Consider the following 57,671-nt stretch of genomic DNA (forward strand, 5'->3'; position numbering starts at 1 on the left):
GCTCAAGTTACCGTAAGTGAATTCGGCTGTACGGAAAGCGTGCAAACTCCGGTTACGGTATTCCCATTACCACAATTTAGCTTTACATATCCACCGGAAGACGGATGTGCACCTTATGCCGTGCAATTCAATAACACTTCATTTGCATGGGGAACAATTTCTACGGTTTGGAATTTTGGCGATGGAACGAATTCCGTTTTAGCCAATCCAACGCACATTTATAACAATCCCGGATCGTATGATTTAAGCGTTACCATTTCGGTCGACTCCATTTGCGTAAACACACAAACATTTTCCATTCCCGATGCCATTGTTGTACATCCGCGACCAAGCGCAGGAATTTCTGCAGATCCTCCTTCGGCAAGTATTTGGTATGCCAATTTCACCGCCTTTGATCAATCCTCCGGTGCCATTACGCAAACCATGTATTTCGATAATGGAGCAAGCGCCACCGATTCGAGTCAGGCCGGCACTACATTCCTCACCTCCGGCGAACATGTGATCTGGCAAATTGCAACGAACGAATTCGGATGCACCGATTCGGCAGCCACAACGATTTTTGTAGAGGGAATGACCACCATCTTTGCACCAAATGCATTTTCACCCAATGGTGATGGAAAAAATGAAATGTGGAAACCTCAGGTGTTTGATGTAACGAATTACGAATTGATAATTTACGATCGCTGGGGACAACCCATTTTCGTGACCACCAACACGCAAGACGGATGGGATGGAACGCGCAATAACGGAAGATGGTGTCCGCAGGATGTATATGTGTACCAAATCACCTATCGCGACTGGGAAGATATTGATCGGGTGGTCCGCGGTCATTTCACCTTAATCAGGTGATGAACATCACAAAGTGATTAGTTGCATTTTATTTTCTTTACCAAAAAAAATCATGAAAGATTTCTGGAATCAACGCTATGCCGAAGCTGAATTTGCTTATGGTGAAACACCCAATCATTTTTTTAAAAATGAAATAGATAAAATTGAGCGGAAAGGAAAAGCCTTGTTTATTGCAGAAGGAGAAGGTCGAAATGCCGTATATGCTGCTACAAAAGGTTGGGAGGTTTTTGCATACGACTGGAGCGAAGAAGGAAAAAAGAAAGCCATGCAACTCGCAGAAAAACTTCAAACAAGTTTAGTGTATGAAGTTGGTGAATGGGATGATTTAAATTTTAAAAATGAAAAATTCGATTTGATTGTTTTCATTTTTGCTCAATTACCGGAAATGGAACGCAGGAAAATTCAAAAAGCTTCAGCTCAATTACTACAACCGGGAGGAAAAATAATTCTGGAAGCTTACCGAAAAGAACAATTGGAAATAAATAGTAAAAATCCGGCTGCGGGCGGACCAAAAAATCTTGATTTTCTTTTATCTAAAAAAGAATTGGAGGAAGATTTTAAATCCCTAAACATTTTAGCACTCAACGAAACAACAGCATCATTCGAAGAAGGTAAATACCACCGCGGTGAAGGTGCCGTAGTTCAAATGATAGCCGTTCAGCCCTGATTCTACCGCTCATCACATTTCAACATAGGCATGATGGAAATGCTCGTAGGTTTGTAACGTTTTATAGACTTCGTTAAAACTACAAGCATGCGAATATTTGTTTTGGTCGTTCTGACTGTTTTCCCCTTATTTTCATTTTCTCAAACAGGAAATGTAAATGGTACATTAAATGATTCAAAAGGGAGTCCTGTTCCCTATGCCAACGTTTTATTATTGCAAGCTTCCGACTCTTCATTAGTTAAAGGAAGTGTTACTGATGAAAGCGGGAAATTTACACTCGAAGAAATAGCATTCGGAAAATATCTATTGATGTTCTCGTTTATTGGTTATGAAAAATCCTATTCACAAGCCTTTGAACTGAATGAATCGCAAACGGAATTTAATGCGGGAACTCAGATTTTAGCGGAGGGAACATCCACGCTCGATGAAGTTTCGGTTGTAGCACAAAAACCATTTATTGAGAAGCATTTCGATAAAACCGTAGTGAATGTAGAAAACTCCATTGTAGCAGCAGGAAATACCGCATTGGAAGTATTAAAACGATCTCCCGGTGTAATGGTGGATAAAGATGGAAATATTTCCTTGAAGGGTAAATCCGGACTCACCATTATGATTGATGGAAAACCAACTTATTTATCGAGTCAGGATATCTCTAACATGTTATCGAATTTACCGGCCGATCAGGTAGAAAAAATTGAAATCATTACCAATCCAAGTGCGCGTTACGATGCAGCTGGTCAGGGTGGAATTATCAATATTGTAATGAAAAAAAACCAGAACCTCGGTTTAAACGGATCTGCGCAGGCAGGTTATAGTCAGGGTTTTTACGCTCGTTACAATGCGGGTTTTAATATGAATTACCGTTTAGAAAAATGGAATTTTTTCGGCTCCTATAATTACAACAACAGAAGTTCTGCCGGATGGTTTGAACTTACGCGTAAATTCAGAGTGAATGATCAGATTGAAAGTATTTTTAATCAATCTTCATTTGGACGCGATTCATCGCAAACGCATACCGGAAAAGTTGGTATTGACTTTTTCCCCAATAAAAAGCACAACATCGGAATTTTTGTAAATGGAATCGGAAATGCAGGTGGTAATTCGAATAGCAACCACACGTATATTTCAGGACCCGGCGGAGAACCTATTTCGTCTTCGTATACACATGGCGTCTCCACTCAAAAATGGAGCAATGTTTCTGCCAACCTCAATTATAAATGGGTAATGGATTCCAGCGGAACAGAACTCACTGCAAATCTCGATTATGCCGTTTTCGATCAGAACAATCCGCAAAATTTTACTACACTTTATTATGATAGTTTGGGCTCCTATTTAGGCGCACCCTATTTTCTGCGTAGTCAGCTTCCCTCGCACGTTGATATTAAAAGTGGAAAAATAGATTTCTCGAAAACGATCAGTAAAAAATTCCGTTTAGAAGCCGGTTTAAAATCGAGTTATGTCACCACCGATAACAATGCGCAATATTATAATGTGGTGAGTGGAATTGAATATGTGGACACCACCAAAACCAATCACTTTAAATACACCGAGAACATCAATGCGGCATATTTAAACGGACAATTCGAATTCAGCGAAAAACTTCAGCTACAATTTGGTTTGCGCGTTGAAAACACCAATGCACTCGGTGAGCAAATCACCATCGATTCTACCTTCGAACGCCATTACACAAAATTATTCCCAAGTGGTGTATTGAATTACAAACTCAATAAAAAACACGATCTGAATTTTACCTACAGCCGAAGAATCGATCGTCCGGATTACCAGGATCTGAATCCATTTTTATACTTCCTCGATCCCTATACCTTTATGCAGGGGAACACTTTATTGTTACCCCAATACACCAATAGTTTTGAATTAAGTCATACCTACCTCGGATTTTTAAGCACTACCGTTGGCTATTCGAAAACGGAAGGTGTCATTACCCAGGTGACCTATCAAGTGGATTCTACACGAACAACGTATGCTACCAATAAAAACCTGAACAGTTTAGAAAACTGGACCATCTCTACCATGTTACCGGTGCCGATTGCTAAATGGTGGACCAGCATGAATTTTATTACGGCATACCATAATCGTTATCAGGGTAGCATTAATAACAATGGCGATAATTTCGATTTGGGAATGTGGTCGTTTATGGTGAACTCCATGAATCAGCTTCAATTTAAAAAAGGATGGGGAGCAGAAATCACCGCATTTTATATGTCGCGTCAGGTTTACGGAATATTCACCATGAAACCGATGTCGAACATCACCGTTGGATTACAAAAGAAAATTTTAAAAGAAAAAGGAACCATTAAAGTAAGCGCATCCGACTTAATGTGGAAAAGCCGTTTCCGCGGAAGTGTAGTGTATGAAAACATGGATATTCAAATGAATGCATGGAACGACTCACGTGTATATACAGTTTCTTTCTCGTATAAATTCGGCAATTCAAAAGCGCAATACCAGCGAAAAGAAGGTGGAGCGAATGATGAAATTGATCGAATTAAAAAAGGTGGAAACGGAAGATAAAATCAATTTGGTTTTATCTTAATAAAATCCTGGATTTTGTCGTTGTTAACCGTAACGCAGAGGTTATAATGTTTCAATTTCCATTGTCCTGCATCATTTTTTAAAACCCCTGTACCCCGGCAAACGCCCATCCAGGTATCGAGTGTTTCTTCGAACCAGGCATAGGATAAATCGTCGGTAAAATAAATTTGACGCGAGGTCGCTTTAAATTTCCATGCGCCTTCTTTGCGTTTGAAATAGGGAATAGCAAAATCATAAAACGATTTTTTATCCCAGCGTTCGCCTTTCTCTGTACCGAGATAATAAAAATCTTCATCCATCAATGCGAAGAAAAAATCCTCATCGCCTGTTGCGGCCGCCATATGCCATTCGTCCATTTGCTTGTTAATCTCAACTTCAAACGGATTCCGCTTTTCGGTGGAAGAAATTCCTTTTCCGGATTGACCACAATCTGTCCGGCGGGTATCCGTAATATTAATAATCTTCCAACCTTCCTTCAATTTCACCAAGTGAAAAGCGTTGGCACCGCAATGCAAATATTTTTTTCCGAGATAAAATTCGTAGTCGGTCCAAACCGAAGAAAATCCCCCATCAATTTTAATCGTCCAGCTCACCGGGACTTCATTCCACATTTCAGGATGCGGTGTTCCTACTGCACGACAAAAATCAGTGACACTTCCTTTATTCACCACGTATTCTCCCTGTCGGGGTTCTTCAACGGTAAACAATAATGCAGATGGAGCAAAACAGGTCCGCAACATGGTGCTGTCGCCCACGCGCATGGCATCGAATAACTGTTGAATGACTTTTTTCACCTCCATCACATTGCCAGAGGCTTGTTGTGCTTGAGCAAAAGCTGAATGACAGGCAGCGAAAAAAATAAATATGAAAAATTTAAGCTTCATCATTTTATCATTCCAAGACAGATCTTAAGGCGAATGATTCGTTTTACACTCTCGTAAACCTGCGTTTTGAAATTTTCATCTTTTTGAATTTCGGCCATAATATCTGCATGCACTTCGTCTTCATCTTTAGGCATCAATATCACATCGCAACCTGCTTGAGCTGCCTTTAATCCACAATGCGGAACACTGGCAACTCCTCCCATTCCCATGGCATCAGTAATAATGATTCCCTTGAAACCTAAATCACCGCGAAGGAGTCCGCTTACTATGACTTTCGACACGGTAGAAGGTAATCCATCGGTATTGTATTTCGGATTATTTTTAACGGCGATATGTCCCACCATAATCGAAATCACGCCATTTTTTATCAGTGGTTTGTACACATCTACTTCTTTCATTTCACCATCAATAAACACCAATTGTTTGTGTGTATCACCGGTGACGTAACCGTGACCCGGAAAATGTTTTGCGGTGGCTACAATGTTATTTTTCTGACTCAGTCGAATAAACTCATCAGAGAATTGAATGATAGTGTCTTTGTTCAGTCCAAAACTTCTGAAGCTAACCGTTGCATTCGGAGAGAGGTCTACCACCGGAGCAAAATTCCATTGAATGCCCATTTGATTTAATTCCGTGCAAATTTTCATTGTTTCCTTTTGCAGTGTTTCAATGGACCGAATTTTATTCGCGTATTTTACCTTTTGAGTTTCTTTAATTTTCATGTTGATCAGACTCAATTCTGCATCGGCAGAAAATAACAGCGGTAATCCTCCATTTGCCAGTGCAGTAGAATCAAAATCGTGCGCCAGTTTTTTGAACAAGGTTTTTGTTCCATTTAATAAAATTGCTCCACCGATTTTTCCTTCACGGATTAATCGCGATACATGCTCTGTACTCTTTCCTAATTTACCGGCTGCTGGCATAATCATTTGCGCAACGCGTATACCATCGGGAATGGAATTGAACACCTGCTCCACTTTAGCATCCAGCAGTGGGTTGCTGTTATAAAAATCGGCCAATGTAAACTTCAGGCTATCCTGAGCCATCAGCTGCAGGCTGAACAGGAAAAGGAATGCAATTCCGGAAATAAGTGTCTTCATAAAGGGACTAAATCAAATATCGGGCCTGATTAAAAACGGGAAATAAAAGCACTGAGGGTTTCACGTTGTTTGTAAAACACATCTGCTTTTCCTTCTTTTTTTAATCGACCCACCTTAATAAATCGTAAAATTCTGTTCCACCGGTTGTAGAAAAACAAAACCAGTTCGGCCGTTAACACCATAGCCAGCCAATACATAAATCCCGCCATAAATGAATCGTATACCATGCAAATGATACTGGCCATTACAATATGAATAACAGGCAAAATAAAAGCAGCAAGCGCCACTTTTACCGAACTTCTGAATCCGGGATCTTTAATTTTATTTTTCACCACCCGGTGAGGTACAAGCATGGCAGGAAAAAGATGCAGCGCACCAAAAGCCAGTAGCGGCGAAAAGATCAATGCAGCCACAACTTCCAATGCCAGATTAAAGCGATCGGCCCATGGAGAAAAATCTTTATCCTTTAATCCTTCCCGATCAAGGGAGGAAAAATATTCAATGGACATTTGTTGCATTTGATGCGCTTCGTTGTCGTCCTTTTTCAAATAGGATTCCGCCCGTGCAATTAATTTTTTCGACCGGTGAAATACTTCCTCGAAATCATCTAGTCCTGCATTGTTTACATCAATCCAGCACAAGTGGTCAATCAGGTGATAGTATTCGTCCGACCGAATATCAATCATCAATTCACGCATGCGTTTTTCCAGCTCAAATTTGATGGCGATATGGGCTTTAGCCGGACTTTCCTTATACACTTCATAATAATCCTTCAGCTCAATCGGCTCGCCTACCATCACCAATACATCTTCGTAGTAATACTGAGCGTTGGAATAATTGATTCCAATCGGATAAATTTTGATGTTTAATTTAAACTGATTCGCTTCATCAGCTCCAAAAGCGATACGTGTTATACCTTTTTTCAGCGGAATCAAACGACGTTTTAAATGATGTGTTGCCTCCGGAAAAATCATCAGTGGACGTTTATTCTCCAGCAGGTATTTGCAATTATCGAACACTTCATCATTCTTATCCATGTTCTCTACGCCATCATAATCTTTTCGGTAAACCGGAAGCATATTGATGCTGTGCAACAATTTAGCTACAACCGGTTTCTTAAAAATGGAAGCGCGCACCAGGTAACTCAACTGATTTTTTCGTCCCAATCCATCCAATAAAACGATGGCATCCATAAAAGCGTTTTGGTGATTGGGTGCAAGTATGACCGAATCTTCGCCTGAAATTTTTTCAAATCCCTTCGCACGGAATTGCCTGTAAAAACGCTTCACCATGAAATTCATGTGAGGATACAGGAAACTGTAAAGTTTAGTTTTTCCGGTTACACGCATATCACGAACGTAATTCAGCTCCTAATTTTTCTTCTAATGTCTTGCGGATTTTCTCCATGGTTTTTTCAATCACGGTATCCGTGAGCGTCTGCTCTTCGTCCTGAAGAATAAAATGCACCGCATAGGATTTTTTCCCTTCAGCGAGATTTTTTCCTTCATACACATCAAACAATCCTACTTCACGCAATAATTTTCGTTCGGTTTGTAAAGCCAATTGTTCGATATCTGCAAAACGGACTTCTTTATTAAGCAATAAGGACAAATCCCTGCGCACCGATGGGAAACGGGAAATTTCTTTGTACTTCACTTTATTCATGTGCATGAGCGACATCACCATATCCCAATCGATATCGGCATAAAATACGGCTTGTTTGATATCACATTTTTTCAAAATATCCGAACGTACCCAACCCATTTCTCCCACTTTCTTTTTCGCAATTTCGATGTTAAGTCCATCTTCCAATACTCCACCTGATAAAGCAGTGTACCGCAAGGCGGAGAACAATCCCAACTTCTCAAACACCAACTGGACCGTAGCCTTAATCGTGTAGAATGAAACGGCATCCTTTGACGAATTCCATCGTTCTTCTTCTTTTTTTCCGCTTAGGAAAATAGCAAGTCGGTAATTCTCCTCGTATTTATCGTTTCGTTTAAAATAAACTTTTCCGAATTCGATCAGTTTAAGATCGCTGTGCTGACGATTTACATTATGAAGAATGGATTCGAGTCCGCCAAACAACATGGTCTGACGCATCACATCCAGTTCAGAGCTCAGCGGATTCAGCAAACGCACATTCCATTCATCCCGCATTTGATCATTGGAAGCAATCTGAACATAATCACTCTTAGTGAGAGAATTCGACATGATCTCATAAAATCCGTTGGCCACCAATAAATCGGAAACCGCGTGACGCATGGAATCTTTATCTACACCTGCAACATGATTTAAACTGGCCGACATCCTTGCAGGAAGCGGAATTTCATTGTATCCGTAAATACGCAAAATTTCTTCCACCACATCTGCCTGACGTTGTACATCCACGCGGAATGCAGGAACAGATAAACTCCAAACACGTCCTCGCTTTTCACCAATGGTGATATCTAAGTATTTTAAAATGGAAGCCGTTTTTTCTTCCGGAATAGCCATACCGATTAAACGATCAGCCGCATCCAGATCATACTCCACTTCATGAGCAAGAATCGGTTGAGGATAAACATCCACCAAATCTGAAGCAATTTGTGCACCGCAGTACTCAACCATTAAGGAAGCAGCACGCTTTAATGCAGGAATTACCATTTCAGGATCAGCACCACGCTCAAAACGGAATGAAGAATCGGTATTGATCCCATGCGATTTTGCAGTTTTACGAACATGCGAAGGATGAAACCAGGCCGATTCTAAAAATATATTTTGAGTAGCATCATTCACACCGGAATGCAAACCGCCGAATACACCGGCAATACACATTTCTTCTTCACTATTGCAAATCATCGTATCGAAATCGTGCAAGGTGCGCTCTTGTTCATCAAGCGATACAAATTTTTTACCCGCCAAAGATTTTTTTACAATGATTGTTTTGCCCTTTATTTTATCAGCATCAAACGCATGCAGCGGGTGACCCAATTCATGCAATACAAAATTGGTAATATCAACTACGTTGTTAATGGGACGTAAACCGATTGCTTTTAATTTATTCTGCAACCATTCAGGAGATGGAGCAACTTTTATTCCCGTGAGACAAAGTCCTGCATAACGACGGCAAGCCTCTTGCGCTTCCACTTTTACATGAATGGAAAGCGATCCATTTCCCTTTCCGAAATGGTGATGTTCAGGAAACAAAAGCTCAGCATGAATTCCACGAGAACGCAATGCCGCATGTACATCACGTGCAACACCGTAATGCGAAGCAGCATCCACACGATTAGGCGTTAAACCAATGGAATAAACCAGATCATTTTCAAGATTAAAATACGAAGCAGCTGGAGTCCCTACCTTGGCATCCTCACGTAAAACCATGATACCATCATGACTCTTACCTAATCCAATTTCATCTTCAGCACAAATCATCCCGTTGGATTCAACACCCCGGATTTTACTTTTCTTAATAACGAAAGGATCTCCTTCTGCAGGATATAATTTTGCGCCATTCAAGGCTACAATTACTTTCTGCCCTGCAGCAACATTGGGAGCGCCGCAAACAATTTGCAATGCTTCTGCTTCTCCAACATTCACCGTGGTGATACTTAAACGATCTGCATCCGGATGTTTTTCGCGAGTTAAAACTTCACCAACAACAAGACCTTCAAGTCCGCCCTTTACCGATTCGAACTTTTCCAGACTTTCAACTTCCAATCCAATATCCGTTAGAATCACCGAAAGTTCATCGGGACTCAAATCCGTTTTTAAATAATGGTTCAGCCAGGAGAGAGAAATATTCATGGAAAAGGGTATTTCGACAAAAATAACAATTCCTGCACCACCCGAAAGCGAAGAAGAGTCGGCTGAGGATTATTTTTTCAAAAAAGACCCAAAAAAATTATTCAAAGTCGGGATAGAGCAGGTATTTCTTACGCATCGCCTTGAACTTTTCCAATCCGGGAGCCCAGGAGTCCCTGATTTCCTGCTCGTTTTTTCCGGCCTCCATCAACTTGCGTAATTCGGGTCCGCCCGATAGCAAAACAAACATATTTCCCGATTCGAAAAAGGTAGATTTATCGGGACAATCCCTATACAACTGCAATAACCATTGCAGATGAATTTTTTTCTCATGCAGAATAACAATCGAACTATCCCTCAAATCGAAGCCTTTGCATTCCTGATCCATAAACGGAGGTTTTTTCGCAGCTGCCACCGAGTGAGGCGTAAATGAAAAAGTTCCCTTTTCAAATCCCGGCATACCAATCACCTGAAAGGGAAAATCGGTCCCCCTCCCCACACTCACATTGGTGCCTTCGAACAAGCACAGGGTGGGATATAAATAAACAGAAACGGCATTCACCAGATTAGGTGAGGGTTTAACCGGTAATTCATACAGGGTATTATGATCATATCCTTTACAGGGAATAATTTGCAAATCACATTTTCCGCCGCTTTCCAACCAGCCTTCGCCATTGATCATTTGGGCATATTCGCCAATGGTCATTCCATGCACAATGGGAACGGGATGCATGCCAACGAAGGATTTATGTTTAGGATTTAAAACAGGACCATCCACGTAAAATCCATTGGGATTCGGACGGTCAAGTACAATGACCTTTTTCTTGTTTTCAAGCGCCGATTCCATAATGTAATGCAAGGATGAAATGTAGGTGTAAAACCGTGCACCCACATCCTGAATATCGAAGAGAATTACATCCACATCGCGCAGCACTTCGGCCTTAGGTTTTTTGTTATTTCCATAGAGCGAAACAATCGGAATTCCCGTTTTGGCATCTTTTCCATTGGAAATATGCTCCCCAGCCTGCACTTCACCACGGAACCCATGCTCGAGTGCAAATACTTTTTGAATGGAAAAACCAGCATTGTGCAAACTATCCACCAGGTGCACCGATCCAATCATGGAAGTCTGATTAGCCACAACTGCTATATTTTTACCCTTTAATTCAGGAAAATAAAGCGCCGTTTGCATGGCTCCTGTTTCAAGAATTACCTCAGTTTTTACAGTCGCGGGGGTCCCCTCATCCACCGGTAGCGCCAATGGTTTTTTTTCACCCTTAAAGGGTGATGAAGTGTTGCAGGCCCAAAGAAAACCGGGCAGGCTTGCAAGTAAAAGAATGAATTTCATTCCTAATCTGTATTTTCGTGTATTATTCATATCCATTGAACATAAGCTGGTACATAGCAAAACGCATGCTAAAACAGGAAAAAGGCGCACACCGCTATGCGCGTCCCGTTATGCGTATTTCCGTTTGGAGCATTGCACTGGGCATAGCCGTGATGATTCTTTCCGTTGCCATCGTTACCGGATTCCAGCAAGAGATTCGCAATAAAGTTATTGGTTTCGGGTCTCATATTCAAATCACCGCTTTTAATTCCAACGAATCCCTCGAAACCAATCCCGTGCCGGTAAATCAGGAATTTTACCCTGAACTGAACGAAGAACCCGAGGTAAAAAACATTCATATCTACGCACTGAAACCTGCCATGATGCAATCGCAGACGCAGGATCAGGAAGGCAATTACAAACGCGAAATTCAGGGGGTAGTCACCAAAGGAATTAGTACTGATTACGATACGGCATTTTTAAGTGAATGTTTGGTGGAGGGACGATTGCTTCATTTGCATTCCGACAGTTTATCCAATGAAATTCTGATTTCCCAAACACAGGCAGACCGGCTCAAACTAAAAATTGACGACACGGTTTTCACCTATTTCATCAACAACAATGCACCACGCGAACGCAGATTTCGTATTGTGGGAATATATCACAGTGGAATGGATGAGTACGACAAACAATTTGTGTTTATCGACATCAATCACATTCGAAAATTAAATGCATGGGGAATTGAAGCCATGTGCTATGTACGCAATGATGTAAAAGATGATTACTTAATTATTGAAGCAGCAGGAAAAGGTGGTGGAAATTATCTTTATGATTTTGGAGGAGGATATTCTTCAAACCCATTATTATTAATAAAACCGGGAAGAGATACGATCATTCGGGTTGTTGTATCCCAAAATCCTGCAGATGATCCATTCAATGTTCGTCCGGGTGAAGAAAAAATAAATTACATCCCGGATACCGCCTGGCTGCAGTTAAGTTATTACCCGAAAATCGTACCGGGAATGGAATTTGAATTAATGAGCAATCCCGAAGTGGAAAGTGCGGGCGACACCCATTTTGTATATCACCATCCGGGCTTAAACGTCATTGCTAAAATGCGTAATTCCGGCGGAAGTTCCCGCTATTATACCGGAGGCTTTGAAGTGTTGTTAAACAATTGGGATGATCTGGAAAAAGCAGATGATTTTATTTACAAACACATTGGTCCCGAATTCAAAACCAAAACCATTAAAGAATTAAATCCCGATTTATTTCAATGGCTTTCGTATTTAAACATTAATGTTTGGGTGATTTTAACATTGATGCTTCTTGTTTCGCTGATCAATATGTGTTCCACCTTACTGGTGATGATTCTGGAGCGAACCAATATGATTGGATTACTTAAAGCATTGGGTGGAGATAATGCAATGTTGCAGAAAACATTTTTTTACAACGGGGCTATTCTCATTGGAAAAGGATTAGTGATCGGAAATATATTGGGTGTGGGACTCGCCCTGCTCCAACACCAAACCGGATTTTTAGGACTGGATCAAAGCACCTACTTTATCGACACAGTTCCTATTTACCTAAATCCTCTACATATTCTATTACTGAACGCAGGCACATTGGTAATTTGTCTCGTTACGCTGTTGTTACCGGCCTGGTTTGTTAGTCGGATTAGTCCGATAAAAGCCATCCGTTTCGATTAAGGTTCCAGCTCCATATCGAGCACAGCCTCCATATCGATGCGGTTTCCTTTTTGACTTTCGGCTTCCAATAGAAGCAGCGTTTCATTCAAAAATTTTTGCAAATCCTGAATGCGGCGCTCGGCATGTAAAATGTTTTCTTCGGGACTCTTCTCATCTTTCATTACCGAAGAATGAAAATTAATTTTAGCCTGAACAAGAATTTTAATCAGTTCAGCCGCCCGCGAAGCTTCATACCTTCCGGTTACAATAGGGAATTTTATTTTCATGTTGATTTAATTTTTCGTTTTACAGCAGCCCTTTCTATCCGGTCGTTTAATGCGCGACCTATTTCCCGATCGGGAAATTTCATAATGTAAATACAGTTTAAATTCATCCGATCCATGTTTCGCATTGCACCAAACAAATTCCGTGCACATTCGTTGAGATTACCCTGAGGCGAAATATTCAATACTTCTTTAAATCCGGAAACATTCATGGAATCGCCAAAATAAATGAGTCCCGATTCATGAACATTAACCGGAATCTCATTTACAGCATCAATAATTTGCACCGGCGTTAATGGAGAATAATGTTTAAAAAAATTACCGGGGACATTCGCCATGGTTGCAGCAGTTCCGTTCCACGTTTTTATGCCATACGATTCAAACGCTTCACGGCTAATTCCTCCTTCGCGGTGAATTTTTAATTTTCCGTCCAGGTAACTGACAATGGTGGATTCAACCCCAATACCGCAGGGACCACCATCCAGAATATAATCGACCTGATCAGAAAGCTGATCTAAGACATGTTGTGCGGTGGTGGGACTGATATATGAAAAGGGATTGGCACTTGGTGCTGCAAGTGGAAATGGAATTCTTCGTAACAAATCCAGCGTGAGTGCGTGATTCGGAACGCGGAGTCCGACAAGTTCAGAGCCGGAAGTAGTGCAATCGGGAATGGTACTCTTTTTAGGAAGCAAAATGGTTAATGGTCCCGGCCAAAAATGATGGGCTACATCATACAATTCATCCGGACAATCGCGTACATATTTTTTCACTTCTTCCACTGCATGAAGATGAACGATGAGCGGGTCGTAAGATGGACGATTTTTTGCTTTAAATATTTTCTTAACCACATGTTCATCTGTAGCATTACCTGCCAATCCATAAACCGTTTCTGTGGGAATACCCACTAACCCACCATGAGTTAAAACTTCAGCTGCATATTCAGTATCAATTCCGATTTTCATTAGTTATGGATTACAGTGATAACAATTTCCGGGATCGGCATATTCAATTCCACGGGGAAAATTAATTTCATTGGAATAGCCACATTTTGAACAGGAGAAAATTTCCTTTTTCAACAGGTCGGTAGGCGTACCACACCAGGAACACGGAAGTCCATATTCATTTTTCGTCACGCTAAATCCCGTATGCGAACATTGCGGACAAAGCGATTTCATTTTTTGAATCAAGTGTTCCGCACAATTTAAAATGGCCATTCTCCGCACCGAATTCTTATGAGCACGCATATCGGATTCGAGTCGCCATTTCAATTGCGGATGAACAACCCGCTCCATTTGAAATTCCTCTTCCAATTGAGCAATGGACTCGAAATTTTTCCGCACAATAACGCATTGATTCGATTCTGTAAATCCTTTCAGAATAATTCCTTCCTGAGGAAATCCGAATTTTTTCAGCGCTTGTTCAGGAATGGAAAGTTGAATGTCCTCTTGTAAAAATTTCACATTCAAAGTGACATACACCGCTTTTATTTCCACATTTCGAAGCGGGTCGTACAGAAACAACATTTCTGTGTTTTCATTTACAAAAGGAATCCGGGGAGAAGGATAAAATGCTCCCTCACTGGATAAATAAATATGCTCCTTCCCGAATTTCTCCGCCGCTTCTTTTGCCTTCCGCACAAGAACCTCCTCCTGCGATCCTTCGCGTTCCACATCACCCGAAAATGTCCCATACCTATCGGTATCCACTTTGCACGATTCAACCTTCATTTGCAATTCATGTTCAAATAAATCGCGGACGATCTCCTCTTTTTGATGAGCGGTTACAAAAAATATTTTTCTATCCTTCCAGTATTCCATTATTGACCCTGCGCAAGTGAAAATGCATTAACGCCGTCGTAATTCATTAACCATTCCAGCGAACAAATCTTCATGCCCGAAGAAATTTTCGAAGCCAGGTGCAGAATTTCATCCGACGACATTTCTGACTGATCTGTTTTCTGAATCCGAACGCGGTATTGATCGATGCAATCCGTAAATACTGATCCTTTAGGATATACCTGTGTACCGCGGTTACTCATGGTAACCAGATTCAATTCCGAACCGAAATGTTTTTGAAAATAAGCGGCTACATCAGCAGGTTGCATCACCGATTCCACAAAGAAATCTACTCCCACACATTTGCTTTCTTTCGGGAATTTTGTTTTCAGAATTTTATTTTGTGTTCTGCCTGTTGGTTTTTGCCATTCTGTTTTTTCAGGAATGATTCCTCCTTCTAAACGCGAGCAAATAACCGCAGTAAATTCTTCGGTGCTGCATTTTTTCTTCGGATCAGATCCAAAATCCGCCGTATGATATCCATCCTCCAGCGCAGAAAATAATGCCGCTGAAATGCGATCTGCCCAGGTATGCAATTCTAAGTGACGCAACATCATAATTCCGCTGATCAGTAATGCCGTTGGATTGGCTAAACCTTTCCCGGCAATATCCGGTGCAGTTCCATGTACGGCCTCAAAGATTGAAATATGTTCCCCAATATTTGCCGAGGGAGCAAAACCGAGTCCGCCCACCAAACCGGCGCATAAATCCGAAACAATATCGCCCTGCAAATTGGGCAGGACCACCACATCGAACTCATGCGGTTTCGAAACCAGCTTCATCGATAAATCATCCACGATAATATCATTGGCGATGATTTCGGGATATTCTTTGGCTACTTCATAAAAGGTTTCCAGAAACAATCCATCCGTAATTTTCATGATGTTGGCTTTGTGTCCGCAGGTCACTTTTTTACGCCCCTCTGCCCTTGCCATTTCAAATGCGTAACGATGAACCTGTAATGAACCTGGCCGCGTAATAAATCGTCTGCAAAGTGCTACATCCGGTGTAAGCATATGTTCAATTCCGCCATAGGTATCTTCAATATTTTCGCGAACCACAATCATATCGATGGGAATTCCCGCTTTGGAGAAAACCGTTTCAACACCATTCAGCGAACGAAATACCCGCTTGTTGGCATACGTATTCCACACCTTTCGTGCTGTTACATTAATACTCTTAACACCTTTTCCCTTTGGTGTTTCCATCGGACCCTTAAACAAGATTCCCAGGTCTTCTACCGTTTTGGCCGCTTCGGGAGTCATTCCATTGGAAAAACCTTTTTCAAAAACCGATTTCCCCATTTCTACCAGTTCATAGTCTAACGGAACCTGAGCAGAACGAAAAACCGTTAAAACGGAGTCCATGATTTCAGGACCAATTCCATCGCCTTTTGCAACTGCAATTTTTTGTTTCATAGCACCTTGTTTTTATTCCTTTATATTTAGTTAGTATTACTAACCAAACAAAAAGGCTATCTATTTGTTTAAAAAAGTGTTACTTTTAACAAAGAGAATTGCTTAACAAACTGGCTGACATGGAATTACAGGTAAAAATAAAAATGAATGAGAAGCTTTTTCTTAAGGACCCGGAATCGAGTCCTTTGGGAAAAAAAATTATCCGTGAGGGAATTGCCTTGATCAATAAAATGGGATTTGAGCAATTCACCTTCAGAAAACTGGCCGAAAAAATCGGATCCACCGAGGCCGCCATTTACAAGTATTTTGAAAATAAACAAAGGCTGTTGATTTATATCGTCACCTGGTACTGGACCCTTACCGAATACAGCATCATCTTATCAACGGCCTCCATCACCCGTGCCGATAAGAAATTAGCGACCATTATCGATCATCTCTGCAGACCCGCAGAAACACAAATTGCCGGCGTAGATTACGATCGTTTGGCGCTTTATCACATTGTGATTTCGGAAAGCAATAAAATTTACCTCAATAAGGAAGTAAACAGCAATAACAAAAACCAAATGTTTAAACCGTATAAAGATTTATGCGGACGCATTGCCGGAATTTTGTCGGAAGCGAATCCAAAATTTAAATATCCCCGCTCTCTGGCAAGCACTTTATTGGAGATGTCGCATACACAGTATTTCTTTATGCAGCACTTACCCTCACTTACAGATTTCGGAAAGGAAAAATCCATTGATCATTTAAGAGAATACCTGAAACACATCATCTTTTCGAGTCTGCACCTCAAAATACCGCTCAAATAGAACTATTCGAGAATATTCTTAATTTTGACCTTCATAAACCTATCTATGAAAGTCTGCAATAATATCCTTGAAGCTATTGGTCACACCCCAATGGTAAAACTGAACAAAGTAGCCGGTGATTTTCCTGCAACCATTTATGCAAAAGTGGAAACCTTTAATCCGGGTAATTCCATTAAAGACCGAATGGCGCTTAAAATGGTAGAAGATGCCGAAAAAGCAGGATTATTAAAACCCGGAGGAACCATTATTGAGGGCACCAGCGGAAATACGGGAATGGGATTGGCCATTGCAGCTATCATTAAAGGGTATAAATGCATTTTTACAACAACCGATAAACAATCCAAAGAAAAAGTTGACGCACTTCGCGCATTCGGTGCAGAAGTGATTGTTTGTCCAACTGACGTTGATCCCGAAGATCCGCGTTCGTATTATTCAGTATCATCGCGATTGGTTAATGAAGTACCTAATTCCTGGAAAGCGAATCAGTACGATAATCCCTCCAATGCACGCGCACACTACGAAACTACGGGTCCCGAAATCTGGGAACAAACACAAGGGAAAATTACACACCTGGTTGTGGGCGTAGGAACCGGAGGTACCATTTGCGGAACAGGAAAATACCTCAAAGAAAAAAATCCAAACATCAAAGTATACGGAATTGACACCTATGGTTCTGTATTTAAAAAATACAAGGAGACCGGTATCTTCGATAAGAATGAAATTTATCCCTACATCACCGAAGGTATCGGTGAAGATTTTCTGCCGGAAAATGTCGATTTCAGCATCATTGATCACTTTGAAAAAGTGACCGACCGCGACGCAGCCGTGTACACGCGTGAGATTGTAAAGAAAGAAGGAATTTGGGTTGGAAATTCAGCCGGTGCAGCTATTGGTGGCTTACTCCAAATGAAAGACAAATTCAAACCCGGAGATGTAGTGGTAGTTATCTTCCACGACCACGGATCCCGTTATGTAGGTAAAATGTTCAACGATGATTGGATGCGCGAAAAAGGATTCCTGGATAAAACAGGAATGACTGCACTTGATCTTGTTGGAACACGCAAAGAAAGTGATGTGGTTTCGATTGAAGCTTCTGAGAAAGTAAGCAAGGCCATCGAAATCATGAGCAAAAACAATTACTCACAAATTCCGGTTACTTCCGATCGTAGAATCATTGGTTCGCTTTCCGAAAATGCATTATACAATGCCATTGTACGCGATCCGAAAGTAAAAGATCAGGCCGTTGAAGTGGTAATGGAACACGCCTTTCCGTTTGTCGACATTACCACTCCATTGGAAGATCTTGCAAAAATGATTTCCGAAAAAACACCCGCAGTAATGGTTAAGGACTTCAAAAGCGATAAAGTTTATATCATTACCCAATACGATATCATTAAAGCACTTTGTTGATGATGTACATCGACCAGATGAACCGGCGATGCGTTTTGGAAAGTCCTCCGAAACGCATTGTTTCTTTGGTGCCCTCGCAATCGGAATTGATTTGGGATTTGGGATTAAAAAAAGAATTAGTCGGCATCACCAAATTTTGCATTCACCCTGGTGATATGTACCGCTCAGTGGAACGAATTGGCGGAACAAAACAACTGAACATTGAAAAAATTCAGCAGTTAAAACCTGATTTAATCATTGGTAATAAAGAAGAGAACGTAAAAGAGCAGATCGAACAACTTGAACGTGATTTTCCGCTTTGGATGAGTGATGTAAACACGCTGGAAGATGCACTCAACATGATTAGCGCAGTGGCTGAATTATGCCATAGAAAAAGTGAAGGAGAACAATTGGTGCAGAACATAAAAACATCCTTTCAAACCCATACTCAGCAATCGCAGGATCGTATTCTATACCTGATTTGGAAGGATCCATTTATGGCTGTGGGAAAAAACACCTTTATCGATGCGATGATTAAACAAGCCGGATTTCATAATAGCATTTTAACAGAGAGATATCCGGAAATCACGATGAGAGAAATTAATGAGTTAAATCCCGATCAGATTTTTCTTTCCACAGAACCTTTTCCTTTCAACGAAACTACACGAGCGGAAATAGAGCAACAAAGCGGAATTAAAACGAGGTTGGTCGACGGAGAATTATTTTCCTGGTACGGATCGCGTTTAATGAAATCGGCCAGCTATTTTACAATGCTTCATCACTGATTTCTTCCTCCGGTAATTCTTCATCAGCAGGCGTTTCAGAAGACCCGACAAACATCGATCCCACGGCTTGCAAAAAGCGAACCGTTTCAATCAGAGAATGTTTCTTTTTGTCGTTATAAAACAACTTCCCTTCCCACTTCATGGTGTTCGCCTCTGTTCCTACCGAATATCCGAATCCATAATGAACCGTAGCCACTTCTTCCATAACACCACGGATCATAAATCCGAATGGAGATTCCATGGGGATAGCTTCAATAAAATGGCTCACGTTGAAATAAAAATAATTCGAAAATCCATGAAACTGACTGGCAGGATCCGTGATGTAACGGTCGGTGGTCGACATACACAAGGTGTTTCCAATCACCGTAAAATGATAATCGATATCAAAAGGAGTAGTATAGGAATAAACACCTCCGCTATCCGGACGAATCAAGCTATCTGCACGTAATTGTTCCAGCAAGGCTTTTGCGGTTTCAGGATTACGCAATTCAAATCCTGCTTTAAAATCAGGAACCGGAAGCGATTTTAATCCTGCTGCACTATTGGTATCGGTATCGATGCGTAAAATGCGACAACCATCCACTTCAAGAATGAAATGATTGCCTAAAGAAGACTGGAGTCCATCATAAAGTTTTGCTTCAAGAGAATCCGGTATATTGAGTAAATCGCCTTTTTTAATCCACTCCACCCAACGTGCAGGTTCAAACGTTAATTGCAATCTGAAAATACCTTCCTGTAATTCTTGTGGAATATCGCTCGTATGTTCATGCATTTGAAATACCGTAGAAGCATCGGCAAGTAATTCCGGATCGGTGGTCATCGAATAACGCATATCGATATTCTCTTCCTTGAAATTTCCCGACAATCCCAATGAATGAATAAAACTTCCAATCATTCCTTTTAATGCAGGAGCCTGATCCATTTTTTCTATTCCTGGTTTCAACACCATAGTGAAATCGTTCGGATCGGAAACGGAAAACCATTCTTTTTCGGAAGGAATTGTTTTATTCAAAATGGAAATCGCCAATTTCTTTTTGCTTTCCTCTTTTTCGGGACCCAAAATTATTACTGCCACTTCATCGTTAAATGCAAAAGCGCTATTCCCTTGAGCAGAATAATGATTTTTTTCATCCAGATCTTCAATGGTGCCACCGTTTTCCTGTAAAAAGGATTGCAATCTGTCGTGAGAAGAAATATCGCTCAATATAACAGAAGCAGGCAATTCACCATCTCCACCCGGGACCATCAGAATGGTCATTCTGCCAAATAGATTCAATCCGTTGTTTACATTCTTACTCCAATCCGGTCCACCCTCGGTTTCCTGATCCACCAGCGACGAAAATTCTTCCTGGTTAAACAGGAAGCTATACGTTAAGGAACCCGCAATATTCTTGGTATTCACGGAAAACACCATCATGGCGTTGCCCGGAATATAAGCCAGATGTTTGGGTTCATTGGGAGAATAGGCAATGAAATAGGCAAATGCATTGGCAAAAAGCAATACCGAGATAAAGATGATGCGGAATACCTTACTAACCATTTTTGGTGCTGTTTCTGCTAAATTAATGGAAAATGGTGAATTATATCAGGAAGCTGTATTTTTGTAGTCGATGAGCCGTCATTTTAAGCACTTTTCTATCCTATTGATCTTCCTGATTTCGGGCTCCATTGTTAATGCTCAGAAGATTGGACTGGTCCTCTCCGGTGGTGGTGCAACGGGCATGGCGCATATCGGTGTATTAAAAGCATTGGAGGAATATGGGATTCCGGTGGATTATATCACGGGAACCTCAGCGGGAGCCCTGGTGGGCGGTATGTATGCGGCCGGATATTCGCCGGAGGAAATTGAGGCGCAGGTGCTGTCGGAAAAATTCCTCAATATGTCGGAAGGAAAAATCGAATCGAAATACCTCTATTACTTTAAGCAATTCGACAACAATGCAGGTATGGTCTCCCTGCGCTTATCGAAAGATTCCTTATTGCAAACCAGTATTCCCACCAACCTGGTGACGCCAACATTGATGGATTATGAAATGATGGTTGGTTTTTCTTCTGCAGCAGCAGCGGCTAATTATAATTTCGACAGTTTGTTTGTCCCTTTCCGTTGCGTTGCTTCCGATATTTTAGAAAAAAAATCGGTGGTGTTTTCCAGCGGACAACTCCACGAAGCGGTGCGCGCATCGATGTCCTTCCCCTTTTACATTAAACCACTCCGTGTAAACGGAAAATTATTATTCGATGGCGGATTGTACAATAATTTTCCGGCCAATGTAATGTACAATGATTTTTTTCCGGATATGGTAATCGGTTCCAACGTAAGCGGGAATACGGCGCCTCCTACCGAAGATGATATCATGTCGCAAATAAAAAACATGATTGTTACGCAGCAGGATTTCGGCCTGCGTTGCGATTACGGAATTATCATTCAACCGAAACCCGGAATTTCGACCTTTGATTTTGTTTCGTCTCAACAAGCCATCCAGGCCGGATACGATGAGACCATTAAAAACATTGATTCGATTCTAAAGCTTACATCACGAAGGGTGACTAAAGAAGAGCTCGCCGCACGCAGAGCTGCATTCAGGAAGAAATGTCCGCCATTGGAATTCGACAAGATTGAAGTGAGCGGTTTAAATAAAAAACAACAACAGTTTGTAAAAAATACACTCGTAAAACGAAAAGAAAAAAGCATCAGTGAAGAAGATTTAAAACCACGTTATTTCCGGGTTTTTCAGGATGAGAAAATTTCTTTTATGTATCCGAAAACCTATTATAAAAAAGAAACCGGCAAATACAGTTTGTTGGTCGACATAAAAAAAGACAAAGAATTCAATCTTGAATTTGGCGGGAATTTTTCTTCTCGTCCCATTAGCACAGGATACGTAGGATTGCAATTGCATTTATTGGGAAAATCGGCCTGGACATTTTCCGGAAAATCGTATTTCGGTAAATTTTACGCCGCCGGAAATCTGGCTATTCGCTATGAACCGCCAACGAAATTTCCTTTTTATCTGGAACCGGAATTCACCATTCACCGCTGGGATTATTTCAGAAGCTCTTCCACTTTTTTCGAAGATGTAAAAACCTCTTACCTCATCCAGGAAGAACAATTTGTGGGAATGAACATTGGCATGCCGGTGGGTAATCGCGGTAAATTGGTATTATTTAGTCGCTATGCCGAATTGGTGGACCAATACTATCAGGAACCTAACTTTTTATCGATCGATACAGCAGACCGCACCAAATTGTATGCAACGGTGCAGGGAATCTCCTACGAACGAAATACACTGAACAAAAAACAATATGCCAATGAAGGTTCATTTTTCAGTTTAACCGCGCGTTACATTGATGCACGCGAACGAACTGTTCCCGGATCTACCGCTCAGAACAGAGATACCATTTACGATTATCACAATTGGGGAATAATTAAACTGGAATTTCAGGATTATTTCAAAGACAAAGGATTTGTTCGTTTAGGAGTTAACCTCGAAGGTGTTTACTCCATCCAACCCTTTTTAAACAACTATAAAGCCACCATTTTATCTTCGCCGGTGTATCAGCCCATACCAGAAGCAAAAACCTTATTCCTTCCCAATTTCAGAGCCTTTCAATATATGGCAGCTGGTCACCAGGTGATTCTCCATTTCAAGAAAAATCTCGACTGGCGATTTGAGGCTTATGCTTTTCAACCTTTTTCTGTTGTGGAGGAAGGTCCCAATGGAGAAGCGCAATACGGAGAATTATTACGCAAGCGATATTTTATCGGATCATCCTCATTGGTATGGCATAGTCCGTTTGGACCCGCCAGCGTAAGTGTAAACTATTATCCAACCCAGGATCAACCTTTCTCCATTCTCTTTAATCTTGGTTATATTTTATTCCAGCGTCAGGCTTTAAAATAAATCAGATCGTTTCTTTCCACTCAATTAAATCGCGGATTACTGCACTTGCACAGGCTCCGCCAAAAGCAGCAGGTAAATAGGAAATTGTTCCGTAGGCCGATTTTTTAAAATTGGTACCATCGGTCAGCATTAACGATCCAACAGGTGCTTTTTCATTGGAGAAAACAGCTTTTACACCCTTATAAATTTTTTGTTTGTGCAATCGCTTACGCACGTAATGTGCCAGTTTGCAATTGTAGGTTTTAGAAATATCCGTAACGCGAATACGGGTAGGATCCAGTTTCCCACCTGCGCCCATAGATGATATAATGGGGATGTTATTGTGATAACAAGTGGATATCAGTGTGATTTTGGGAGTGATGGAATCAATGGCATCAATCACGTAATCGAATTTTTGAGAAAATAACAATTCGCGCATGGGTTCCATTCGCAGGAATTCCGGAATTACCGTTAAATCCACTTCCGGATTAATGGCTAATAAACGCTCGCGCATCCATTCGGCTTTCGACATTCCGTGCGTAGTTGCAAGTGCCGGTAATTGCCGGTTTCTATTGGTTGGATCTACCACGTCACCATCGCAAATGGTGACTTTTCCAATTCCTGAACGAACAATAAATTCAGCAGCGAAAGATCCTACGCCACCTAATCCAACGATTAACACATTGGAGCGGTTTAATTTTTCGAGACGTTCATCGCCAATCAACAAACGTGTCCTTCCTAACCATGCTGTATCTTTCATACAGAAATAAATTTTGCGTAATTATTTTTAATCAATTTTTGCAATTCATCCTTTTCTAATTTCAACACCAATCGTGCCTTTTCCGCTACCTCTTCAATGGAAGCGTGTGCATCATCCGTTTCCAGTAAAATTTTTTCTCTGCTGCACCGGGTGATGGAATCCTTTGTATCCGGATTTTCATTCAATAAACTTTTTCCGAATGAAATCCAGGCTCCGTACTTCTCCCATTCTTCCCATTTACTCCATTTTCCCGACAAGCCATGTACCAGGACATGCTGAGTATTATTGCATTTTTTTAGCAGTGAAATACATTCTGCATGCGCTTTCACCGAATGAATGACCAATGGCATTTGTAATTCATTGGCAAGTTTGATTTGTTGTACAAAAACACGCTCCTGCAAATTATAATCTGTGGTACAAACCTTATCGAGTCCACATTCACCAATGGCAATAACGCGCAGTCGGTTGGCTTTGATCAATCGTTCCAAATCACTAATCTGTGATTCAGATTTCTCATCCACTTCCCAGGGATGAATTCCCAATGAAAAAAATGCTTCGGGATACTTTTGTAAAAGTTCCTGAAAATGCAAAAGTCCCGATTGAATAATCAGGACCTCTGCTTGAGCATCGTAATGATGAGAATGAACGTTAATCATGCGCTCATCAACATAAATCAGACATTAAAACGGAAATGCATCACATCACCATCCTGCACGATATATTCTTTTCCTTCTACCGATAATTTTCCGTTTTCCTTACACGCGGTTTCACTTCCGAACTTCACGTAATCTTCATAGTGAATTACCTCAGCGCGAATAAATCCTTTTTCAAAATCAGTATGAATTACTCCTGCAGCTTGTGGTGCAGTCATTCCTTTGTAAATGGTCCAGGCTCTCACCTCTTTTACTCCTGCCGTAAAATAGGTTTGCAAATTCAATAAGGAATAACCTGCCCGAATTAATTTATTCACTCCGGGTTCTTCCAGTCCCATCTCATCCAAAAACATTTTGCGTTCCTCGAACGATTCCAGCGCGGCAATTTCCGACTCCATCGCTGCTGTGATAATACAAATCTCTGCGCCTTCGTCTTTTACCGCATTACGAACTGCATCAACATGCTGGTTGCCGGTTTTCACCGATTTTTCGTCGACATTACAAACATATAACACCGGTTTAGCAGTAAGCAAATGCAAATCGCTGATCATTTCAAGATCTTCTTTAGATAAACCGCAACTGCGAATATTTTTTCCTTGTTCAAGATGCGATTTAACCTGAACCAGAATTTCGTATTTACGTTTGGCATCTTTATCGCCACCGGTTTTGGCCATTTTCTCCACACGGGCAACGCCTTTTTCTACCGATTCAAGATCTTTCAGCTGAAGTTCGGTATCAATTACTTCTTTATCGCGAACGGGATTTACAGAACCATCCACATGCACAATGTTGCCATCTTCGAAACAACGCAATACATGTAAAATTGCATCCGTCTCACGGATGTTAGCTAAAAACTGATTTCCTAATCCTTCTCCTTTGGAAGCTCCTTTTACCAGACCGGCAATATCCACGATTTCTACTGTTGCAGGTAATACCCGTTCAGGTTTTACCAATTCTTCCAGTTTATAGAGACGATCATCCGGAACATTGGTCATTCCGATGTTTGGCTCAATTGTACAAAAAGGAAAATTGGCGGCTTGCGCTTTACCGCTCGATATGCAATTAAATAAAGTGGACTTACCTACATTCGGTAAGCCCACTATTCCACATTTTAAACCCATAATAGTGATACCTCATTAGATGATGAGGCGCGAAATTATCATTTTCCTCCGAGAACTGTAACAGTTCCGGTATAAACCTTTTCTTTTCGGGTAATATCCAATACGTAGAAATAGGTTCCGTCGGGAACTAATTTCCCGTTTTTATAGTGTTTTCCGTCCCAATTGTTCTGGTAATTATCATTCTGATAAACCAACAATCCCCAACGGTCGAACACCTGAAGCACTGAATTCGGATTTTTCTCTATGCCCACTACTTCAAATACGTCATTACTTCCATCACCATTCGGTGAGAAAACATTTGGTATGATTACGGCGCAGTCCTCGAAATACATATAGGAAGTATCCGTTACCGTAGCACAAAGATTGGTTACTGCCACGGTGTACACCTGAGCACCCTCTGTAGGGTGAATGGTATTGATCTGAGCCGTTGTTTCGCCTGTGCTCCAGAGATAGGTACTTCCGGGTTGTGTTGCATCCAATACGATAAACTCATCCATGCAAATGGTATCGCTCACAATATCGGGAGCCGGATCCGGGAGGTAATCGATGACCAGGGTATCCGAACCCGTACAGGTTAAATCGGTAATTAAAACGGAATAAGTTCCGGTTTGGTCAACGGTTACTGTAGGATTGAGCGCTGATGGATTGGAGAAGGTAAGATTGGATCCATTCGGTTGCGATAAAATCGACCAGGCTACTTGTCCGGGAGCAGTAACTCCACTCACATTGTAGAACAAATTACAGGTTTGTCCGTTCGGAGGGAAATTTCCTAATCCAAGAACGGTCAATTGAATCGTTGTATCGTATGTACAACCGAAATTATCAGTTACCGTGTAAGTATAGCTATGAACACCGGCAGTGGTCGGTTGTACAACTACAGCGGTATCATTCTGACCCGAAATGATATCGGGACTACTTTGCCAGTTTTCTGATACGATTAGCGGCGTATAGAATTCGGTATTTGGATTAATGGCAGGATTAAAGAAAATTCCCCACTCAAAAATAAATCCGTCGTCGATACCTAAATTATCACGAATGGTGATGGTCCAGTTACCGTTAATCGGACAACCGATAAAACTTGCAAACGAAACTTCAGGTTTATAGGTACCCGGAGTCATGGTTTGACCGGCAGAAGGACTAGGAGGAGCTGTGAGCGTTACGGTATTTCCTCCTGCAAATTCTTGTCCTAATGTTCCCCATGCAGCATTATCTTCAAAGCAATATTCATATCCAATTCCGGGAGTACCATTTCCGGAGTCATCGGCTTCACCCAAGAAGGTTCCTCCACCTCCAAAGCCACCGGGGAAAAGTCCATTCCCTGTATAGGAGTTAAAGACATTAATCATAACACCGCTCGGACAAGTCAATGCCATTTCCAAATCTCCCAAATAAGAGTGTTCCATGGTAACACACATCCGTTGAATATCGGAAGCCGAAGTAACGGTTTGTCCGGGTAGGAAATCATGAATATTAATCGAGGTCGTATAATTCTGACCTGATCCATCCGGCAGATACGTTAAACCAGCGAAGGTTCCTCCAATTTCAAAGGATCCTTGAGTTGGATCAACACCCACAGTATCGGTTTGCGTAACCCCACCAATCAGCAAAGTCGATTCGCCCAAACAAATGGTATCATCTTCCGGCATGGTACCCGCAAAACTTGGAATGGTGGAAACACGGATTTTACATTTCATTACCTGAATGTAACCGATGGGATCGGTGATACGAAGCGTAACCAAATAACCTGCGCGATTCGGCGGAGTAAAATAAACTTGTGCACCGGTTTGTGAGGTTCCATCGGAAAAATCCCATTGGAAAGTACAATTGGAAATATTCTGGCTATAACCAAATGGTACACCATAGTTCGTTTGATTTGATTCGGAAGAATATGGAAAATCAGGTGCCGCTACTAATAAAACAGAATCACCATAACACACATCTACATAACCGGTATCGGCAGGACTCATCGCATTGGGTTGTTGTCCGTTGATAAATCCTAAAATATGCGGATCATAAGGTTGAGGAGGATTTCCGCATGAAACATTCGCTTGCCATCCTGTTCCTGTTCCGGAAGCATCCGAAGTAAACTGAATGGTTAAACAACCACTGGAATTGGCAAATGAAGCCGTATAGGTAAATCCATTGGGATCGGTAACGGAATTGTGTGTACCAAGCAATGGAGATGCAATGGAAGGACCATCATACACCGTTACAAAATCACCGGCTAGTACATCCCACTGAAATCCTACATTGATGGCGAATGCAACAGTGACTTTACTTCCTACCAGTGCGTTGATGTCGGGACAAATAACGATAACCTGATTTTCATTATTACCGTAATTCGCACCATTTCCACCCGAATCGAAAAAGTTCTGTACCGATCCATCATCAAAATTGGCACAGGTGATGGGGTTCGACTGATCGTAATCGGGATCTGTAATGTTTATTGTTTGTGCAGAAGCAGCTTGAATGCTTAAAACCGCAGATGCAATGAAAAAGAGTTTAAATAATTTCATAACCACGGCTTATTTAGAGGATAAAATAATTTCTTCGGATAAAACGACCAACATTTTATTTGTACCGTTGATGCGGTAATACTGATAGTTTTTCTTTTCGGGACTCAATCCCAATGCAAAAAGGTTTACATTTTTTAAATCGCTGATAGCAACTGAACCGCGAATTTCATGGGCATTCGATTTTTCCGCTGGCAGATCCATAATTACCCAACCTGATTTAGCCACCTTATTCAGATAAGCCAATTTTTCAGGCGTGTTACTTTTCATTTCAGTTAGTTCCTCTTTAGAATACTTCGACAACAAACGAACATCCCAGTCCGACGATTGAGCAGATAATCCGGCTGTTAAAAACACAGCGAGGAAAAGCGACATGATCATTTTTTTCATTGGTAAACGTATTTGTTGTAAATATAACCATAAAAAAAGAAAACTCCGTTACCTCAATGAAGTAACGGAGTTTCATATTTACTGAAATCTGTGAATCCTATTGTGCAAATATGGTTACTGTACCATTATAAATTTTACCGTTTTCGAGTTTAAGCACATAATAATATACGCCTGAACTTACGCGTTTTCCATTCTTGTAATGTGCTCCATCCCAATTGTTTTTATAATCGGAACTTTCATAAACCATTAGTCCCCAGCGATCAAATACCTGCAATAAGGAATTATTGTAATACTGGAGATTTCTTACTTCAAACACATCATTAGCACCTGATGATAATCCCGGTGAAAACACATTTGGAATAAATACATCCAATGGTAAAACTTCATAGGTAAATGTATAAGTGTCGGTACATCCTGCCGCAGAGGTAACTGTTAGGGTTACTGTATATGTTCCAGGCTCAGTGTAAATGTGCACTGGATTTTCAAGATAGCTGGTATCACCATCTCCCAATATCCATTCCCATGCTACAATAGCGCCGCTTGCTATGGTAGAGCTGTCGGTATAAATCAATGTATCATTCTGGAAAATTGTTCCTGATGGTGGAATCGGATATCCCATTGCATCCGGATATGGATTGAGTGCTACCAATGCAGATGGAGAAGTTCCAACACAACCATTGGTATCGGTAACCGTTACTGTGAATGATCCTGAGCTCACCCATTGGGTGGAATCGGCAATGCCATTTGACCAGTTATAGGTTACATACGAAGAATCGACCGATAACAACGTTGAATCGCCACAACCGGAAGCTGCACCTAATATTTCCGGTGTTGGAAGAGGATTCACTTCGAAATCGATAAAATTCGTTGCATAGCATCCATTCTGACCAACCGTAACGTAGTATTGACCTGCCGTATTTACCGTGATTCCTGATGAGGCATCGGTGGTGTTCCATAAGTAAGAATCATAGGGTCCACCCGAAACCGTTAAGTTGGAAGAACCTCCCACACAAACGGATTGAGCACCTAAAATAACTGGATTAAAATTCGCTAAGCCTGTGGTATCGATGAAAACCGTAATCGGGAACATGGTTGACATGGCCGGAGTACCGTTATCAGTTGCCGTAACTTCTAAAATATTGAAGCCTGCATCTGCTAGCGAAGAAACCACCATCAAATTACATGTTCCATTAGCTGTTGATAAAACAGAATAATTGGTTAGCGTTGCAGAGTTCACGGTAAATGAAATGGTTTGTCCATTTTCCGGTGCAATAAATGAAATAGAGAACAATAAAGTATCACCTACTCCGCAAATGTTAATGGTATCTCCACAAGCAATACCACTACCCGATCCGCTGGAACTGGATGGTGTTACTCCGGATACAATTGGAGCAATGTTTGAACTCGATACACAGGTATTAAACTTGAACGTTCCGTTATCTAACCAATCGATTCCATCTGAAAGTCCAAAAGGACCATCATAAGCATTTCCTGCCTGATCAAAACGACCGAATTGAACGAAGTCAACCCCATTACCACGATTAGAACCAACCGTAGCAGGAGTTCCACCGAATCCATTGGTTCCGCCCGAAGCATCACCTGTGGTCCAGTCCATATCCTGATAACAAAAAGCAACGTTATTGCCCATTCCGATAAAAGGGTCCGTTCCATCAGAAAGTACTAACTGAAACGTACAACGCTTATCACCGTGCTGAGAATAATATCCCACATTTACCCAATTGATGTAAATGGCATTGGGATAAATTTTATAGACCACCGATCCATTTCCCGCTCGTGTATCCACATCAGCCCAGAAAGGTGCAACCATTACGTAAGTAGGATCCGGAAATGGATTTGCACTAAAGGTTCCGTAAGGGGTACCGAAGGATACATTTCCGTTGTTGTTGATGTAAAGACTCGTGTAGTTATCCCCGTATAAACAAAAGGTAAAAGGAATATTGATTAAACCGGTAGAACCATCGTCGTTCGGTGCCATGGCTGTGGTGTAGGAAGCATCGGGTTCGATGTAACATCCGCACACTGCACCGCCGCGATTTTGATGCGGAGCATCATTATCGTTGTGAAAAATTTTAGAAGGATCGAAAATGGCGTCCTTGCCTTTGGGAGTCGGCAAAAGAATCGTGTGATTTCCCGGAGGGATGGTTCCGGTACTTTTCAGTTGTTCATACTCCTGAGGAGTATAGGTGTTCCCTTTAGGTGTTTGTGCAAGAAGCGTTCCGGCACTGAACAGGCAAATTCCTAAAAAGGCGAGTTTTTTCATGATTTCCGGTGTTTGTTTTGAGGAGTCGAATAAACAGATATTTTTTCTTTTTCCCGAGACATTCATCATTTAAAAAAGATGTTTTGCGCAATTTTCAAAAGTTTTCAACTTGGGTCTATTGCCCCTTATGCAAACTCTTAACTTTGGCGCTTAAAATCAAACAAAAATGGCCAATATCGAGGAATTGAAAAGAACCTGTTCTCAGGTAAGACGAGATATTATACGAATGGTTGCACAGGTGCAGAGCGGACATCCGGGAGGTTCGTTGGGATGTACAGAATATCTTGTGGTTCAATACTTCCATAATCTAAAACACAATCCTGCCCAATTCAGTATGGATGGTAAAAACGAGGATCTGTTTTTCCTTTCCAACGGACATATTTCCCCTGTGTTTTACAGTGTTTTATCCCGCAGCGGATATTTCCCCGTGTCGGAATTAGCCACATTCAGAAAATTAAACACCCGCTTACAGGGTCACCCCACCACCCATGATCATTTACCCGGTGTAAGAATGGCCAGCGGATCACTTGGACAAGGCTTATCCGTTGCGGCCGGAGCTGCATTATCGAAAAAATTGAATAACGACAAAGCACTGGTATACAGTCTGCACGGTGATGGAGAAATTCAGGAAGGTCAGATTTGGGAAGCAGCCATGTATGCCGCGCACAATAAAATCGACAACCTGATTGCAACGATCGATTATAATGGTCGCCAGATTGACGGTGATGTGGACCATGTTTTATCACTCGGTGACCTCGAGGGCAAATGGAAATCGTTTGGATGGGAAGTGATGAACATTCAAAACGGAAACGATGTGCAGCAGGTGATGGAAGGACTGGACAAAGCTAAAAGTTTGACAGGCAAAGGAAAACCGGTGATGATCATTATGAAAACAGAAATGGGCATGGGAGTTGATTATATGATGGGAACACATAAATGGCATGGATCGGCTCCTAACGCAGAACAAACAGAAAAAGCCCTCGCACAGTTGGAAGAAACGTTGGGCGATTATTAATGTGATGTCCCTAAAAAGGATTTCCATATCATTCCTGTTTGCATTTTTTTGCATCACTTCTTTTGCACAACAAGAGGAGACCACTACCCGCATCCTTTTTATTTTCGATGCCTCCAATTCCATGAATGCACCCTGGCAGGGAAGCAGCAGAATTGACATTGCACGCAGAGTGATGGCGCGTTCGCTGGATAGTTTAAAAACCATTCCCAATCTGGAAGTGGGATTGCGCATTTACGGTCACCAATCGCCTTTATTACCCGGGCAACAAGATTGCAACGACACAAAACTGGAAGTCCCCTTTTCACCACAAGGTGCGGAAAAAGCAAAAGGCTGGATTAATTACGTTGTTCCAAAAGGCACCACGCCCATTGCACGATCATTAGAAAAAGCCGGCGGCGATTTTCCTGAATGTAAAAAATGCAGAAACGTAATTATTTTGGTTACCGACGGAATCGAAGCCTGCGACGAAGATCCATGCGCCATTGCAAAAGCATTACGGTCGAAAGGCATTATTGTAAAACCTTTTGTGATAGGTATCGGAATGAACATGGATTATCTGAATGCATTAGAGTGCATCGGAACCGTTTATGATGCATCGTCGGAAGAAACCTTTAAGCAGGTTTTAAACGTGGTTATTTCACAAGCCTTAAACAATACGACCTGTCAGATAAACATCAACGACATTCACAAAAAACCGACAGAAACCAATATCAGTTTTTCATTGTACGATGAAAAAAGTGGGGCATTAAAATACCACTACATTCACACCATGAATAAAGCCGGGAATCCGGATACATTGACGATTGATCCATTATTGACCTATAAACTAGTGGTGCACAGTGTACCTCAGGTGGAGAAAAAAGGAATTCGCTTAATACCTCAAAAACATAACATCATTGAAATTGATGCGCCACAAGGAGCAATTGAAACAAAAATTTCGGGTTACAATAAAACATCTTCAGTAATGATGATTGTGCGCAAAAAGGGAGAGATGAATACTATTTATGCGCAACACTTTCCGGAGAAACAAGATTACCTGGTGGGCAATTACGATTTGGAAATTCTTACGCTGCCCCGTATTTATATGACGGATGTAAAAGTGAATCAAAGCGCAACCACCAAAATAGAAATCCCACTGGCAGGAACGCTCGACTTAAACACACCGATTGGCGGATACGGAGCCATTTTTCAATTGGAAAATGGTAAAACGAATTGGGTGTGCGACATCAAAGATGAATTCAGCCGACAAAGCTTTAATCTGCAACCCGGAAAATACAAAGTGGTATACCGCAACCGGAAAACAAGTAAAACAGTTTATACCACCGAAAAATCATTTACAATAACATCAGGACAAACGACCGTAATTACACTATAACCATGGAAAAGTTTAAGATCAAGAATCAACAAGACACCCGTAGCGGATTTGGAGAAGGACTATTGGAACTCGGAAGAAAAAATCCGAATGTAGTTGCTCTGTGTGCCGACCTTACCGGATCGCTGAAAATGGATGCGTTTGAAAAAGAATTTCCTGATCGCTTTTTCCAAACCGGAATTGCAGAAGCAAATATGATCGGATTGGCAGCGGGTATGACCATTGGCGGAAAAATTCCTTACACTGGAACATTCGCCAATTTTTCTACGGGACGTGTTTACGACCAGATTCGTCAGAGTGTGGCCTACAGCGAAAAAAATGTAAAAATTTGTGCTTCACATGCCGGATTAACCCTGGGTGAAGATGGTGCTACACATCAGATTTTAGAAGATATCGGATTAATGAAAATGCTTCCGGGTATGACGGTGATTAATCCCTGCGATTTTAACCAGACCAAGGCAGCCACCATTGCCATAGCAGAACATCAGGGTCCGGTTTACCTGCGCTTCGGCCGACCAAAAGTTCCCAACTTCACTGAGGAAAATCAAAAATTTGAAATCGGAAAAGCGTTGATGTTAAACGAAGGCGTTGATGTCACCATTTTCGCTACCGGACATTTAGTTTGGAAAGCCATTGAAGCCGGAAGAATTTTATTGGAAAAAGGAATTAATCCTGAAATAATAAATATCCATACGATTAAACCTTTGGACGTTGAGGCAGTCTTAACTTCTGTACGCAAGACCAAATGTTGTGTAACCGCAGAAGAGCACATGATGGCCGGAGGATTAGGCGAAAGTATTGCTCAGGTGTTGGTTCGCAACTTCCCTGCCCCACTCGAAATGGTAGCCGTAAACGACACCTTTGGTGAAAGCGGTACACCTGAAGAGCTGATGCAGAAATACGGTCTGGATTCACCAGATATTGTACGTGCTGCTGAGCGCGCCATAGCCCGGAAATAAGTCCGCCGGAACACAAAGAGGCCCACGAAGATGATCGAACAAAGCGATAAAGAAATTCTGGACCTCTTTCACCGTGGTGAAAACCGCGAAAAGGCATTTGAGTTACTGGTAAAAAAATACCAGCGTAAACTTTATGCTGTGATTCGTAGAATCGTGATCGATCACGATGATACTGCCGACGTTTTACAAAACACATTTATTAAAGCCTGGAAAGGAATGAATTCCTTTCGTGAAGAAGCACGCCTATATACCTGGTTGTACCGGATTGCATCCAATGAAGCGTTAAGTTTTATTTCGCGCAGCAAAAAAAATCTGAATTCTTCCATTGAAAATCATTTTCAATTAATGGCAGAAGAAAAAAGTGATTCCACGCATCACACAGGTGATGAAATTCAAAAATTTCTTCAATTAGCCATACAAACCTTACCGGAAAAACAACGGGTGGTGTTCCTGATGAAATATTATGATGAAATGAAATATGAAGAAATGGCTGAGGTACTTGAAACTTCGGTTGGTGCTTTAAAAGCGAGTTATCATATTGCCGCGAAAAAAATTGAGGAATATTTACAACAACATGCATTAAACCTTTCTTCGGGATTGGAGTCATAATACAAATGGATAACAAACCACATAACAAGCAGGGTCCTTTCGACGCACCGGAAAATTTCTTTTCATCCTTTCCGCAACGTGTAATGGATGAGGTGGAAATGGAACAATTACGGGAAATTGCTCCGCTCCTCTATTCCATTGAGAAAAAAGATTGTTTCGAAGCACCGGCTGGATTCTTTGAGCAGTTTACTGTTGACATGAATCCAACTCCGAAGGTGCGTTCGATGTACACAAAAATCAGCATTGCCATTCTTTCTTCCGCGGCGGCTGTTTTATTGATCATTACCGGCACCCGGCAAAACACTGAAGTCGCAGCTAATAATGAATTTAGTATTCCTGCCACCGACAATGTTTTAGCAGAAGTTTCTTCGGATGAATTGGATCAATTTATCGTTGATGAAGTGAGCAGCGATTTATTTGAAGAAGAATTAGCTCCTGTATTAGCCATGGAAAATAACAACACGGTGAAGCATGTGCAGGATGATGATTTAAAGGAGTATATCATAAATGAAGTTGATTTAGAAAATTTTATTGAAGAATTTTAATCGTAGCAACATGAAAAAGCAAATCGTAATGCTGCTGATGGGAATCGGGATGATTTCTACGGCAATGGCTCAGGAGCCGGAAAACAAAAAAGAGAAGATGGAGGCAGCCAAAATTGCATTTATCACGAAAGAACTCGAATTAACTACCGAAGAAGCACAAAAATTCTGGCCCGTTTACAATCAGCGTGAAGCGGAATCGGATGCGGTTCGTAAGGAAATGCGTGCAAAAATGAAGGGCAAAAAAATTGAGGAGATGAGTGACGCGGAAGTTGAAAAATCGATGGATGAAATGCTTGCTTTAAAACAGAAGGAACTGGATATTGAGAAAAAATACAATACCGAGTTTAAAAAAGTTTTACCCGTAAAAAAAGTGGCAAAACTCCATATGGCGGAGCGCAAGTTTAAAGAAGAAGTGATGAAAGAATGGAAGGATCGTCACCCCGGCGGACCCGAAGGCAAAGGCCCGGGCGGAAATGGTCGTGGCGGAAAAGATCCCGATCCAAAACCTTAATCGAAGGACCCTTTTCAGGGTCTTTTTTTTTGAGCAATAACAGAAATCCACTAAATTGCTTGTATGAAAATCCGCTTACTCCTTCTGTTTGTCATTTTACACCAAGTAACCTTCGCTCAATCGGCCGATAAAGGAAAAACCTTCATTGATCTATCCGTAGGAATGGGAGGCTATCATGGCATGAGTAATTTGAACGATAATCAGAATAAAGATGTCAATGCAGGCGCCAATGCCTTTCAGCTGAATGCGGGTTATGTAGTAAAAAACGGATTTTCGTTGGGACTAGAATTCCGTGCTTTGCGTTATCTCACGGATGATGATTCGGCCAGCATTGTTAAAGAAGCCGCCGCGAATTGCATTGCCATTACCAGCGATTATCACTTTGTAAACAAACAGAAATTCAATGCCTACGCCGGATTTGGATTAGGAGGAACACGTTTTAATTATTTGCGCTCGGAATTAGATACCACTACCCTGCAATACAACAAAGGAAGAGTTTATGCTCAAGGTGCATTGGTTGACATCCATACCGGTTTACGTTGGTGCTTTACCAAACATGTTGGATTATTTTTCAGAGCCAATTACAGTTTTTTCCCTTTAAACGTAACCCGCTTTACGGTGAACGGCAACGATAAAGAAGACATGAGCTACAGAAAAACAACCGATGTAATTCTCAATTTCAGAGGACTGGAATTAAAGGTTGGATTGAGTGTTTATTTTTGATTTAAATCAAGACCTTCATAATACCCCAAATCCATGGATTTTATCTGTTTGGTATAGGCAGAAATTTGCCCGGTGTGATAGCTAAAATGTTCGATGACATGAATAAGAATGGACAAACCGTTTTCCCGGAATCCCTGTACAGGGCGGACATTTAGCCATTCACTTTCCGGTAGGTGATTTAAAACGATTGATAGATCCTTCTGCAGAATATTTAATTTCTCCAATAAAGCAGATTTACTGCACCTGGAACCGGATTCAAATTCTAAACTTCGTTCACGAAGATCCGTTTGCTTTCCTAATCCGGAGCAAATCCATTGACGCGCATTTCCGCAGAGATGCAAAACAAGATTACCAATGGAACTTAACGTTGCGCCAGGCGATTGCCAGATTTCATCTTCAGAAAGAACATTCAAACATTTTTTTATCCGGGGAATGCTTTCCCTGAAAACTCTACGGTTAAATTCTTCTACTAATGCCTGATGAATTTCACTTTGCATGAACAAAAGATAAGAAAAATAATCTTAATTCAAGTCGAAATCCAGCGACACGTTTTCGGAGCGGGTGGTAGGATGTTGTTTTCCTTTAGAAAGTTCATCCACTACGGTGCCGGTATAACGAAGTAATTCGGTGACGGAAACATGTCCGTTTTTATCCAGATCGGCATCGCCGGATTTCAGTCCGTTTAACAACACATAAGTAAACAATCCATTTTTCCATTCGCCGCTTTCCATTGCAAATTCGGCACTACCCGCCGATGAAATAATGGTGGCACCGGTACCCCTGCGCACATCGGCAAATAATTCCTTTAATAATTCGGTGGAAGTTCTTCCATTCATTCCGTGTTTCACCGTAAATCCATCTCCCACACTCCGAAATGCAAGATCGTCTGACTTTTCATTTGTACCACCTTTGGTGATTTCATCTTTGTCCACTTCACCACTGTGACAAGCATCGATGAGAAATAATTTTTTGAGTGGGGCAATGCTATCCAAAACATTTTCCAGTTGCGAATACTCAATACCATTTTGATCGGGACTGTTGAAATTCATGTCGTGGGTAGAAAGAAAATAATTAAACCCTGCATCAAGAACTCCATGTCCCGCAAAGAACAAAATCACCTGATCGTTTCTTCCTGCAGTTGCTAAAAATGTTTTTACCTCTTTTAATGATGAACGATTGACTTTTTCATCGGTGATCAACAACGTTTTTACAGCACTATAGTTTGCAGGTTTCTGCAACTCGAGGAAGGACTTCATATCAGTAACATCCTTGCCCGGGTAGCGCAAATTAAATGAAGCGTTAGAAAAGGTACCGGATCCAATTCCGACATAATACAATACTGGTTTTTGTGCCGGAGAAGGACGATCCGTAATAATCCGCTCACGATTCGATTCAAGCCCATTGGCATCGAGCACGGCCACATCGATTTGATTTGTTCCATCGGCCAGAAGAATGGATATGGATTTATTCCATTCACCGGTATTTAATTTCTTAAGTGAAAATCCATTCCTTCCCCAAATCGGCACTTCATTAATCCAAACCATTAAACGATCTAATTTTGCTCCCGAACTTTTTGCTTCCAATTGCAAGTTCAACTCCGTCGTTTTCGTTTGAATTCCGATTTTATCTCTGTTTACGATTCTACAAGTTGGAGGCGTACCCCCTGTTGAAGAGGAGGAAATTCCCATTTTTTCCATTCTGCGTTTCCAGGAAAATTCTAAAGCAGAAATTAATTCACTATTGGATGAACCCAGTGATAAAAGCACTTTATCCGGACGATTCATGATTAAATCAAATTGCTCAAAAGGATACACCGTTCCGTTTTGGTAAAATCCGACCAAATCATATCCTCCTTTACTGGTGAAATAATAATTGTTTTCGTTGGCAATAACAAAATCTTTATCGTTAAACACCATGGTAACAATGTTTCGTGCTCCTGCTACATCCCATACCCGAATTGATCCATCATCAGATGTTGAGATTAACCATTGGTCGTCGCTGCTAAATGAAAATGAATTGGCCCAACTGGAATGTCCTTTTAATTCCACTGCTGCGAAATCGTTGGTATTGCGCAGGTGCATCACCCATTCTTCGCCCATGGAAATGAGGTATTGTCCTTTAGTTGAAAATGCCACAGGGAAAAGTTGTTTTTTAATGGCCGATTCGCTTCTTGTTTTATGTTCGGATGGATCGCGGAATGATTTTGCGGGTTCATCTTTTCCGGTCTCGTACAACATCACCCGCTTGGTTTTGGCATCCTGCGCCACCAGAAATTTTCCGTCGCCCGAAAAATCGGTGCTGCGGGTTCCGGTTCCCTTAATTACTATTTTATCTTCTTTTAAAACGGGCATTTTGTAAATCATCACATGACCATCCTCTGCAACTGCCACCATTTTCCCTTTGGGATGTATACTTAATGCACTTACAATTCCACCTGCTTTAAATTCTGAAGCAAGAATGTTTTTGGTTAAGTCAAACACTTTTAATTGTCCATCCGCACTTCCGCTCACCAGCCATTTATTATCCTTACTAATCTCAGCACAGGTGATGAAACCATTGTGACTATACATGGATTTCTCTTCCAGTGAAAACACATTCACCAATTTCAACACGCTTCCCCAGCCAACAATCAGGTTTTTAGAATCGGGTGAAAATTGAATAGCGCGAATTTCTTTTTCTCCGGTGTTGATGCGTCGGATGGCATGATCGAAAACCGAAAACAACACCACATCTCCGGAAGATTCAAATGAAATGGCAATGAATTTTTTATCGGGACTAAAAACGGCATTACTGGGCACATTTACCCGTGGTTGGGTGCGGACTGCAATGAGTGAATTATTTTTATCGTAGATATAAATTTTGTTTTCTTTCAACTCGCCTCTATACGGATAATGCTCCGAAGGAATTCTTCCGATATTGAATTCTTCTTTTGCCAAAATAGAACTTACGTCCACCTCCGTTGGATTTCCTCCTTTGGCTCTTACGCTCACTTTTTTAGTAGCGGCATCAAACACCACATGATCCACTTCTCCGGCAACCCGTGCTGATAACAAATATTTTTTCCAGCTTTTGGTATTCACGATAAATGCCGAACCTTTATTTCCGAAAAGCAACATATCGTCGTTCACGCCGAAATTCAATTGAGTAATCGGAAAAGGATCATCATAAAATTTGTCGCTTACTTCCACAAAATCCGAAGTGGAATACACTTTACAGGTCCCCAAATCGCCCCGCATGTAAAGAAAATTTCCTTCCGGACTATATCCGACTTTCGTTACATAAAATGAAAATCCCGTTATGGTTTTAATCAATTTCCCAGATCGGATTTCCCAAACCTTCACTGTTTTATCACGCGAAGCCGTGGCATAGGTTTTTCCTTGCGGATCTACCGACAAAAACAAAACATCTTCGGTATGTCCCTGCTGCACCACCAGCTGATCATTGCCAGCTCTCAGGTTGAACGAAACGAATAGTAAAAAAGCGATCAAAAGAGGGGATTTCATGAAGTTTGAATTTGGACCTGAATATAATTCAAATGCCTCCTCGGCCATCATTCCGGTCGAAAAACACGGTATTCACCTTAGGGATCAAGGGGTTAATCATTTTGATATTGTCTTTATTTTAATTCTACTTTAAATCGATCTTCTCTGGTTTTTGAGGATTAAAAAGCGTACCTTTGCGCCCTGATTTTCAAAACCATTTATGCAGAAGCTGAGGAATATCGCGATTATCGCACACGTTGACCATGGTAAAACCACGTTGGTTGACAAAATGCTGCTAGCCGGCAAATTATTTAAAGACCATGAAACACCCGGAGAGCTGATTCTCGATAATAACGACCTCGAAAGAGAACGCGGTATTACCATTCTCGCTAAGAACGTTTCTGTTCAGTACAAGGATTATAAAATTAACATCATCGACACCCCGGGCCACGCCGATTTCGGTGGAGAGGTTGAGCGCGTACTCAACATGGCAGACGGTGTATTGTTATTGGTTGATGCCTTTGAAGGTCCGATGCCACAAACACGCTTTGTAACTTCCAAAGCATTAGCGATGGGATTAAAACCTATTCTGGTGGTAAACAAAGTGGACAAACCCAACTGTACGCCTGAAGAGGCTTATGAGTCGGTGTTTGAACTGATGATGAACCTGGATGCTACAGACGAGCAATTGGATTTCCCTGTAGTTTATGGTTCTGCCAAACAAAACTGGATGGGTATCGATTGGAAAAAACCAACCGGAAACATCGATGCACTTTTTGAAATGATTATTGAGCATATTCCCGCTCCGAAAATTTCTGAAGGTACACCACAATTACTGATTACTTCACTCGATTTCTCCCAATACATCGGTCGCTTTGCCATCGGAAGATTACAACGCGGCGAATTGAAGGCGGGTCAACAAGTTTCATTGGTAAAACGCGATGGAACCATTGTTAAACAGCGTATCAAAGATTTATTTGTATTCGAAGGTTTTGAAAAACGCAAAGTAGAATCGGTGCAAGCCGGTGATATTTGTGCGGTGGTTGGAATTGAAGGTTTCGAAATTGGTGATACCATTGCCGATGCAGAAAATCCAGAAGCATTAAAAACGATCGATATCGAAGAGCCTACCATGAGTATGCTTTTCACTATTAATAACTCACCTTTCTTCGGTAAAGAAGGAAAATTCGTGACTTCCCGTCACTTGAAAGAACGTCTCGAACGTGAGTTGGAAAAAAATCTTGCATTACGTGTTAAAGAAACCAACTCGGCCGATTCTTTCAATGTATCCGGGCGTGGAGTACTTCACTTATCGGTACTTATTGAAACGATGCGTCGCGAAGGTTATGAATTACAGATTGGTCAGCCACAAGTTATCTTCAAAGAAATAGATGGTGTTAAATGCGAGCCGATCGAAGAATTAACCATCGACTTACCGGAAGAACACGCAGGAAAAGCCATTGAAATGGTTTCTACCCGTAAAGGCGAAATGATGAACATGTCACCAAAAGGAGATCGTATGATTATGCAATTCGTTATTCCTTCACGTGGATTAATCGGTTTGCGTAATAATATGCTTACGGCCACAGCGGGTGAAGCGGTAGTGACTCATCGCTTTAAAGAATATGCACCTTACCGTGGTGAGATTCCTGGTCGTATGAACGGATCTTTAATCTCCATGGAAACCGGCGATGCTATTGCCTACTCCATCAACAATCTTCAAGATCGCGGTACATTCTTTATTGAAGTAGGAGAACCGATTTATGAAGGACAGGTAGTAGGAGAAAATACTCGTCCCGGCGACATGGTGGTAAACATCACTAAAACAAAAAAACTCACCAACATGCGTGCATCCGGATCGGATGATAAAATGAGAATTGCACCTCCGGTGAAGTTTTCGCTTGAAGAAGCATTGGAATACATTCAGGGTGATGAGTATGTAGAAGTAACGCCAAACAACATTCGTCTTCGTAAAATTATTCTTACCGAAAGCGATCGTAAACGCGCATCAAATACTAAACTTCAGCTCTGATCTGAAATAAAACTTAATCAAAAAGGCGATCTCCGGATCGCCTTTTTATTTTATCTCCATTACTTTAATACTGCGGTCATCTCCTGTGGAGATCAAACGATTCAATGAAGGAATCCAATGCAAGGCGTTAACTGAATTTTTATGCGCATCCAACAATTTGCGATCAATCCGCAATAAAATACTGAGGGTATCGGTCGACCACAACTTTATCGTTTTATCGCGACTCGCCGTTGCAATCACCGCTGTACCGGTCAATTCTTTGATATCGTAAATAGCAAAATTATGAGCGGGAATTGAACGGATGAGCGATCCATTCCTTTTCCAATAATTTAAATACGCATCTTTTCCGCCGCTCAGAAGCGTATCCTCATCTAAAAAACAAATGGAATTACAAGCCATCTCATGCGCTTTCCATTCCTGAACCAAATTATAAAACGAAGTTTCAAAAATCCGTATCCATCCATCCCCACAAGCGAGTGCCAAAAAATCGCCGGAAGGAGAAAGTGCCATCTTCCTTATTTTTTCCGAGCAAATCGGATAATTAAGCATTAAACGAAAATCATTCCGGTCCCAAATACAGCAAGTGCCATCACCGGAAACGGTGTAAAAATGATTGTTTTTATTATGGAGAAGAATTTGAAAAATGGCCGACTGATGATGAATGATGTGTTTTATTTCTTTCTTATTCAACAAATCAATAATGTGTAAATCGCCGGTACCAAGTCCGATAAACAACACCTGTTTTTCCTGATCGTGCAACAGCGAATAAACCGGCTTTCCGACATTCACAGAAAATTTTTCTGCAGCACCATTTAGTACATCCCATTCCGCAACAAATCCATCCGCGCTGCCACTGAAAACTGTTTCCGGTTTACTTCCCTGTTCAAGACAATAAACGGGAGCGGCGTGACCGGACAATGAAAATTTCAAATGAACATCCGGCTTTTTCATAGCGATTGTAAGAATGAACAGGACACCCATTGAAGGGAATTTTCCATAACTTTTTTTCGAACACTAAATTCCGGAACAATGTTTCCCTGATTCAATTCAATCATTAAAATCATTCCGGTTATTTCATCCTGAACAATTTCCAGTATTCCAAGTTCAGCATCGAGAACGAGGTCGTGGACAAATAAAAGTCGACGGTTTTTATCTCTGAATCCGGAGTTGCGGTCTTTTTGTTTGAATGGAATTTCAGTTCCGCTCCACGCATACATATCGGGCGAATAAAACCATTGGTTACCCATTTTTTTCCGGTAACCTAAAATGAGATCATTCAAACGCAAACGTTCCATACTGCAAAATAACATAAAAGCAGTAGAGTTGTTCGGCTAGCTATGAAAATGTGATGACTCCTGATCGCCTAAACTTCCTTGCCTTTGAGCATTTTATTCCAATACAAATGAGGAAGAATATATTTTTTTAACCACCATAAACGCAGATGTTCTTTCGAAGAATCGAACACCAGCATTTGTTTTAGTTTCGGATCCGGGGTAAAATTATTTTGATAATCGAACTCTGCCAAAACCATTTTACCGTATCCGGTTACCAAGGGACAACTCGAATATCCATTATACGATTTATCACTGATTTTTCCATTGGCGATCATTGATTTGATCGATGCTACCACAACAGGGACCTGTTTTCGAATGGCAGCACCTGTTTTAGCAGTAGGTAAAGCTGCGGCATCGCCCATACCGAAAATATTCGCGTATTTTTTATGTTGCAGGGTGTTAATGTCCACATCCATCCAACCATCTTTATTCGCTAAATCGGAATCCTTAATAAAATCCGGAGCAGTTTGCGGTGGTGCGAGATGAAGCATGTCGAACGGAATTTCAATAAGCGAATCACCTTTCATTTCTTCCTTCAGTGAATTATCCTGATTAATCACACATTGATTTCCGCTGGCATTAACCCATTTAAATGTGATGATTTTTTTATCGGCATCAATTTTAACCGGTGCATAATGCGGTTTAAAGTGAATACCATAACGGGCTATGACCTGCTCAAGTGTATGGCGAATTTCTTTCACTCCGAAAATGGCAGCTCCCGGTGTAGCATAAATAACATTGGTGTTTTTGTCGAGACCTTTTTTCTTGAAATAATCAGCCGCCAGATAGGCGATTTTTTGAGGAGCTCCTCCACATTTTATTGGCGTAGTAGGTTGCGTAAAAACAGCATTTCCGCCTTTAAAATTTTTAAGCACTTCCAAGGTATGTATCGGATCGGTATAATTACTGCAAACCACACCCTTATCAATCGCCTCGGCCAATCCTTCAATTTGCGACATATCGTAAACGAGTCCCGGTGATAACACTAAATAATCATATTTAATCACTTTGCCGGAACATGTAATAACCGTGTTATTGGCAGCATCCACTTTATCGGCATATTCCCGGATCCAATTCACCCCTTTTGGCATGATATCCGCCATCTTTCTTTTTGTCTTCTCAAAATCGTACGCATTCGCCCCTACGAGGGTCCAGGCAGGTTGATAATAATGAAATTCGGCAGGCTCGAGTAAAGTCACCTGCATATCTTTTTCCCCTAATAAGCGGGCAGCAGTCATAATTCCGCCGGTACCTCCGCCAACAATAACAATATGATTCATAAATCTGGCTTTTTGTTAAAGCTAGGGCAAGGAAAAAGGATAGACAGTGACAGAGGTTACAAAGCGTCAGTATTCGCCCGGAAATTGCGACAAATCGACTCCCCAGGGGTATGTTCATCCCTTACGAATCGGGACATTCCTCTGCTTTTCGCCAAAATGACAGGTTTTTTCAGACTGGTCTCTCCTTTGATGTATTTCTGCCAAAAGAATAAAACTATGAGTACTACTACAGGCAAAATCAATGTTCAGACGGAAAACATTTTTCCGATCATCAAGAAGTTTCTTTATTCCGATCATGAAATCTTTTTGCGCGAATTGGTTTCGAATGCAGTTGATGCCACCAGAAAACTTAAAACACTTTCTTCACTGGGTGAATTTAAAGGCGAGTTGGGCGACCTAACCGTAAAAGTTTCGGTGGATAAGGAAAACAAAACCATCACGATTAGTGACCGAGGGATTGGAATGAGTCAGGAAGAAGTTGAGAAATACATTAATCAGGTTGCCTTTTCCGGTGCCAAAGAATTCGTAGAAAAATACCAGGATAAAGCACAGGGAATCATTGGGAATTTCGGACTAGGATTTTATTCCTCCTTTATGGTTTCCAAACGCGTGGAAGTAATCACCAAAAGCTATCGCGACGAAGCCGCCGTTAAATGGGAATGCGAAGGAAATCCGGAGTACAGTATTTCACCGAGTGATAAAGCGGATCGTGGTACAGATATTATTTTACACCTGGCCGACGATTCAGAAGAATTTGCTGATGAATTCAGAGTAAAAGAAATTTTGCGCAAATACTGCAAATTCCTTCCCGTTGAAATTGCTATGGGTAAAAAGAAGGAGAAAATCACCAATGAAAATGGTGTAGAAGAAGAAATTGAAAGGGATGATATTCTCAATAATCCGGAACCAGCCTGGACCAAATCGCCATCCTCACTGAAAGAAGAAGATTATACTTCCTTCTACCACGAGTTATATCCATTTGCTGAAGAACCATTATTTCACATTCATTTGAATGTGGACTACCCCTTTAACCTGACAGGTATTTTATATTTTCCTAAACTGAAAAACAATATTGAAGTTCAAAAAAATAAAATTCAGCTATACAGCAATCAGGTATTTGTAACCGACCAGGTAGAAGGTGTTGTACCGGAATTCTTAATGCTGCTTCACGGTGTGATCGATTCTCCGGATATTCCATTGAACGTTTCGCGCTCTTATTTACAAAGCGATGCCAATGTGAAAAAAATATCATCGCACATTACTAAAAAAGTGGCCGACAAACTCGAAGAGATGTTCAAAAACGACCGTGCCGACTTCGAAAAAAAATGGGATCACATTCAGGTGTTCATTCAATACGGAATGTTGACCGATGAAAAATTTTATGAGCGTGCACAGAAGTTTGCTTTATTAAAAAATCACGAAGGGAATTACTACACACCGGCGGAATACACCGAAAAAATCAAAGCGATTCAAACCGATAAAAACAATCGCATTGTTTACCTCTATGCGCCATCAACCGCAACACACGATAACTACATCGAATCTGCCAAAGAACGTGGTTACGATGTTTTAATTATCGAAGGTCCGCTTGCACCGCATTTTATTTCCAAGCTCGAAAGCAAAATGGAAAACGCATCCTTTGTTCGGGTAGATGCAGACACCATGGACAATCTGATTAAAAAAGATGATCAGCAACCCAGCAAATTATCGGAAAAAGAACAGGAAGAATTAAAACCGGTGTACCAGGAATTAATCGACGCCTCCAAATTTACCGTTCAATTTGAAAGCATGAGCGAAACGGATGTTCCTGCTATGGTTACCCAAACTGAATTTATGCGTCGCATGAAAGAACAGGAAGCACTTGGCGGCGGAGGATTTTACGGAACCCTGCCTGAAATGTACAACCTTGTTGTAAACAGCAATCACCCGATTACCTCAAAAATTTTAAAAGAAGAAAATCCGGAGCGAAAAAAAGTAATTACCCGCCAGGTGGTGGATCTTGCTTTATTGTCGCAAGGTTTACTAAAAGGAAAAGAATTGTCGGATTTCATGAAACGCACAGCAGATTTGATCACTAAATCATGATTTTTTTCATCATAATTTAATCTTTATTCTGAAACGATTTTTCAATCTCTGCGTATGAATTCGCACAAACAACATTAACTAAAAACTAAAATGAAAAAAGGAACTATTATTTTACTTTCTATTGTCGGATTTTTTGTGATCATACTTATTTCCATGATAAGTACTTACAATGGAATCGTTTCTGCAGAGGCGAATGTTAATCAGAAATTTGAGGATATTCAGGCACAATATCAGCGTCGTTTCGATCTCATTCCTCAACTCGTTGCTACCGTTCAAATGAATGCTGCAAATGAAAAAGACATTTTAACCAAAGTAACGCAATACCGCGCCGGGATTACGGATGCAAAAAATGCAGGCGACATTGAAAAAATGGAACCTGTAGCACAGGATATCCGCACCGCACTTAATTTTCAAATGGAGGCTTATCCCACATTACAAAGTCCCGCCGCTTTCCGCGATTTACAAGCGCAGTTAGAAGGGACAGAAAATCGTATTGCCAAGGCAAGAACCGATTTCAACAGTGCGGTTAAAGATTACAACATCCGCATTAAGCGATTCCCGAATAATATGTTCAACGCATTTTTTGGATTTGAGCCGAAGGTAGGATTTACCATTACCAACGCTGCTGCAGAAAATCCGGTAGATGTGCGCTCTGAATTTAAAAAGGGAGAAGAATAATGCCGAATCTTTTTTCCTCCGAAGAAATTTTAAAAATAGAACAGGAGATCTCGCTGGCAGAAGAAAAAACTTCCGGCGAGATCCGGGTTTTTATTGATGAGAAATGCAGAATTGATGTCCTGGACCGCGCCGCTTATATTTTTAAGCAACTCGAAATGGACAAAACCCAGGAACGTAATGGCGTCTTAATTTACCTGGCCTCCCGCGACCGTAAATTCGCCATTATTGGTGATAAAGGAATCAATGAAAAAGTTCCGGAAAATTTTTGGAATGCCATTCGCGATACGATGCAGCAATTACTGAAAAACGAAAATTACTTCGAAGCAGTTTGCACAGCGATTGAACAATCCGGAACCGAATTGGCAAAATTTTTCCCGCGAAAAGAAGATGATCAGAATGAATTGTCGAACGAAATTCTATTCGGTAAATGAAAAAATTCGTTTCGGTTTTATTCCTGGTCTTTATTACATTAAGCTGGACATCCTGTTCCGAATCAAGCGAGTGTAAAGTTGTTCCCAAACCCTCACAATTAAAATTGGTCAACGACCAGGCAGGTGTGATGTCGGAAACGCAAGCTGCTTCCTTGGAGAACGCCTTGCAACAGTACAATCAATCTACCTCCACGGAGATTGTCGTTTTAACCGTAAGTGATCTCTGCAATTACGAACCTTCTACCTATGCGTTTGAAGTCATAGACACCTGGGGTATTGGTAAAAAGGGAAAAGATAATGGATTACTTATTCTGGTGGTTCCTAAGGAATCTTCAGCCGATGGCAAAGGGCATTGCTTTATTGCAACGGGAAGAGGCTTAGAAGGCGCTATTCCTGATGCCTATGCCAAGCGTATTGTAGAGGACCGGATGATTCCTTATTTCAAACAACAAAAATACTTCGATGGAATCATCACCGGTGTGAATGCTTGTATGGAATTAGCTTCTGCTGATTTTACGCCTACAGCATTTGCCAGTGGAAAAGGTTTTAAACCGAAAGAACCAAAAATGAAAATTACCAGCGCCATCATCATTATCGCCGGTGTAATTTTATTCTGGATCATTTTTATGTCGCGCAAAACCAATCAGTATTCCAAAAGAAACCATACCGGATTTTGGACGGGCTGGTGGTTGATGAACAGTTCATCCGGACGCGGTCACTGGGGTGGTTTCGGAGGCGGAGGCGGATTCGGTGGTGGCGGATTCGGTGGAGGATCCAGTGGAGGAGGCGGTGCGGGAGGTAGCTGGTAATGAATACTGCCTTATTATTTCTTTTACTTCCTATTATCGGATTTATTCCCGCTGCCATTTATCTTTTGATAAAACGTCAAAATCACGAAGATTTATTATTCAGTTATCAGGACGAAGGTGATTTAGAAGATGCAGAATTGCGGGTGAGTTTTTTTGAGCAGGCTTTCGGAAAAGATGAAAAAGTGCGCGAATGGCTTGAATTCTACAAAGAGAAATCGCGAAAACACAAACTACCCTTTTCATTTTTTTCCGACAATTTCAATCATCGGATCAACCTCTTGTATATGGGAAACTTCAGCAATCGCTGGATTGCCTTTAAACGAGCGGACCCCGTTGTGCGTATTATGTTTTTTTATAGCATGATTTCCGGATTCATCTTAATGGGTCTGGTATTTAGTTATATTATTGAAAACGATTACGACCATTTATACATCGGATTGCCTGTGGCTCTGCTGGCTTTTCCAATCTCACTTGTCATTGGCTTTTTACTTCAAATGGGATTTGTCTTTACCCTCGGATTTCTTAATTTATTTTTCGCCAGAGGAAGTATAAAACGAGCTAATTTTTGTTTGGATGAAATGTTCAAATCACTAATTCCCGGTGGCAGAAACACCACTGTAATCGGTTCTGGCCGCGGTGGAAATGGTTGGGGCGGAACTTATTTCGGAGGCGGTGGAGGCGGCGGCGGATTTGGTGGTGGCGGATTCGGTGGAGGATCCAGTGGCGGAGGCGGTGCTGGAGGTAGCTGGTGAGCAATCTATTTTGGTTATCTTTAAGCAATGAAGAAAATTGCATTTTTAATCCTTTGCCTTATCCTTCCGGTTTTTTCATTTTGTCAACAGGAAAAAAATCAGGTAGCAAGGGAAATTGAATCCAATTTATTTTCTTCTTTTCAAACACCGGAACATCATCCTCACCCCTTTGTATCACCAAAAAAAGAAAACGGTAAAACAAGAATTAATCCGCTTTTCTACGCTGGAGGAAGCCTCTTATTTATCTATCAAAACCTCATCTCCGAACAAATCAGTGCGCAATGCAATTATCAAATCACTTGCTCGTCGTACACCCTCCATCAAATTGAACATTTCGGAATTATAGAAGGAAGTCTCCTTGGACTGGACCAATACTTTAATTGCAATCCCGCAGCCAAAAAAGATTTTATGCCTTACAAAATCAAGTCGAACCATATTCAAAACGATCATGAATAAATTGCTTTTCATGATCCTTCTTTGCAGTTCTTTTTTTTCTGCACAAGCACAACAAGGCGACAGTCTATTTGTAAAGCACTTGTTTAAGAATGGACTTTTTTCCGAGGCTGAACAGTATTCGCTTCAGAATATGAGAAACGATTCAACATTCGCATTCCATTACCTGGCGCGAAGTTATTATAATAGCAATAAGGATTCCGCTCTCGTACATCTCCTGCAACTCCACCCGAAAACATTTGAGTCCGACACCTCTCTTCTTTCTCAATTAAACCTTCGCTTACTGCTTCCATTGCATCCGATGCACCAGAAATGGTTTACTGAAGTAGCGCCTCTCTACAGCACCCATCTGCATTCGCCTTCCATTCAACTTTACGCTTTAGGAGAAAATCCATTTCAATATCCCCAATTGTCATGGCCTGAACCCGTGCAAAAAGAGTTGTTGCATTACCAAAAAATGTATCGCAAAAAAAAATGGGTTGCGGGTGGACTATCCATCTTAATCCCCGGCGCCGGAAAACTATACATCGGAAGAAAAAACATGGCATTGAACACTTTCTTCTCGCATGTAATCATGGGAATTAATTTGTACGAATCCATCCATCAAGTAGGCTGGTCGAAACCCCTCACCTATTTAAACCTGGGATTTTTAGGCAGTATGTACCTGAGCAATATCGTAGGTACACTTCGTGATTTTAAAACGAGAAAAAAAGAATTAAAAACACAATTCCTCTATAGTGCATATCAAGCGTATCATCCTTATTCTGCTGTTATTCTCTATTAAACCGCAGATTTTTGCGCAGGAGAATATTGCCGACAGTCTGCTGGCAATTGAATACCGCATTTATAAAAGTGAGAATGATACCCTGGTCCAACAATTATTACTTCAACGATATCAACTTCAGCTCCATCACAAAGCTTCCATTGCGGAAATCAACAAGACGTTAAGTCGAATCGATTTAACCTTGATTACAGACTCTATCGTGCGAAAAAAAATGCATTGGAACAAAACATTAGGAACCTACCTCAATGGCGAATTTGATTCCAGCGAAGCTTATACCAAATCGTATCTAGCGTATTACGGAGAAGGAGATACGGATATATGGACCTTAAATTATCTCAACCTCCACCAAAAAAAATCAGAAAAAGAAAAAGAAGCGTTAACGCGTTTAATTCAAATTGATTCCTCCTATCAGGCATTGAATTGCATATGCGAAGTGGAAGACTATGAATTAAAACATCCCGGATTTTATAAAATCTCTTCCATTCTTGTTCCGGGATCGGGATTGATTTTTCTTGGTAAACCCATAAAGGGAGGAATCGCATTAGGCATTAGCACACTGACCGTCTTTGCCATTGCCGATTTATTTTTTAAATCCACCTGGTTCAATATGATCTATTGGGGAGGGAGCTTGATTGATAAATTTTATCTGGGACAAATCCGTTTAACCGAAAAACTGACGCAAGAAAAACAAGCGCAAAAAAAAGCGGAGCTGGCAGGTACTTGCCAACTCCGCATTCAGTTTATAACGGGAGGAATTGATTTCAGATAAAAATCTCTTACTTTTTCTTCTTCTTCTTTTCCATTTCCATTGGAAAAATATTCCCGTAAAATACTTTTTGTTTACTCGAGTACATACCCACTTTGGAATTCATAACAAAAAATTGATTATCCATAGAATAAATAGCTGCCGCAGAAATCCATCTTCTGTCTCTCTTCTTTACATCTTTAGCATTGATCTCGTATTCTACTTTTTCATATTTACCATTCCCAATATTAAACACCGCATATTCTAAGGTATTTCGGGCAACTTTACCTTTTTTCTTCGATAACCCCGATTTTGAAGAAGCATTATCACGCATAATCGAACCATAAATAACATAATAGGTTTCCTCATCTTTAATGACATTAACATCCATTATATCCCATCCACTATAAGTTATAGCACGATTCAGATTCGATGCCCATTTAATGGTTCCTTCAGGAGAAAGTCTAAAACCGGTAACATTTCTCTTGTTGCAATAATAATGAGTTACGCATTGTCCTTTTGAATTACAGGTGGTGGTAGAATAGTTATTCATAATAGAACAAAATATTACCGCATCTCCATCCGGCAACATATCAGCGTATTCAATGGTGTATTGATTATTTAATGCTTCATCCGCACCTTTGGCCTTTTGCTTTTTTGTTTTTGCCTTGGTCTGATCTGTTTTATCTTTTAAATACAACTGGTCCAATAAGGCCTTATCGAAATTGGTAAAGTTGAGATTGGTTATTTCATAATTTTCGAGGCTAATCTGTCCGGTAAAATTCCATGTGTTGTTCTTCCTTTTGGATCTTTCAGCATATCGCAAAAGAAACCGTAACACTGAATGCGATCGGGACCCAGATCATAATGAAAATCGAAAATATTTTTATCCTCAAATTGAAAAAGGGCATTTTCTGTTTGACCCGTCTCTACATCCACATGAATAAACATTGGATACATTTCATAACCATATTTTTTCTTCCGGCCATTGATGACCATATTATTACCCTCTTCACTTACAATGAAGGTTTTAATATGAATATCACCATCTTCACCCAATTGGTAAGCGCCGCCTGCACTACGGGTATTTAAAAGCGCAATCGGAAGTTTGGATTTCAATTTTGATCCGGTGCTTAAACTGGCGTCCATCGTCATAAACTCAATGGAAATATCTTCATCCTTCCTCGCCGGAAGCTCAGATCCGATAACAACATAATCTGAGAAATTTTTATTATCCAGTACAAAAACAGAGGCATCCTTCGCTTTACGCTCATCCAGATTTTTAACTTCATACACTTTTTTTAGCGCTTCCTTCTTCCCTAATAAGGCATCAAAGGTCTGCGCCCATAATTCGGTTCTTTCTTTGGTAGATTTAGACCAAAACACATACACATTTTCGTTGGTAGCAACCACTTTATGAAAACTCATTCCTTTGAACTTACTGCTACTGGAACCGCGTTCTTTTTTCTGGTCAATCAGCGTTACAATTCCCATTTTTTTCATCGATCCCCGGTCAAGAGCAAGTAATGAATGCGTATAAATTTTATTTTTCCGCATTGTTCCATTATTTAGAAGCAAGTAAATATTGTCTTCATTATAACCAACAATTCTACTTAACCAACCGTTATCGCTTTTGGTATAAACTTGTTCGGGTGTCCAACGCACTTTTAATCGTTGGGCCGACAGCGTTGAAACATTTGCAAGAATTAAAAGGACAATTACAAAAAGATTTTTTTTCATGAATAAGAGGTTAATAGGTAATGAATTCAGATTTAAAAAAATTAATTATTGCTTTTCCGGGTACAGGAGGACTTAGTGTATAAACAAGAAATACAAAAAAGTTACCATCAAATTTTAGCTTGCCGGAATGGGAACGAAAATAAGAGACAGGATGCAAACGAAATGGCAGAATGATTATTTGAACGATTTAAAAAATTATTTGTAAAAAAAGGGAAAAAAGGACAATGAAACAATAACCAAAAATGGTCAATTTACAAGTCAACCCGCTCTGCAATCATGCGGTTACCGTGCTGGGAAAATTTCCAATTCGAATCGAAAATAAATTTCAGGTAACGATTATATAACATCAATCGCTTGGTAGCTTCATCGGCCGATTCATTTTCCTTCGGCTCTCCGGTAAATTCTACCAAACGTAAATTAGGATGCTCAATCATGTAATTGCGTACAATTTTCACAATGGTGGCCATTACACGGTACACTTCACCACGGTTGGTAACGGAATACTCTTCTCCGCCAAACTCTTCGTTTAGTACACCAAATGCTACGGTTGCGTGCAATAAATTATCCTTTTTCCGTGCAAAACGAACTTCGTATTCTATTCCCGAATCGGTCGTAAACAGATACACACTGCCGGAGCTAATGGCAGGGGGAGTGATCTGATAAGGTATTACGCCGGTAGGATTCATTTATTTAATATGGGTTAAAAATAATATTTTTGGTCATTCGTCTGCAAAGATAGAACTATGGCAAAATTTGGAAAATGGATTGGAGGTGGTCTCGGATGGGGTCTTGGCGGACCTATCGGGGCAATTTTTGGCTTTGCGGTCGGAAGCATGATTGATGCCACCTCATTCGAGAAAAGCGACGATCCCAATCAAAACCGCGAGCAATACCGCTACCACACCCGTCCGGGTGATTTCACTGCTTCACTTCTGGTGCTCACCGCAGTAGTGATGCGGGCAGATGGAAAAGTGATGAAATCGGAACTGGATTACGTAAAATCCTTCTTTCTGAGAAATTTTGGGGAAGCCACCACCAGGATGCACATGCAAAGCCTGAAGGAATTGCTCGAAAAAGATATACCGGTAAGAGATGTATGTCTGGAAATCAGGCATTATATGGAGCACCCTGCCCGACTCCAACTGCTATATTACCTGTTCGGAATAGCCGCCGCAGATGGCAAAATCGATAAAACGGAACTCGATGTTCTGCATCAAATATCCAGCTACCTCGGAGTGAATCCGCGGGATTTCGAATCGTTGAAGGCCACTTTGTATAAGGACACCGATAGCGCTTATAAAATCCTTGAAATTGAAGCGAATGCCAGCGACGAGGACGTTAAAAAGGCCTATCGTAAAATGGCTGTGAAGTACCATCCGGACAAAGTAGCCAGCCTGGGCGAGGAACATCAGCGGGCTGCAAAAGAGAAATTCCAGAAGGTACAAGAAGCCTACGATGCCATTCGGAAAGAGCGTGGCATGGCCTAAGATTTACCAACAAATTGATGCTCCCTGTTGAAAACAGGTCATTCCTCTAATTGAGACCTCGTATTTTAGAGCATAATTTCAGAAGTATGGAGACGAAAAAATTTAACGAAGAAACCCTAAGCGCGGTTGTACGGAAGAAAAACATTCTTCTCGTTATCGAGTATTGCCTCGAAAATAAAATTGAATTCGTTGTTACCCCGGGTAATTCAAACGATGAATTTATGATCGGATTTGTAATCCGCGATCTTGGCACTGCCGTTGCACTTGGTATGTCGCTAAAAGATCTGAAGATCGATTTGCAGGGTATGCCCAATTTTGTTTCCGTGAATAGTATCCGTAACGGAAAAAAATCGGCTGATACACCTAAAAACGCCAAAGAAGAGGAAACGCACAACGAATTGGCTACACTCGAAAACACGCTTAAATTCGATATGGAAACGGCTTAAATTCAAAATGAATGAAAAGCAAAAGGGAGGACGGAAAGAGTCCTCCTTTTTTATTGCTAGTTTTGTGGTATAATTTAAGGTTATGAGTCAAAAACAAGATCAAATCCGGGAACAATTGCTTAAGGATTTAAATTCCGGCGATCAGCATACGGTATTAGAGAGCATAAAAAAAATAAAAAGTCTGGGAGATGCCTCTTATATTTTCCCGCTACTCGATAAATGGTTTTCATCACACGGTGAGGTTGAACAAGAGTTGACCGAATTATTATATACACTCAAGGATAAAAAAGTAAACGAGGTTTTGGTGGACGCACTCGATGAAAAACGATTCATTCCGCAGCGCGCAAAAATCATGACTATATTCTGGAACGCCGGATTAGAACCGAAAGAATTTCTTTCTACGTTTATACGGATTGCTCTGGAAGGAGATTTTATGACCGCACTGGAATGTCTCACGCTGATTGAAAACATGGAACCTCCTTTTCCGGAAGAAGAATTAATGGATGGTTTGATTCAGCTTAAAGAATATTTTGCAAAACCGGGTATCGATCAGGAAGAAAAATACACCTTAATTCAAACCATCACTACCATAGTAAAAGTGCACGACGATAATCAGATCATCGATTAATTATTGCGCTTTTAAAAATGTCAGCACATTTTTTTCAACGCGTTCTGCGATATGGTCAGAAGAAGCGCGTTCGAATTTTTTACCGCTAACTTTTTCGTATAATTCGATGTAACGTTCAGTTACGGAATTTACAAAAGCATCGTCCATATTCGGAATTTGTTGTCCGTCCTTACCCTGAAATCCGTTTGCAATTAACCATTGACGTACAAATTCTTTACTCAATTGTTTTTGCTCTTCTCCGTTTTTCTGGCGCTCTTCATATCCTTCCGCATAAAAATAGCGTGAAGAATCGGGTGTGTGAATTTCATCTATCAGATAAATTTTTCCGTCTTTTTTTCCGAATTCATATTTGGTATCCACCAAAATCAATCCCTTTTCACGCGCCATTTCCACTCCGCGCTGATAAACGGCACGGGTGTATTTTTCTAACTGAACATAATCTTCTTCCGAAACAATTCCGCGTGCAATAATTTCCTCGCGCGAAATATCTTCATCATGACCTTCACTCGCTTTGGTTGTAGGCGTAATAATCGGCTCGGGAAGCGGATCGTTTTCTTTTAATCCTTCCGGTAATTTTACGCCGCATAAAACACGCTTACCCGCTTTGTATTCACGCGCTGCGTGACCAGCAAGATAACCGCGAATAACCATTTCCACTTTAAAGGGAGCACATAGGTGACCCACCGTAACATTCGGATCCGGTTGCGCAATTACCCAATTGGGAACGATATCTGCAGTGGCAGCAAGAAAATGTCCTGCCAGTTGATTCAACACTTGTCCCTTAAACGGAATTCCTTTCGGTAATACCACATCAAAAGCAGAAATACGATCCGATACAACCATCACTAAAAACTGATCGTTGATGTTGTATACATCTCTTACTTTCCCTTTGTAAAAGGATTTTTGTCCGGGTAAATTAAACTGTGTTGCGGTTAATGCGTTCATGATTATTTTTTTCTGCGGTAAATTCTTTTTTCTTGCGACGAATCATCGTCCTTTTCTTCTTTGGGTGTAACTTTTTCAAATGCATCAATGATGTGTTTTACCAATTTATGGCGAATCACATCCCGTCCATCGAGAAATACAAATCCGATGGTTTCAACTTCCTGCAATACCTTAATGGCTTTTATTAATCCCGAAGGTTGATTGCGTGGTAAATCTACCTGAGTTACATCACCTGTAATAACAAACTTTGCACTCATTCCCATTCGGGTAAGAAACATTTTCATTTGGGCTTCAGTAGCATTCTGAGCTTCATCCAAAATTACAAAGGCCTTATCCAATGTTCGTCCACGCATAAAGGCAAGCGGTGCAATTTGAATGGTTCCCTGCTCAATGAATTCTTTTAATTTTTCGGGAGGCAACATATCGCGCAATGCATCATACAAAGGTTGCAGATACGGATCCAGTTTTTCCTTTAAATCGCCCGGAAGAAATCCTAAATTTTCGCCGGCTTCAACAGCGGGACGAGTCAAAATAATCCTTCTTACCTCTTTATTTTTTAACGCCTTTACAGCCAAAGCAACAGCGGTGTAGGTTTTTCCCGTACCGGCCGGACCAATCGCAAATACCATGTCGTGTTTCGACATCATATCCACCAATTTCCGTTGATTGGGAGTGCGTGCTTTAATTTGTAAACCGGAATTACCGTATACAATAACATCTTCGCCCAAAGGTTTTGCCGCTTCGCCGGAATCGTCGAGCATCAAATGCTCAATATTATTTTCGGTGAGCTTATGGTATTTATTGTAATGGTCAATTAACAACTCAAGTTTACTTTCGAAAACCGACAATT

Annotated in this window: 53 protein-coding genes (1 of these 53 running past the window's edge); 27 read left to right on the forward strand and 26 right to left on the reverse strand. The window is 41.0% G+C overall.

Translation table 11 applies throughout. The features are described from left to right. The 3 genes from K1X56_05750 to K1X56_05760 all read left to right on the forward strand — a co-directional run. Positions 1-849: gliding motility-associated C-terminal domain-containing protein (locus K1X56_05750; GenBank protein MBX7094205.1), on the forward strand; the 849-nt coding region annotated here is incomplete at its 5' end. Positions 850-901: 52 nt separating this feature from the next. After that, positions 902-1,516: a class I SAM-dependent methyltransferase gene (locus tag K1X56_05755; GenBank protein MBX7094206.1), complete on the forward strand. Its 615-nt coding sequence runs from the start codon at positions 902-904 to the stop codon at positions 1,514-1,516. Positions 1,517-1,603: 87 nt separating this feature from the next. After that, positions 1,604-4,048, forward strand: coding sequence for a TonB-dependent receptor (locus K1X56_05760; GenBank protein ID MBX7094207.1), 2,445 nt, complete (start codon positions 1,604-1,606; stop codon positions 4,046-4,048). 2 nt (positions 4,049-4,050) lie between these two features. Here the strand turns inward: K1X56_05760 and K1X56_05765 are convergent, their stop codons facing one another. From K1X56_05765 to K1X56_05785, 5 genes are all read right to left on the reverse strand, one after another. Next, positions 4,051-4,953, reverse strand: coding sequence for a nuclear transport factor 2 family protein (locus tag K1X56_05765; protein MBX7094208.1), 903 nt, complete (start codon positions 4,951-4,953; stop codon positions 4,051-4,053). Beyond that, positions 4,953-6,053 (reverse strand): hypothetical protein, encoded by a 1,101-nt coding sequence (locus tag K1X56_05770; GenBank protein MBX7094209.1) that lies wholly within the window; start codon positions 6,051-6,053, stop codon positions 4,953-4,955. The genes K1X56_05765 and K1X56_05770 overlap by 1 nt, the downstream gene beginning before the upstream one ends. 29 nt (positions 6,054-6,082) lie before the next feature. Next, positions 6,083-7,402 carry a 1-acyl-sn-glycerol-3-phosphate acyltransferase gene (locus K1X56_05775; protein MBX7094210.1) on the reverse strand — a complete coding sequence of 440 codons (1,320 nt, stop codon included), beginning with the start codon at positions 7,400-7,402 and terminating at the stop codon, positions 6,083-6,085. Between the two features lies 1 nt (position 7,403). Continuing rightward, positions 7,404-9,842, reverse strand: coding sequence for a phenylalanine--tRNA ligase subunit beta (gene pheT / locus K1X56_05780; protein ID MBX7094211.1), 2,439 nt, complete (start codon positions 9,840-9,842; stop codon positions 7,404-7,406). Positions 9,843-9,939: 97 nt separating this feature from the next. Next, positions 9,940-11,187 (reverse strand): DUF1343 domain-containing protein, encoded by a 1,248-nt coding sequence (locus K1X56_05785; GenBank protein ID MBX7094212.1) that lies wholly within the window; start codon positions 11,185-11,187, stop codon positions 9,940-9,942. A 65-nt stretch (positions 11,188-11,252) separates the two neighbouring features. Here K1X56_05785 and K1X56_05790 point away from each other — a divergent pair, with 65 nt between their 5' ends. Further along, positions 11,253-12,875 (forward strand): ABC transporter permease, encoded by a 1,623-nt coding sequence (locus K1X56_05790; protein ID MBX7094213.1) that lies wholly within the window; start codon positions 11,253-11,255, stop codon positions 12,873-12,875. Here the strand turns inward: K1X56_05790 and K1X56_05795 are convergent. The 4 genes from K1X56_05795 to K1X56_05810 are packed head-to-tail and all read right to left on the reverse strand — an operon-like array spanning position 12,872 to position 16,394. Then, complete coding sequence (locus K1X56_05795; GenBank protein MBX7094214.1) at positions 12,872-13,141, reverse strand: hypothetical protein; 270 nt, start codon at positions 13,139-13,141, stop codon at positions 12,872-12,874. The genes K1X56_05790 and K1X56_05795 overlap by 4 nt on opposite strands. Next, complete coding sequence (locus K1X56_05800; protein ID MBX7094215.1) at positions 13,138-14,103, reverse strand: threonylcarbamoyl-AMP synthase; 966 nt, start codon at positions 14,101-14,103, stop codon at positions 13,138-13,140. Before K1X56_05800 ends, K1X56_05795 begins: the two co-directional genes overlap by 4 nt. 3 nt (positions 14,104-14,106) lie before the next feature. Next, entirely contained in the window at positions 14,107-14,958 is an 852-nt protein-coding gene (locus tag K1X56_05805) for a hypothetical protein (GenBank protein MBX7094216.1), read from the reverse strand. Beyond that, a complete protein-coding gene (locus K1X56_05810) occupies positions 14,958-16,394 on the reverse strand; it encodes an NADP-dependent isocitrate dehydrogenase (GenBank protein MBX7094217.1) in 1,437 nt (478 codons plus the stop codon). Before K1X56_05810 ends, K1X56_05805 begins: the two co-directional genes overlap by 1 nt. Positions 16,395-16,513: 119 nt before the next feature. Here K1X56_05810 and K1X56_05815 point away from each other — a divergent pair, with 119 nt between their 5' ends. Genes K1X56_05815 through K1X56_05825 form a run of 3 tightly spaced genes read left to right on the forward strand, consistent with a single transcriptional unit; the run spans position 16,514 to position 19,377 of the window. Beyond that, positions 16,514-17,203, forward strand: a complete 690-nt coding sequence (locus tag K1X56_05815; protein ID MBX7094218.1) for a TetR/AcrR family transcriptional regulator — start codon at positions 16,514-16,516, stop codon at positions 17,201-17,203. Positions 17,204-17,248: 45 nt separating this feature from the next. Further along, the gene (locus tag K1X56_05820; protein ID MBX7094219.1) at positions 17,249-18,613 is read left to right on the forward strand and encodes a pyridoxal-phosphate dependent enzyme; all 1,365 of its coding nucleotides are present in this window, start codon (positions 17,249-17,251) and stop codon (positions 18,611-18,613) included. Then, positions 18,613-19,377: a helical backbone metal receptor gene (locus tag K1X56_05825; GenBank protein ID MBX7094220.1), complete on the forward strand. Its 765-nt coding sequence runs from the start codon at positions 18,613-18,615 to the stop codon at positions 19,375-19,377. Before K1X56_05820 ends, K1X56_05825 begins: the two co-directional genes overlap by 1 nt. On the opposite strand, the gene K1X56_05830 is transcribed toward K1X56_05825, so the two are convergent. Further along, entirely contained in the window at positions 19,358-20,917 is a 1,560-nt protein-coding gene (locus K1X56_05830; GenBank protein ID MBX7094221.1) for a hypothetical protein, read from the reverse strand. The two genes, K1X56_05825 and K1X56_05830, sit on opposite strands and share 20 nt — an antisense overlap. 70 nt (positions 20,918-20,987) lie before the next feature. Between K1X56_05830 and K1X56_05835 the strand changes: the two genes are divergently transcribed. Further along, the gene (locus K1X56_05835; protein MBX7094222.1) at positions 20,988-23,279 is read left to right on the forward strand and encodes a patatin-like phospholipase family protein; all 2,292 of its coding nucleotides are present in this window, start codon (positions 20,988-20,990) and stop codon (positions 23,277-23,279) included. 1 nt (position 23,280) lies between these two features. Here K1X56_05835 and K1X56_05840 read toward each other — a convergent pair whose 3' ends face one another. The 6 genes from K1X56_05840 to K1X56_05865 form a co-directional block, all read right to left on the reverse strand. Further along, the gene (locus tag K1X56_05840; GenBank protein ID MBX7094223.1) at positions 23,281-24,018 is read right to left on the reverse strand and encodes a tRNA threonylcarbamoyladenosine dehydratase; all 738 of its coding nucleotides are present in this window, start codon (positions 24,016-24,018) and stop codon (positions 23,281-23,283) included. Then, entirely contained in the window at positions 24,015-24,674 is a 660-nt protein-coding gene (locus tag K1X56_05845; protein MBX7094224.1) for a TatD family hydrolase, read from the reverse strand. The genes K1X56_05840 and K1X56_05845 overlap by 4 nt, the downstream gene beginning before the upstream one ends. Positions 24,675-24,691: 17 nt before the next feature. Continuing rightward, on the reverse strand, positions 24,692-25,792 hold the full coding sequence (gene ychF, locus K1X56_05850; protein ID MBX7094225.1) for a redox-regulated ATPase YchF: 1,101 nt from the start codon (positions 25,790-25,792) through the stop codon (positions 24,692-24,694). A 38-nt stretch (positions 25,793-25,830) separates the two neighbouring features. Further along, positions 25,831-28,308, reverse strand: coding sequence for a gliding motility-associated C-terminal domain-containing protein (locus K1X56_05855; GenBank protein MBX7094226.1), 2,478 nt, complete (start codon positions 28,306-28,308; stop codon positions 25,831-25,833). Positions 28,309-28,317: 9 nt separating this feature from the next. Further along, a complete protein-coding gene (locus K1X56_05860) occupies positions 28,318-28,695 on the reverse strand; it encodes a hypothetical protein (GenBank protein ID MBX7094227.1) in 378 nt (125 codons plus the stop codon). 97 nt (positions 28,696-28,792) lie between these two features. After that, entirely contained in the window at positions 28,793-30,976 is a 2,184-nt protein-coding gene (locus tag K1X56_05865) for a gliding motility-associated C-terminal domain-containing protein (protein MBX7094228.1), read from the reverse strand. Positions 30,977-31,142: 166 nt separating this feature from the next. Here K1X56_05865 and K1X56_05870 point away from each other — a divergent pair, with 166 nt between their 5' ends. The 7 genes from K1X56_05870 (at position 31,143) to K1X56_05900 (ending at position 36,710) form a co-directional block, all read left to right on the forward strand. Continuing rightward, positions 31,143-31,991, forward strand: coding sequence for a transketolase (locus K1X56_05870; GenBank protein ID MBX7094229.1), 849 nt, complete (start codon positions 31,143-31,145; stop codon positions 31,989-31,991). Positions 31,992-31,995: 4 nt separating this feature from the next. Beyond that, positions 31,996-33,366 (forward strand): VWA domain-containing protein, encoded by a 1,371-nt coding sequence (locus K1X56_05875; GenBank protein ID MBX7094230.1) that lies wholly within the window; start codon positions 31,996-31,998, stop codon positions 33,364-33,366. A gap of 2 nt (positions 33,367-33,368) precedes the next feature. Continuing rightward, entirely contained in the window at positions 33,369-34,322 is a 954-nt protein-coding gene (locus K1X56_05880; GenBank protein MBX7094231.1) for a transketolase family protein, read from the forward strand. 30 nt (positions 34,323-34,352) lie between these two features. Then, positions 34,353-34,931 (forward strand): sigma-70 family RNA polymerase sigma factor, encoded by a 579-nt coding sequence (locus K1X56_05885; GenBank protein ID MBX7094232.1) that lies wholly within the window; start codon positions 34,353-34,355, stop codon positions 34,929-34,931. A gap of 5 nt (positions 34,932-34,936) precedes the next feature. Next, positions 34,937-35,476, forward strand: a complete 540-nt coding sequence (locus K1X56_05890) for a hypothetical protein (protein MBX7094233.1) — start codon at positions 34,937-34,939, stop codon at positions 35,474-35,476. Positions 35,477-35,486: 10 nt separating this feature from the next. Further along, positions 35,487-35,987 (forward strand): hypothetical protein, encoded by a 501-nt coding sequence (locus K1X56_05895; protein MBX7094234.1) that lies wholly within the window; start codon positions 35,487-35,489, stop codon positions 35,985-35,987. 63 nt (positions 35,988-36,050) lie between these two features. Further along, entirely contained in the window at positions 36,051-36,710 is a 660-nt protein-coding gene (locus K1X56_05900) for an outer membrane beta-barrel protein (GenBank protein MBX7094235.1), read from the forward strand. Here the strand turns inward: K1X56_05900 and K1X56_05905 are convergent. Together K1X56_05905 and K1X56_05910 are read right to left on the reverse strand one after the other, a co-directional pair. Beyond that, the gene (locus tag K1X56_05905) at positions 36,701-37,207 is read right to left on the reverse strand and encodes a DUF1572 domain-containing protein (protein MBX7094236.1); all 507 of its coding nucleotides are present in this window, start codon (positions 37,205-37,207) and stop codon (positions 36,701-36,703) included. The two genes, K1X56_05900 and K1X56_05905, sit on opposite strands and share 10 nt — an antisense overlap. A gap of 24 nt (positions 37,208-37,231) precedes the next feature. Then, positions 37,232-40,213, reverse strand: a complete 2,982-nt coding sequence (locus K1X56_05910; GenBank protein MBX7094237.1) for a caspase family protein — start codon at positions 40,211-40,213, stop codon at positions 37,232-37,234. A 199-nt stretch (positions 40,214-40,412) separates the two neighbouring features. On the opposite strand from K1X56_05910, the gene typA reads away from it, so the two are divergent. Then, a complete protein-coding gene (gene typA / locus K1X56_05915; protein MBX7094238.1) occupies positions 40,413-42,224 on the forward strand; it encodes a translational GTPase TypA in 1,812 nt (603 codons plus the stop codon). Between the two features lie 45 nt (positions 42,225-42,269). On the opposite strand, the gene K1X56_05920 is transcribed toward typA, so the two are convergent. The 3 genes from K1X56_05920 to K1X56_05930 all read right to left on the reverse strand — a co-directional run bounded on the left by K1X56_05920 (position 42,270) and on the right by K1X56_05930 (position 44,838). After that, the gene (locus tag K1X56_05920; protein ID MBX7094239.1) at positions 42,270-43,205 is read right to left on the reverse strand and encodes a hypothetical protein; all 936 of its coding nucleotides are present in this window, start codon (positions 43,203-43,205) and stop codon (positions 42,270-42,272) included. Further along, positions 43,172-43,519 carry a hypothetical protein gene (locus K1X56_05925; protein ID MBX7094240.1) on the reverse strand — a complete coding sequence of 116 codons (348 nt, stop codon included), beginning with the start codon at positions 43,517-43,519 and terminating at the stop codon, positions 43,172-43,174. Before K1X56_05925 ends, K1X56_05920 begins: the two co-directional genes overlap by 34 nt. 68 nt (positions 43,520-43,587) lie before the next feature. Beyond that, positions 43,588-44,838: an NAD(P)/FAD-dependent oxidoreductase gene (locus K1X56_05930; GenBank protein ID MBX7094241.1), complete on the reverse strand. Its 1,251-nt coding sequence runs from the start codon at positions 44,836-44,838 to the stop codon at positions 43,588-43,590. Between the two features lie 156 nt (positions 44,839-44,994). Between K1X56_05930 and htpG the strand changes: the two genes are divergently transcribed. The 8 genes from htpG (at position 44,995) to K1X56_05970 (ending at position 51,599) form a co-directional block, all read left to right on the forward strand. Next, positions 44,995-46,923 carry a molecular chaperone HtpG gene (gene htpG, locus K1X56_05935; GenBank protein ID MBX7094242.1) on the forward strand — a complete coding sequence of 643 codons (1,929 nt, stop codon included), beginning with the start codon at positions 44,995-44,997 and terminating at the stop codon, positions 46,921-46,923. A 90-nt stretch (positions 46,924-47,013) separates the two neighbouring features. Beyond that, a complete protein-coding gene (locus tag K1X56_05940; protein ID MBX7094243.1) occupies positions 47,014-47,601 on the forward strand; it encodes a LemA family protein in 588 nt (195 codons plus the stop codon). Further along, entirely contained in the window at positions 47,601-48,032 is a 432-nt protein-coding gene (locus K1X56_05945) for a TPM domain-containing protein (protein MBX7094244.1), read from the forward strand. The genes K1X56_05940 and K1X56_05945 overlap by 1 nt, the downstream gene beginning before the upstream one ends. Then, positions 48,029-48,841, forward strand: a complete 813-nt coding sequence (locus K1X56_05950; GenBank protein MBX7094245.1) for a TPM domain-containing protein — start codon at positions 48,029-48,031, stop codon at positions 48,839-48,841. Before K1X56_05945 ends, K1X56_05950 begins: the two co-directional genes overlap by 4 nt. Continuing rightward, complete coding sequence (locus K1X56_05955) at positions 48,841-49,593, forward strand: hypothetical protein (GenBank protein ID MBX7094246.1); 753 nt, start codon at positions 48,841-48,843, stop codon at positions 49,591-49,593. The genes K1X56_05950 and K1X56_05955 overlap by 1 nt, the downstream gene beginning before the upstream one ends. A 27-nt stretch (positions 49,594-49,620) precedes the next feature. Beyond that, positions 49,621-50,049: a membrane protein insertion efficiency factor YidD gene (yidD, locus tag K1X56_05960; GenBank protein ID MBX7094247.1), complete on the forward strand. Its 429-nt coding sequence runs from the start codon at positions 49,621-49,623 to the stop codon at positions 50,047-50,049. After that, the gene (locus tag K1X56_05965) at positions 50,042-50,830 is read left to right on the forward strand and encodes a hypothetical protein (GenBank protein MBX7094248.1); all 789 of its coding nucleotides are present in this window, start codon (positions 50,042-50,044) and stop codon (positions 50,828-50,830) included. The genes yidD and K1X56_05965 overlap by 8 nt, the downstream gene beginning before the upstream one ends. Further along, positions 50,784-51,599, forward strand: a complete 816-nt coding sequence (locus K1X56_05970) for a hypothetical protein (GenBank protein ID MBX7094249.1) — start codon at positions 50,784-50,786, stop codon at positions 51,597-51,599. The genes K1X56_05965 and K1X56_05970 overlap by 47 nt, the downstream gene beginning before the upstream one ends. 7 nt (positions 51,600-51,606) lie before the next feature. On the opposite strand, the gene K1X56_05975 is transcribed toward K1X56_05970, so the two are convergent. The 3 genes from K1X56_05975 to K1X56_05985 form a co-directional block, all read right to left on the reverse strand. Then, the gene (locus tag K1X56_05975; GenBank protein ID MBX7094250.1) at positions 51,607-52,401 is read right to left on the reverse strand and encodes a hypothetical protein; all 795 of its coding nucleotides are present in this window, start codon (positions 52,399-52,401) and stop codon (positions 51,607-51,609) included. Further along, positions 52,320-53,315: a hypothetical protein gene (locus tag K1X56_05980; protein MBX7094251.1), complete on the reverse strand. Its 996-nt coding sequence runs from the start codon at positions 53,313-53,315 to the stop codon at positions 52,320-52,322. The genes K1X56_05975 and K1X56_05980 overlap by 82 nt, the downstream gene beginning before the upstream one ends. 251 nt (positions 53,316-53,566) lie before the next feature. Next, complete coding sequence (locus K1X56_05985; protein MBX7094252.1) at positions 53,567-54,001, reverse strand: hypothetical protein; 435 nt, start codon at positions 53,999-54,001, stop codon at positions 53,567-53,569. Between the two features lie 57 nt (positions 54,002-54,058). Between K1X56_05985 and K1X56_05990 the strand changes: the two genes are divergently transcribed. From K1X56_05990 to K1X56_06000, 3 genes are all read left to right on the forward strand, one after another. Beyond that, positions 54,059-54,802, forward strand: coding sequence for a TerB family tellurite resistance protein (locus K1X56_05990; GenBank protein MBX7094253.1), 744 nt, complete (start codon positions 54,059-54,061; stop codon positions 54,800-54,802). 86 nt (positions 54,803-54,888) lie between these two features. After that, positions 54,889-55,248, forward strand: a complete 360-nt coding sequence (locus K1X56_05995; protein ID MBX7094254.1) for a hypothetical protein — start codon at positions 54,889-54,891, stop codon at positions 55,246-55,248. 82 nt (positions 55,249-55,330) lie between these two features. Continuing rightward, a complete protein-coding gene (locus tag K1X56_06000; GenBank protein ID MBX7094255.1) occupies positions 55,331-55,876 on the forward strand; it encodes a hypothetical protein in 546 nt (181 codons plus the stop codon). Here K1X56_06000 and K1X56_06005 read toward each other — a convergent pair whose 3' ends face one another. Together K1X56_06005 and K1X56_06010 are read right to left on the reverse strand one after the other, a co-directional pair. Then, the gene (locus tag K1X56_06005) at positions 55,877-56,821 is read right to left on the reverse strand and encodes a phosphoribosylaminoimidazolesuccinocarboxamide synthase (protein MBX7094256.1); all 945 of its coding nucleotides are present in this window, start codon (positions 56,819-56,821) and stop codon (positions 55,877-55,879) included. Positions 56,822-56,823: 2 nt separating this feature from the next. Beyond that, positions 56,824-57,671, reverse strand: partial view of a PhoH family protein gene (locus tag K1X56_06010; protein ID MBX7094257.1) — the 3' portion only. It continues 151 nt past the right edge of the window; the window shows 848 of its 999 coding nt (coding positions 152-999); its start codon lies off the right edge, out of view; its stop codon occupies positions 56,824-56,826.

Source organism: Flavobacteriales bacterium (assembly GCA_019694795.1).
GTDB lineage: Bacteria > Bacteroidota > Bacteroidia > Flavobacteriales_D > UBA2798 > UBA2798.

Coding starts and splice junctions, on each gene's coding strand:
- K1X56_05955 (MBX7094246.1), top strand. CDS start 48,841: ATGAATACTGCCTTATTATTTCTTTTACTTCCTATTATCGGATTTATT.
- K1X56_05875 (MBX7094230.1), top strand. CDS start 31,996: ATGTCCCTAAAAAGGATTTCCATATCATTCCTGTTTGCATTTTTTTGC.
- K1X56_05785 (MBX7094212.1), bottom strand. CDS start 11,187: ATGAAATTCATTCTTTTACTTGCAAGCCTGCCCGGTTTTCTTTGGGCC.
- K1X56_05795 (MBX7094214.1), bottom strand. CDS start 13,141: ATGAAAATAAAATTCCCTATTGTAACCGGAAGGTATGAAGCTTCGCGG.
- K1X56_05820 (MBX7094219.1), top strand. CDS start 17,249: ATGAAAGTCTGCAATAATATCCTTGAAGCTATTGGTCACACCCCAATG.
- K1X56_05885 (MBX7094232.1), top strand. CDS start 34,353: ATGATCGAACAAAGCGATAAAGAAATTCTGGACCTCTTTCACCGTGGT.
- K1X56_05985 (MBX7094252.1), bottom strand. CDS start 54,001: ATGAATCCTACCGGCGTAATACCTTATCAGATCACTCCCCCTGCCATT.
- K1X56_05790 (MBX7094213.1), top strand. CDS start 11,253: ATGCTAAAACAGGAAAAAGGCGCACACCGCTATGCGCGTCCCGTTATG.
- K1X56_05865 (MBX7094228.1), bottom strand. CDS start 30,976: ATGAAAAAACTCGCCTTTTTAGGAATTTGCCTGTTCAGTGCCGGAACG.
- K1X56_06000 (MBX7094255.1), top strand. CDS start 55,331: ATGAGTCAAAAACAAGATCAAATCCGGGAACAATTGCTTAAGGATTTA.
- K1X56_05800 (MBX7094215.1), bottom strand. CDS start 14,103: ATGAAAATCGGAATTGATACTGAATATGCAGCTGAAGTTTTAACTCAT.
- yidD (MBX7094247.1), top strand. CDS start 49,621: ATGAAGAAAATTGCATTTTTAATCCTTTGCCTTATCCTTCCGGTTTTT.
- K1X56_05765 (MBX7094208.1), bottom strand. CDS start 4,953: ATGAAGCTTAAATTTTTCATATTTATTTTTTTCGCTGCCTGTCATTCA.
- K1X56_05910 (MBX7094237.1), bottom strand. CDS start 40,213: ATGAAATCCCCTCTTTTGATCGCTTTTTTACTATTCGTTTCGTTCAAC.
- K1X56_05855 (MBX7094226.1), bottom strand. CDS start 28,308: ATGAAATTATTTAAACTCTTTTTCATTGCATCTGCGGTTTTAAGCATT.
- K1X56_05945 (MBX7094244.1), top strand. CDS start 47,601: ATGCCGAATCTTTTTTCCTCCGAAGAAATTTTAAAAATAGAACAGGAG.
- K1X56_05840 (MBX7094223.1), bottom strand. CDS start 24,018: ATGAAAGATACAGCATGGTTAGGAAGGACACGTTTGTTGATTGGCGAT.
- K1X56_05775 (MBX7094210.1), bottom strand. CDS start 7,402: ATGCGTGTAACCGGAAAAACTAAACTTTACAGTTTCCTGTATCCTCAC.
- K1X56_05845 (MBX7094224.1), bottom strand. CDS start 24,674: ATGATTAACGTTCATTCTCATCATTACGATGCTCAAGCAGAGGTCCTG.
- K1X56_05810 (MBX7094217.1), bottom strand. CDS start 16,394: ATGAAACAAAAAATTGCAGTTGCAAAAGGCGATGGAATTGGTCCTGAA.
- typA (MBX7094238.1), top strand. CDS start 40,413: ATGCAGAAGCTGAGGAATATCGCGATTATCGCACACGTTGACCATGGT.
- K1X56_05870 (MBX7094229.1), top strand. CDS start 31,143: ATGGCCAATATCGAGGAATTGAAAAGAACCTGTTCTCAGGTAAGACGA.
- K1X56_05980 (MBX7094251.1), bottom strand. CDS start 53,315: ATGAAAAAAAATCTTTTTGTAATTGTCCTTTTAATTCTTGCAAATGTT.
- K1X56_05815 (MBX7094218.1), top strand. CDS start 16,514: ATGGAATTACAGGTAAAAATAAAAATGAATGAGAAGCTTTTTCTTAAG.
- K1X56_05990 (MBX7094253.1), top strand. CDS start 54,059: ATGGCAAAATTTGGAAAATGGATTGGAGGTGGTCTCGGATGGGGTCTT.
- K1X56_05770 (MBX7094209.1), bottom strand. CDS start 6,053: ATGAAGACACTTATTTCCGGAATTGCATTCCTTTTCCTGTTCAGCCTG.
- K1X56_05900 (MBX7094235.1), top strand. CDS start 36,051: ATGAAAATCCGCTTACTCCTTCTGTTTGTCATTTTACACCAAGTAACC.
- K1X56_05925 (MBX7094240.1), bottom strand. CDS start 43,519: ATGGAACGTTTGCGTTTGAATGATCTCATTTTAGGTTACCGGAAAAAA.
- htpG (MBX7094242.1), top strand. CDS start 44,995: ATGACAGGTTTTTTCAGACTGGTCTCTCCTTTGATGTATTTCTGCCAA.
- K1X56_05950 (MBX7094245.1), top strand. CDS start 48,029: ATGAAAAAATTCGTTTCGGTTTTATTCCTGGTCTTTATTACATTAAGC.
- K1X56_05835 (MBX7094222.1), top strand. CDS start 20,988: ATGAGCCGTCATTTTAAGCACTTTTCTATCCTATTGATCTTCCTGATT.
- K1X56_06005 (MBX7094256.1), bottom strand. CDS start 56,821: ATGAACGCATTAACCGCAACACAGTTTAATTTACCCGGACAAAAATCC.
- K1X56_05965 (MBX7094248.1), top strand. CDS start 50,042: ATGAATAAATTGCTTTTCATGATCCTTCTTTGCAGTTCTTTTTTTTCT.
- K1X56_05830 (MBX7094221.1), bottom strand. CDS start 20,917: ATGGTTAGTAAGGTATTCCGCATCATCTTTATCTCGGTATTGCTTTTT.
- K1X56_05805 (MBX7094216.1), bottom strand. CDS start 14,958: ATGGAATACTGGAAGGATAGAAAAATATTTTTTGTAACCGCTCATCAA.
- K1X56_05760 (MBX7094207.1), top strand. CDS start 1,604: ATGCGAATATTTGTTTTGGTCGTTCTGACTGTTTTCCCCTTATTTTCA.
- K1X56_05920 (MBX7094239.1), bottom strand. CDS start 43,205: ATGGGTGTCCTGTTCATTCTTACAATCGCTATGAAAAAGCCGGATGTT.
- K1X56_05930 (MBX7094241.1), bottom strand. CDS start 44,838: ATGAATCATATTGTTATTGTTGGCGGAGGTACCGGCGGAATTATGACT.
- K1X56_05825 (MBX7094220.1), top strand. CDS start 18,613: ATGATGTACATCGACCAGATGAACCGGCGATGCGTTTTGGAAAGTCCT.
- K1X56_05860 (MBX7094227.1), bottom strand. CDS start 28,695: ATGAAAAAAATGATCATGTCGCTTTTCCTCGCTGTGTTTTTAACAGCC.
- pheT (MBX7094211.1), bottom strand. CDS start 9,842: ATGAATATTTCTCTCTCCTGGCTGAACCATTATTTAAAAACGGATTTG.
- K1X56_05890 (MBX7094233.1), top strand. CDS start 34,937: ATGGATAACAAACCACATAACAAGCAGGGTCCTTTCGACGCACCGGAA.
- K1X56_05940 (MBX7094243.1), top strand. CDS start 47,014: ATGAAAAAAGGAACTATTATTTTACTTTCTATTGTCGGATTTTTTGTG.
- K1X56_05905 (MBX7094236.1), bottom strand. CDS start 37,207: ATGCAAAGTGAAATTCATCAGGCATTAGTAGAAGAATTTAACCGTAGA.
- K1X56_05995 (MBX7094254.1), top strand. CDS start 54,889: ATGGAGACGAAAAAATTTAACGAAGAAACCCTAAGCGCGGTTGTACGG.
- K1X56_05880 (MBX7094231.1), top strand. CDS start 33,369: ATGGAAAAGTTTAAGATCAAGAATCAACAAGACACCCGTAGCGGATTT.
- ychF (MBX7094225.1), bottom strand. CDS start 25,792: ATGGGTTTAAAATGTGGAATAGTGGGCTTACCGAATGTAGGTAAGTCC.
- K1X56_05895 (MBX7094234.1), top strand. CDS start 35,487: ATGAAAAAGCAAATCGTAATGCTGCTGATGGGAATCGGGATGATTTCT.
- K1X56_05755 (MBX7094206.1), top strand. CDS start 902: ATGAAAGATTTCTGGAATCAACGCTATGCCGAAGCTGAATTTGCTTAT.